This window comes from Brevibacillus sp. AG (assembly GCF_028369215.1).
Taxonomy (GTDB): Bacteria; Bacillota; Bacilli; order Brevibacillales; family Brevibacillaceae; genus Brevibacillus; species Brevibacillus porteri.
The window spans coordinates 1-44,755 of the sequence record NZ_JAQMYO010000021.1 but is presented as its reverse complement, the minus strand read 5'-3'; the positions used below and the strand labels follow the sequence as shown (position 1 = coordinate 44,755).

Annotated in this window: 49 protein-coding genes and 3 pseudogenes; 25 read left to right on the top strand and 27 right to left on the bottom strand. The window is 41.1% G+C overall.

Annotation, left to right across the window (positions count from 1 at the left end):
- Positions 1 to 439: 439 nt before the first annotated feature.
- The 4 genes from POF51_RS30740 to POF51_RS30725 all read left to right on the top strand — a co-directional run bounded on the left by POF51_RS30740 (position 440) and on the right by POF51_RS30725 (position 2,253).
- Positions 440 to 751, top strand: coding sequence for a YolD-like family protein (locus tag POF51_RS30740; RefSeq protein ID WP_244521662.1), 312 nt, complete (start codon positions 440 to 442; stop codon positions 749 to 751).
- A 10-nt stretch (positions 752 to 761) separates the two neighbouring features.
- Positions 762 to 1,007 carry a YolD-like family protein gene (locus POF51_RS30735; RefSeq protein ID WP_069844690.1) on the top strand — a complete coding sequence of 82 codons (246 nt, stop codon included), beginning with the start codon at positions 762 to 764 and terminating at the stop codon, positions 1,005 to 1,007.
- A 52-nt stretch (positions 1,008 to 1,059) separates the two neighbouring features.
- A complete protein-coding gene (locus POF51_RS30730; protein ID WP_334312687.1) occupies positions 1,060 to 1,620 on the top strand; it encodes an ATP-dependent DNA ligase in 561 nt (186 codons plus the stop codon).
- A 321-nt stretch (positions 1,621 to 1,941) separates the two neighbouring features.
- Complete coding sequence (locus POF51_RS30725; RefSeq protein WP_069844691.1) at positions 1,942 to 2,253, top strand: WGxxGxxG family protein; 312 nt, start codon at positions 1,942 to 1,944, stop codon at positions 2,251 to 2,253.
- A 137-nt stretch (positions 2,254 to 2,390) separates the two neighbouring features.
- Here POF51_RS30725 and POF51_RS30720 read toward each other — a convergent pair whose 3' ends face one another.
- The 4 genes from POF51_RS30720 to POF51_RS30705 form a co-directional block, all read right to left on the bottom strand.
- Positions 2,391 to 2,765 carry a hypothetical protein gene (locus tag POF51_RS30720; RefSeq protein WP_238543318.1) on the bottom strand — a complete coding sequence of 125 codons (375 nt, stop codon included), beginning with the start codon at positions 2,763 to 2,765 and terminating at the stop codon, positions 2,391 to 2,393.
- A gap of 143 nt (positions 2,766 to 2,908) precedes the next feature.
- Positions 2,909 to 3,538, bottom strand: a complete 630-nt coding sequence (locus tag POF51_RS30715; RefSeq protein ID WP_069844693.1) for a hypothetical protein — start codon at positions 3,536 to 3,538, stop codon at positions 2,909 to 2,911.
- 628 nt (positions 3,539 to 4,166) lie between these two features.
- Positions 4,167 to 4,241: a helix-turn-helix domain-containing protein gene (locus POF51_RS30710; RefSeq protein ID WP_244521687.1), complete on the bottom strand. Its 75-nt coding sequence runs from the start codon at positions 4,239 to 4,241 to the stop codon at positions 4,167 to 4,169.
- An 867-nt stretch (positions 4,242 to 5,108) separates the two neighbouring features.
- Entirely contained in the window at positions 5,109 to 5,582 is a 474-nt protein-coding gene (locus POF51_RS30705; RefSeq protein WP_069844694.1) for a hypothetical protein, read from the bottom strand.
- 444 nt (positions 5,583 to 6,026) lie between these two features.
- On the opposite strand from POF51_RS30705, the gene POF51_RS30700 reads away from it, so the two are divergent.
- A complete protein-coding gene (locus tag POF51_RS30700; protein WP_139135898.1) occupies positions 6,027 to 6,287 on the top strand; it encodes a hypothetical protein in 261 nt (86 codons plus the stop codon).
- Positions 6,288 to 6,348: 61 nt separating this feature from the next.
- Here POF51_RS30700 and POF51_RS30695 read toward each other — a convergent pair whose 3' ends face one another.
- From POF51_RS30695 to POF51_RS30675, 5 genes and pseudogenes are all read right to left on the bottom strand, one after another.
- Positions 6,349 to 6,594: a hypothetical protein gene (locus POF51_RS30695; RefSeq protein WP_069844696.1), complete on the bottom strand. Its 246-nt coding sequence runs from the start codon at positions 6,592 to 6,594 to the stop codon at positions 6,349 to 6,351.
- A gap of 687 nt (positions 6,595 to 7,281) precedes the next feature.
- Positions 7,282 to 7,871 (bottom strand): annotated as a pseudogene (locus POF51_RS30690) (site-specific integrase); the annotation flags it as partial.
- Between the two features lie 812 nt (positions 7,872 to 8,683).
- Positions 8,684 to 8,962, bottom strand: coding sequence for a hypothetical protein (locus POF51_RS30685; RefSeq protein WP_170831541.1), 279 nt, complete (start codon positions 8,960 to 8,962; stop codon positions 8,684 to 8,686).
- A gap of 73 nt (positions 8,963 to 9,035) precedes the next feature.
- Entirely contained in the window at positions 9,036 to 9,857 is an 822-nt protein-coding gene (locus POF51_RS30680; protein WP_069844697.1) for a DUF6492 family protein, read from the bottom strand.
- Between the two features lie 453 nt (positions 9,858 to 10,310).
- The gene (locus tag POF51_RS30675) at positions 10,311 to 10,703 is read right to left on the bottom strand and encodes a hypothetical protein (RefSeq protein WP_244521663.1); all 393 of its coding nucleotides are present in this window, start codon (positions 10,701 to 10,703) and stop codon (positions 10,311 to 10,313) included.
- A gap of 888 nt (positions 10,704 to 11,591) precedes the next feature.
- Here POF51_RS30675 and POF51_RS30670 point away from each other — a divergent pair.
- The 3 genes from POF51_RS30670 to POF51_RS30660 all read left to right on the top strand — a co-directional run bounded on the left by POF51_RS30670 (position 11,592) and on the right by POF51_RS30660 (position 14,240).
- Positions 11,592 to 11,975 (top strand): hypothetical protein, encoded by a 384-nt coding sequence (locus POF51_RS30670; RefSeq protein ID WP_017249206.1) that lies wholly within the window; start codon positions 11,592 to 11,594, stop codon positions 11,973 to 11,975.
- Between the two features lie 469 nt (positions 11,976 to 12,444).
- On the top strand, positions 12,445 to 12,972 hold the full coding sequence (locus POF51_RS30665; RefSeq protein WP_170831542.1) for a TetR/AcrR family transcriptional regulator: 528 nt from the start codon (positions 12,445 to 12,447) through the stop codon (positions 12,970 to 12,972).
- A gap of 74 nt (positions 12,973 to 13,046) precedes the next feature.
- Positions 13,047 to 14,240 carry an MFS transporter gene (locus tag POF51_RS30660; RefSeq protein ID WP_069844699.1) on the top strand — a complete coding sequence of 398 codons (1,194 nt, stop codon included), beginning with the start codon at positions 13,047 to 13,049 and terminating at the stop codon, positions 14,238 to 14,240.
- 449 nt (positions 14,241 to 14,689) lie between these two features.
- On the opposite strand, the gene POF51_RS30655 is transcribed toward POF51_RS30660, so the two are convergent.
- Positions 14,690 to 15,472, bottom strand: a complete 783-nt coding sequence (locus POF51_RS30655) for a putative protein N(5)-glutamine methyltransferase (RefSeq protein ID WP_069845456.1) — start codon at positions 15,470 to 15,472, stop codon at positions 14,690 to 14,692.
- 181 nt (positions 15,473 to 15,653) lie between these two features.
- A complete protein-coding gene (locus POF51_RS30650) occupies positions 15,654 to 15,794 on the bottom strand; it encodes a hypothetical protein (protein ID WP_170831539.1) in 141 nt (46 codons plus the stop codon).
- 408 nt (positions 15,795 to 16,202) lie between these two features.
- On the opposite strand from POF51_RS30650, the gene POF51_RS30645 reads away from it, so the two are divergent.
- The 6 genes from POF51_RS30645 (at position 16,203) to POF51_RS30620 (ending at position 19,309) form a co-directional block, all read left to right on the top strand.
- On the top strand, positions 16,203 to 16,703 hold the full coding sequence (locus POF51_RS30645) for a hypothetical protein (protein ID WP_069844700.1): 501 nt from the start codon (positions 16,203 to 16,205) through the stop codon (positions 16,701 to 16,703).
- 192 nt (positions 16,704 to 16,895) lie between these two features.
- Positions 16,896 to 17,030 carry a hypothetical protein gene (locus tag POF51_RS30640; protein ID WP_271756703.1) on the top strand — a complete coding sequence of 45 codons (135 nt, stop codon included), beginning with the start codon at positions 16,896 to 16,898 and terminating at the stop codon, positions 17,028 to 17,030.
- A gap of 338 nt (positions 17,031 to 17,368) precedes the next feature.
- The gene (locus tag POF51_RS32255; protein ID WP_442869626.1) at positions 17,369 to 17,494 is read left to right on the top strand and encodes an SOS response-associated peptidase family protein; all 126 of its coding nucleotides are present in this window, start codon (positions 17,369 to 17,371) and stop codon (positions 17,492 to 17,494) included.
- Positions 17,495 to 17,946: 452 nt separating this feature from the next.
- Positions 17,947 to 18,858: a tyrosine-type recombinase/integrase gene (locus POF51_RS30630; protein ID WP_069844701.1), complete on the top strand. Its 912-nt coding sequence runs from the start codon at positions 17,947 to 17,949 to the stop codon at positions 18,856 to 18,858.
- On the top strand, positions 18,837 to 19,079 hold the full coding sequence (locus POF51_RS30625; protein WP_139135899.1) for a hypothetical protein: 243 nt from the start codon (positions 18,837 to 18,839) through the stop codon (positions 19,077 to 19,079). The genes POF51_RS30630 and POF51_RS30625 overlap by 22 nt, the downstream gene beginning before the upstream one ends.
- Positions 19,076 to 19,309: a hypothetical protein gene (locus POF51_RS30620; protein ID WP_069844703.1), complete on the top strand. Its 234-nt coding sequence runs from the start codon at positions 19,076 to 19,078 to the stop codon at positions 19,307 to 19,309. The genes POF51_RS30625 and POF51_RS30620 overlap by 4 nt, the downstream gene beginning before the upstream one ends.
- A gap of 193 nt (positions 19,310 to 19,502) precedes the next feature.
- Here the strand turns inward: POF51_RS30620 and POF51_RS30615 are convergent, their stop codons facing one another.
- The 5 genes and pseudogenes from POF51_RS30615 to POF51_RS30595 all read right to left on the bottom strand — a co-directional run bounded on the left by POF51_RS30615 (position 19,503) and on the right by POF51_RS30595 (position 25,196).
- The gene (locus POF51_RS30615; protein ID WP_170831543.1) at positions 19,503 to 20,621 is read right to left on the bottom strand and encodes a Ger(x)C family spore germination protein; all 1,119 of its coding nucleotides are present in this window, start codon (positions 20,619 to 20,621) and stop codon (positions 19,503 to 19,505) included.
- 26 nt (positions 20,622 to 20,647) lie between these two features.
- On the bottom strand, positions 20,648 to 22,096 hold the full coding sequence (locus POF51_RS30610) for a spore germination protein (protein WP_069844705.1): 1,449 nt from the start codon (positions 22,094 to 22,096) through the stop codon (positions 20,648 to 20,650).
- Entirely contained in the window at positions 22,093 to 23,187 is a 1,095-nt protein-coding gene (locus POF51_RS30605) for a GerAB/ArcD/ProY family transporter (RefSeq protein WP_271756702.1), read from the bottom strand. The genes POF51_RS30610 and POF51_RS30605 overlap by 4 nt, the downstream gene beginning before the upstream one ends.
- Positions 23,188 to 23,415: 228 nt before the next feature.
- Positions 23,416 to 24,642, bottom strand: a pseudogene (locus POF51_RS30600) (transposase); the annotation flags it as partial.
- Entirely contained in the window at positions 24,639 to 25,196 is a 558-nt protein-coding gene (locus POF51_RS30595; RefSeq protein ID WP_271756701.1) for a cupin domain-containing protein, read from the bottom strand. The pseudogene POF51_RS30600 and the gene POF51_RS30595, both read right to left, overlap by 4 nt.
- 376 nt (positions 25,197 to 25,572) lie before the next feature.
- On the opposite strand from POF51_RS30595, the pseudogene POF51_RS30590 reads away from it, so the two are divergent.
- A pseudogene (locus tag POF51_RS30590) lies at positions 25,573 to 26,040 on the top strand (SOS response-associated peptidase); the annotation flags it as partial.
- Positions 26,041 to 26,108: 68 nt separating this feature from the next.
- On the opposite strand, the gene POF51_RS30585 reads toward POF51_RS30590, so the two are convergent.
- From POF51_RS30585 to POF51_RS30575, 3 genes are all read right to left on the bottom strand, one after another.
- The gene (locus POF51_RS30585) at positions 26,109 to 26,537 is read right to left on the bottom strand and encodes a NucA/NucB deoxyribonuclease domain-containing protein (RefSeq protein WP_069844708.1); all 429 of its coding nucleotides are present in this window, start codon (positions 26,535 to 26,537) and stop codon (positions 26,109 to 26,111) included.
- A 327-nt stretch (positions 26,538 to 26,864) separates the two neighbouring features.
- Entirely contained in the window at positions 26,865 to 27,164 is a 300-nt protein-coding gene (locus tag POF51_RS30580; protein ID WP_017249195.1) for a hypothetical protein, read from the bottom strand.
- A 126-nt stretch (positions 27,165 to 27,290) separates the two neighbouring features.
- On the bottom strand, positions 27,291 to 27,698 hold the full coding sequence (locus POF51_RS30575) for a discoidin domain-containing protein (RefSeq protein ID WP_271756700.1): 408 nt from the start codon (positions 27,696 to 27,698) through the stop codon (positions 27,291 to 27,293).
- Between the two features lie 2,394 nt (positions 27,699 to 30,092).
- Between POF51_RS30575 and POF51_RS30570 the strand changes: the two genes are divergently transcribed.
- Positions 30,093 to 30,470 carry a PH domain-containing protein gene (locus POF51_RS30570; RefSeq protein ID WP_069845458.1) on the top strand — a complete coding sequence of 126 codons (378 nt, stop codon included), beginning with the start codon at positions 30,093 to 30,095 and terminating at the stop codon, positions 30,468 to 30,470.
- Between the two features lie 433 nt (positions 30,471 to 30,903).
- On the opposite strand, the gene POF51_RS30565 is transcribed toward POF51_RS30570, so the two are convergent.
- A complete protein-coding gene (locus POF51_RS30565) occupies positions 30,904 to 31,530 on the bottom strand; it encodes a flavin reductase family protein (RefSeq protein WP_271756699.1) in 627 nt (208 codons plus the stop codon).
- 369 nt (positions 31,531 to 31,899) lie between these two features.
- Between POF51_RS30565 and POF51_RS30560 the strand changes: the two genes are divergently transcribed.
- Together POF51_RS30560 and POF51_RS30555 are read left to right on the top strand one after the other, a co-directional pair.
- The gene (locus POF51_RS30560) at positions 31,900 to 32,847 is read left to right on the top strand and encodes an ABC transporter substrate-binding protein (protein WP_271756698.1); all 948 of its coding nucleotides are present in this window, start codon (positions 31,900 to 31,902) and stop codon (positions 32,845 to 32,847) included.
- 173 nt (positions 32,848 to 33,020) lie between these two features.
- The gene (locus POF51_RS30555; RefSeq protein ID WP_271756697.1) at positions 33,021 to 33,233 is read left to right on the top strand and encodes a hypothetical protein; all 213 of its coding nucleotides are present in this window, start codon (positions 33,021 to 33,023) and stop codon (positions 33,231 to 33,233) included.
- Between the two features lie 6 nt (positions 33,234 to 33,239).
- Here POF51_RS30555 and POF51_RS30550 read toward each other — a convergent pair whose 3' ends face one another.
- The gene (locus POF51_RS30550; protein WP_106836251.1) at positions 33,240 to 33,758 is read right to left on the bottom strand and encodes a hypothetical protein; all 519 of its coding nucleotides are present in this window, start codon (positions 33,756 to 33,758) and stop codon (positions 33,240 to 33,242) included.
- Between the two features lie 997 nt (positions 33,759 to 34,755).
- On the bottom strand, positions 34,756 to 35,160 hold the full coding sequence (locus tag POF51_RS30545; protein WP_271756696.1) for a hypothetical protein: 405 nt from the start codon (positions 35,158 to 35,160) through the stop codon (positions 34,756 to 34,758).
- Positions 35,161 to 36,181: 1,021 nt separating this feature from the next.
- On the opposite strand from POF51_RS30545, the gene POF51_RS30540 reads away from it, so the two are divergent.
- Positions 36,182 to 36,664, top strand: a complete 483-nt coding sequence (locus POF51_RS30540) for a GNAT family N-acetyltransferase (protein ID WP_069844715.1) — start codon at positions 36,182 to 36,184, stop codon at positions 36,662 to 36,664.
- A 221-nt stretch (positions 36,665 to 36,885) separates the two neighbouring features.
- Positions 36,886 to 37,107 carry a hypothetical protein gene (locus POF51_RS32250; RefSeq protein ID WP_069844716.1) on the top strand — a complete coding sequence of 74 codons (222 nt, stop codon included), beginning with the start codon at positions 36,886 to 36,888 and terminating at the stop codon, positions 37,105 to 37,107.
- Positions 37,108 to 37,582: 475 nt separating this feature from the next.
- Here the strand turns inward: POF51_RS32250 and POF51_RS30530 are convergent, their stop codons facing one another.
- The 3 genes from POF51_RS30530 to POF51_RS30520 all read right to left on the bottom strand — a co-directional run bounded on the left by POF51_RS30530 (position 37,583) and on the right by POF51_RS30520 (position 39,148).
- A complete protein-coding gene (locus POF51_RS30530; protein WP_069844717.1) occupies positions 37,583 to 37,951 on the bottom strand; it encodes a hypothetical protein in 369 nt (122 codons plus the stop codon).
- A gap of 212 nt (positions 37,952 to 38,163) precedes the next feature.
- Positions 38,164 to 38,301: a hypothetical protein gene (locus POF51_RS30525; protein WP_158265767.1), complete on the bottom strand. Its 138-nt coding sequence runs from the start codon at positions 38,299 to 38,301 to the stop codon at positions 38,164 to 38,166.
- A gap of 535 nt (positions 38,302 to 38,836) precedes the next feature.
- Positions 38,837 to 39,148: a hypothetical protein gene (locus tag POF51_RS30520; protein ID WP_271756695.1), complete on the bottom strand. Its 312-nt coding sequence runs from the start codon at positions 39,146 to 39,148 to the stop codon at positions 38,837 to 38,839.
- A 145-nt stretch (positions 39,149 to 39,293) separates the two neighbouring features.
- Between POF51_RS30520 and POF51_RS30515 the strand changes: the two genes are divergently transcribed.
- The 4 genes from POF51_RS30515 to POF51_RS30500 all read left to right on the top strand — a co-directional run bounded on the left by POF51_RS30515 (position 39,294) and on the right by POF51_RS30500 (position 41,941).
- Positions 39,294 to 39,800 (top strand): TetR/AcrR family transcriptional regulator, encoded by a 507-nt coding sequence (locus POF51_RS30515; protein ID WP_069844719.1) that lies wholly within the window; start codon positions 39,294 to 39,296, stop codon positions 39,798 to 39,800.
- A 110-nt stretch (positions 39,801 to 39,910) separates the two neighbouring features.
- Positions 39,911 to 40,876, top strand: a complete 966-nt coding sequence (locus tag POF51_RS30510) for an SDR family NAD(P)-dependent oxidoreductase (protein ID WP_271756694.1) — start codon at positions 39,911 to 39,913, stop codon at positions 40,874 to 40,876.
- 173 nt (positions 40,877 to 41,049) lie between these two features.
- On the top strand, positions 41,050 to 41,394 hold the full coding sequence (locus tag POF51_RS30505) for an ArsR/SmtB family transcription factor (protein ID WP_017249176.1): 345 nt from the start codon (positions 41,050 to 41,052) through the stop codon (positions 41,392 to 41,394).
- A gap of 31 nt (positions 41,395 to 41,425) precedes the next feature.
- Positions 41,426 to 41,941, top strand: coding sequence for an SRPBCC domain-containing protein (locus tag POF51_RS30500; RefSeq protein ID WP_106836244.1), 516 nt, complete (start codon positions 41,426 to 41,428; stop codon positions 41,939 to 41,941).
- A 63-nt stretch (positions 41,942 to 42,004) separates the two neighbouring features.
- Here POF51_RS30500 and POF51_RS30495 read toward each other — a convergent pair whose 3' ends face one another.
- Complete coding sequence (locus tag POF51_RS30495) at positions 42,005 to 42,643, bottom strand: FusB/FusC family EF-G-binding protein (RefSeq protein ID WP_271756693.1); 639 nt, start codon at positions 42,641 to 42,643, stop codon at positions 42,005 to 42,007.
- Positions 42,644 to 42,799: 156 nt separating this feature from the next.
- Entirely contained in the window at positions 42,800 to 43,063 is a 264-nt protein-coding gene (locus POF51_RS30490; RefSeq protein WP_017249173.1) for a CD3324 family protein, read from the bottom strand.
- Between the two features lie 687 nt (positions 43,064 to 43,750).
- Between POF51_RS30490 and POF51_RS30485 the strand changes: the two genes are divergently transcribed.
- Positions 43,751 to 44,641, top strand: a complete 891-nt coding sequence (locus tag POF51_RS30485; RefSeq protein WP_271756692.1) for a GNAT family N-acetyltransferase — start codon at positions 43,751 to 43,753, stop codon at positions 44,639 to 44,641.
- Positions 44,642 to 44,755: the final 114 nt, after the last annotated feature.

Below are 44,755 nucleotides of genomic sequence, written 5' to 3'. Positions count from 1 at the left end.
GAATGTTTGACCTTTTTTAGCCATGAGAAAATCCCCTCCAAGTAGAGTGTACCACCCACCGTCAGGTGGGCGGGCTTTTTACACTGTCTACTCAAAGGGGATAATATCAGAAGGGGCCTTTTTTTATTTGCATGTTCGCAATCTGTTCGCACATAATACAAACAAATGTTCTTGTTTTTGTAGGAGTGGTTACAATGGCCTTATCTGATATTGAGCGTAAGGTGCTTCGGATTATTGGAAACTATTCGGCAATGAAACCGAGACCTCCGAGTGTCGACGAGATATGCGTAAAGACCGGAAGAAGCTGTGAAGACGTAATGACGGTACTTGAAGCGTACATAGAGTGGCGAAGGACGGAACTTGATAAGATGGAAGTATTCGAAACGTGGGAAAGTAACGGTGTGATGAAATGGCCTCTAAGATAGAGAACCCCTTATCAATGCGTTTTGTGCTGCCTGAGCAACGAGCGATGTACCTACAAATGAAGGAAGATGACAAGCTCGTTACTATGCCTATTATTGAGCAAGACAAACTTGAATCCTTAAACTACGATATTTGTGATTCAGCGCGTGCTGATTACGCTATTACAGTTACGTGGTGGAAGCAAGTAAAAGACAACCTGGGATCCACATGCACAATGTGGGGTGTTGTTAAGTGGATCGATCAGAACGGCAGGAGAATTAAGCTTGTGACCGATGAAGATAGCCAGTGGATATCTATGGATCACATAACGGCTGTAAAAGTGGATTAAGGAGGGCTCTATGGCAAAGTCAACCACACCAAAACGTCCTACAAGAGATGAATTTGAGTTAGAGGAATTAGGGAGTCAACTTGTTGAAGCAAAAGATGATGGCGACGAAAGGGCGTTGACTGTTTGGGGAATGCCTGAGAAGGTCCGAGGACGGATCACAGTTCTTGACTCGCGTACAAGGCTAGTTCACGTTGATGACAACGGAGTAACTAGGAAGATTCCTTTCCTGGACATTATGAAAGTGAGTTACGAGTAATTACCAGCGCACGTCTCTTTTGGTATTGATACAATTATAGCGGTGATGCAATATGGATTTTATATACCCGATGCTGCTCGAGCAGTTGGATCAACCGTTTTCAGACGGACGCTATATCTATGAGCCTAAGATCGATGGACACAGATTGATTCTGATGCGAAGTAACGGCAAAACTCAGCTTTACACAAGACACAACAATGAAGTAACAGATAGATATCCCGAACTTATTACGGATGGTCCTGACATCGTACTGGACGGCGAACTGGTGGTCATAGACCCGGATACTGGTATTCCGGACTTTGAGCTGACTATGCAGCGATTCCAGTCGAAGCGATCGCGGCTGCCGATATCCTACGTTGTATTCGATATCCTACATTATGATGGAGCTGACCTTAGAGGACTCACCCTAATGGAGCGCAAAGCCGTTCTTGACCGAGCAATACTGGACACTCCAACCATGAGCAAAATCGCGTACATTGACGGTCGAGGCGAGGACTTATGGGACGCAATTGTTGCCAGAGATAGCAGGTGTGATCGAACTCGATGTGTCGCCTACACACAAGCAGGCGTTTTATGGCGTAGCAAAATCAATCATCACTGGCGAGGATCGTGAGAATGTTTACATTCAGCCTCTGATAAAAGCACGTATCAAAATGCGGAACTGGACAAAGAGTGGCATGTTGCGATCCCCCGTTTTTGTGGAATTCGCCTTAACACCGTAGGTATAAGATTTCATGGATAGAACAAATTATTATTATACCGTGGTCCCCACTTCACCCCCTTCTTTACGGAAGGGGTTTATATTTTTCTTTACAGACAATAGAGGGAAGAATCATTTTAATGTTAGAAGTACGCGAGTAAATTTGTATAAATTTTATCCGTAAGGACATTAATACAAGTAGTAAATACGCATAAAATAAGGGGGTTCTTCAAGTTGAAAACGTTGAACGCAATTTTGGTGGCTTTAATGTTAACTGTAACAATGGGCTTAACTGCATCCGCTGAAGCTGGTGGTACCATAGGTGCCGGGAACACAGGAGGAACACACACACCAAATAATATGACGGGCAATACAGGTGTAGGCGTAACAGGAAATGGGGCGCCTGCTAACACAGGTATCAATAACAACACGTACAGAACGACAGCAGTGGACACTGATTCAGACTGGGAATGGATAGGGTTGCTTGGATTAGCTGGTCTTTTTGGTTTGAGAGGGAGAAATAGGGAACGAAATCCACAGAAGTAACAAAAATCAACAACCCGTCTCCTGAAAACAGGGACGGGTTGTTTACTGTGAAATGTCTATTCGTATGCGGAATTTGCGGGTACACCAAACAAATACTTTATTTGACCACGAGGTACTATTCGTAACAGGCGACTTTGCTACTTCTGATTATCTTCTGGAAGTAGCGAATATTCTAAACCCATGAAACTAGCTACAGAGAGTTTTTCTTCGTTGCTGACCTGAAATCGGTAATTAGCAGGAGACAATAGCGCCTGTTCATCATCTTCCGTCAAATTTTCTTTTAGCTTTAGCTGTTGCGAAATCGTATACCGATTCTCTTTACTGTTGAACTCAATTTGAACGTGTGAAGGAGTCTCAGCAAGCAAATTTTTAATGGTCTCGTTGCCTGGCATATCTGCAAACGTAAAGTAAATGGGTTTTTCCGTATGCATCATTTTTTCTCTTAAATCGTCCGAAATTAAGATTCGTAACGTGAGTTCTGCCGAATTACCGTTTTTTGTTATTTGAAGCACGGATGTTTTTAGATTCTCCCCTGTAATTTCTTCGAAATAATCGTAGACAGTTACATATGACTTCTCTTTAGGGACTGTTACTGCCTCGCTACAGCCACTAAGAAGAACTATGAACAGAAGGAGAAGTATATGGAGAGGTCGGATCATAGATCTTTTGATTTTTTGCTAGAATACTCTTTGTACGAGTATTTGACGTTGACGTAGTTAGAACCTACTACTCTGCCTTGAAAATATTCGTTTAAGCTTCCAGTTGTTTTTACGGCTTTTGATCCGTATTCAACGGTTGTAATCGTACGCTTTGGTATGACCCAACTGTGAGTTGTTTCTACAATGTCTTCATCTCCAAATGAAACTTCTGCATTAATTCCTACTTTCCCCTCTATTATCCTCCAGTTGACTTTCGTTTCGGCTTCCACACCTATTTTTCCGGTTAGAAATGTTTTTCTTGTAACCTTCCTTGAAAAGGTATCGTTTTCGCTACTATCGTTCTCAATATCAGCTTCATAAGATTTTGATTTGTATAGGTCCTTCTTAGACATTTCATACACTTTGCCAGTCATATCATTGCCCATGGGAGCAATCTTAGATGAATCATTCTTTGTAAGGGCTGTTGTAAAATCATACTCTACTGGGTTTTCATATACACGTTCAACAATCTTCAGGTTACCTATTTTAATAGGATCACCTTGAGATACTGCGAAGGCAGAACCAGCTCCAGATACTACTAAACTGCTAAGTAAGACAGTTGCGAAAGAAAGCTTCTTAATTTTCATTCTTTTCCCTCCAGTATATTTTACGCAATTTTCAATACGAAATTATTATAACATATATTTCCAATTAATATGTATAATTGGAATCTTATTTGTCGGAGAGCTGGAGCCGACCATGACAATCAGGAAGCAGCCAGATACCTGAATATCTCATCTAACGATAATACCAGCGTCTCGACCCGGATCAATAAGCTATCGAAAACCTGCAATTCGTTTTCAGCTCAGTAAGTTATATGCTTGGATGGAAGCGGGAGGGGTTCGCGATTCTTTAAACAAACAAGCATGATAGAGTGAGGAATGCTAAAAATGAAGACAAAAGCCCTCCAATTTCGGAGGGCTCAATGTAGCATTATACTGGGCTTTTCAATATGCATAATGCACCCACAAATCACCCACAAAATGATGAAAAGCTTTGATGTCATTTGAAATGACAGTAGCTAAAACTGTTGATTCTATGCAATTTCTAGGGAGTATTAAAATCTATTGAAAGCCAAGGATATGTTCCGCACACGCGTTCACGATTGGGAGCGCGAGTAATACATGACTGCTTATTAATAAGCTTTTTTCAAATTCGCCACAAAATCAATTCCCTTTTTCGAATTCAAAAAAAGCGCATCCGGTTGGGTGTGTTTTATTTGTTGTCAGGAACATGTTCAATGATGTCTTCAATACGGCAGTCTAGGTGATTACAGAGCTTGTCCAACACATCTAGGGATACATACTCAAAAGTACTAGCGGAAGTATGGGAGCGGGACAACGGGCGATGTATTGTGTGTGGGAAAGATTCGTTCCAGGTCTGGACATTGGAGGGACACCATATTGTGTTCCGAAGCTAAGGAGGTACTGGAGACTCATGGAATGTAGCCTTGGCGTGCGGGCTCTGCTTCGACTGAACAAGTGCAAACGGAATAAAGCGTTCTGATAAGACCCTAACCAGTGCGTTTGCCTCACTCCAAGAAACGATGTAATAAAACGATCTCTCCATATGGCGACAACATTCCTTTTTCTAGGAGCGTAGCGTGAGAGGTTGGGACAAAAAAGACGGGTATACAAGCTCAATTATGTTAAATCACTCATTACTTTTGCCAAAGTACGTAAAAACACTCCATATTCCAATAGCTAAATAAAGGATACCGAGTAAACCGTAATCCAGGCTAGTTATCATTAAATAAAGACCACTCAAGCAGATTACAATTGAAACTATTTTGTGCAAAGTTATTTTTTTCATAATACTCACCTATATACAGTATTTTACAAAAAATGTATCACGAAATTTATTTATTTACAAATTGCTCAGGGAGATAAGGAGGGGCTTAATTTGATGAATGACTCAGATAAAGAGCTTTTTATATGCAAAATAAAAGGTCTAATGGATGATGACGCACTCATTAAAGAGACGAAGCAAACGAAAATTGGCAGAGAGTTATGGACTTATCAGAGGAGTTAAGCATTTTTCAGGAAGAATGCGTGTTGCAATTTGGAAGTAGTTCAATTTAACAGGATGTGTAATAAGTAAGATCTCTTAATAGAAAAAGCTCTACACTTATTAAAAAGCGTAGAGCGAAAGTTACTATTATTGGGAGTAAACGCTGATTTGACCAGATACCCCAATTATATTACGATTCGGGTCTTTGGTGTCATTCTTAACGTACACGTAATACGAACCGGTGCTTGGAATATCTACAATCTCGTAAAGTCTTGGGGAAAGAGTAGATTGTGTCACATTTACTTTCCCTACAATTGTAATAGTACCATCGTTGTTTAATTTGCGAAGTTGGTATCTAACATCTGAGGAATAATTGTCATCATGTGCAACCTGTTTATCAACTAATAGATATGCTTTTCCTGCATTTAGATTAAAGACTGGGCTATAAACGTAGTTTGCATTTGGAATAGAGTATGAAAAGTTAGAAAGGTTCGTAGCTGGAACATTCTGTTGGTTTAATGCTGGAGCTTTCTCTGCTGACGCGGAAGCAGCCCCAGAGAGGATTAGTCCCATTGATAACAGCGGAACTGTAATGATTTTCCTGACTTTACCAAAATCCACTTTACAACACTCCCTATTCTTTATTTGAAATACAATTACCATTATACAGATTAATTGTTTATTTTAACAATATTTGGATAATAAAAGTGTTCAAACTGGTGAGCAGTAAATAGAGCCGATAGGCTTTGGTAATAACGGCAAGTCATTCATGTATAGGACAAAGAAAAAACAACGTACGACTGGGAATAGTTTTATCACAATTAGTTAGGGAGGTTAGCGGGGCAGAAGCGGACGAACAGCTCTAAACGTGTTTGGCAAAGATGACAGATGGATCGCAACAGTATACACGGATACACCGGACCAAACATTTCGAACTATCCTAAAGGCACCCGAAATGCTCGCGTTGCTGAAAGTGTCAAATGATCCTGAGTCAAAGAAACTCGTGGAGTACATCGAGAGTGGCAGACTTTAACACATCGGTAATTAAGAAAAATGGAGGCGGTTATGATGAATTTCAAAATTTTCGGAGTTGGCGAGGACTACACGACATACATCGTTGCACAATCGAAAGAAGAGGCTTTGGAATTGCATAACTCCCACGTCGATGCGGAATGGCACGAAACTATTGATGGTGTGTCGGAGGTTCCATTCGAAAGAGAAGGACGGTTTGAAGCTGAAGAGGATTACCCAAACATGACTTTCGGTGAGTTCTTGGGCAAAGATTTTGTTTACACAGAACCAAAGGTCATTTGCTGGAACGAATAATCAACACAACGTTAAATGAAAATACGCGCATTCTGTGCGTAATAAGAAAAGAGTTTTAATGTTATACAGCTGCTCCCAGAATTACTTTCCATTGATCATCTATTTTATAGATAGGTAGTGTTAAGGTTCGATAACGATAAAAGTTGCCTTCATCGATCTCAACTTGAGCCATGACGAGATTACAATCTACAGCCGTCATTTTTCCGAAGATGACAATGGAAGGAGCGTCTTGGTTCAAAAGGGATGCGTATTCCTTTCTCCGCGCGTCATCATCCTTGTACCGGATATCTATTGAATATCTAATCATGTGATCATGTCTTTGTGTTCTTGGGCACTCTTAAGAAGAACCAATATTTCAAATGATTCAGTAATTACTTTATCTACATTCAAAAAATAACCTTCATTTAGTCAATTTGATAAAAACTTACATTAAATCATGCTAGGTTTTTGTTTCAAATAACACAACACACGATTTGTTAAATGGAGGGGGGCGTCCGGCCAGCTTTTATTGTGTCCTCTGACAAGCTGTGAGGTCCGTAGGAGCCCGAGAAATTTAAACAAAAATCCCCTATACCTCCCGTAGGTGGTTTAGGGAAATTGAGAAAATCACTATCAAATGGTACAGCCAATGTGAGCCGTAACGCTGATGAACTTCAATTCAAGCACGAGCTTGGTTAATGCCTAGTTTGTCATACACGGTCCCCATTGGCGTCTGACCTACCTGCCCACGATGTGTGTCCAGTCTGTTGCGAATCCGGGGATGGTTTTGACGAACTGGTAGTTTCCGTTGGCGTCGAGCAGGCCCGTATGGCTTCCCTTTTCAGGGTATCTGGATAACTCATAAACTTTTGACCTTTAGTTGCCATAAAAAATGCACCTCCTAAAGTTCATCGGTAAACCACAGGGGTTATTCCGATGTCTACTTTAAGGGGTGCACGTCAGTCGGTGCGAGGGGTTTTTCTGTTTGGTAGGCAAATTTGATTTTTTAAGAGATTTAACATTTTTGACCACGATTTGCCCACTTTTTTTCTGAGTACACACTTTCCATGTAGCTTTCAAACTTGTCCATGTTATCTAATTCAATTTTCTTTGAGATGTGGGCATACACATCTGAAGTGATCTGGATACTCTCCGTGACCTAATCGTTCTTGGATGTATTTCATATCTGTTCCAGTTTCTAATAGCACTGCGTGAGTGTGTCTGAGGGAGTGAATAGGGATAGAGGGGAATGCTCAATCGTTTGGAGTGTACGTGAGAAAGCGTTAAAGAGAGACGATTTAGGGACGATAGTACCATCATCTCTGGTTAAAACGAGATTCAAATCGTGGTGATAAAGTTCGTTTAAAGCCAGCTTTTTGGGTTCTGGTGCTTCATGTGTTGCTTTAGATCATCAGCTAACGTTTTGCTCATCCGAATCATTCTAGTTGAGTTGTATGTTTTTGTATCGCAAAATAGCTCACTTTTGTCTTTTGCTTGAAAGTCCAAAGTCTTATTAATACTTATCGTCAGATTTTTAAAATCTATGTCCGACCACTGTAAAGCTCCTGCTTCTCCTTTACGCATACCAGTTTCAATACACTCCTTTTTTTAGGAGCGTAACGCTGGAGGATAGGACAAAACAAGCAGGGAACACAAGCTCAATTATGATAAATAATCAGCTCGATTAGATTAAAAGACACGAACGAAATAGACGAAAAAAAAGACCACCCCTCTACCATTTTCATGGTCTTTGGGATAGCCTCTTTTGTAATATCTCACTTAGTCAGGACACATGCATTTAGTGTAGGGTGGAAACCAAAGGCAGGGAGGAGTACATCTAGCTTCGGGTTTACTACCTAACTTTTGAAGAAGTTTTTTAAACATTCCTAATCATCTCCTATTTATGGATAAATTTAACTTTCTATTAAATAGTAACACATGGAGAGGAGTATTTGTATACAGTCTTTTCTGAATTTTCAATGAGTATGCATAAGAAACAGAAAGAATCAGGATAGTAATATTACCTCTTGCTCATTTTGATAAATGTGGGGACATGCTGCTCGTGTCAGTGGGTGGAGTCGCTGGGGGTTAAACGCCCCAATATAGAGAGTAGTGTAAGTAATCAATAATATAATTATGTATCTGCAAAATCACCAAGCTTCTCTTTATTCTAGTTGGTTAATTAAGAACCCGCCCCTGTTTTGAGGAGATGGGTTATTCTATTAGAACCTGTCTACCTAATCAGAAGTATTGACCGTTTCCGTTTCATAATTTGCCAGAGAATAAATGCGAGTATTAAAACGGATTGAAAGCCAAGAACATGTTCCGTACACGCGTTCACGATTGGGAGCGCGAGCAATACATGACTGCTTATTAATAAGCGAAACCCCTTGTGCCTGTAGGTACGAGGGGTTTTTCTATTGCGGAAGCTCTGGTCCGCGCAAATCTACCAGAACATTGTGTCGGGGCTGGGAACGCTGCGGTATTCGATAAGTATAAAGAACAGCCGGCTGGACAGTTGGCGCTATCGATTGAACAAAATGCTCATTTTGATAAGGCTCCATATGGTTGACTCGAAATGGACTGGAGGCTCTTACATATTGGAACAAGCCCAATAAAGCTTTGCGAAGCGTATAATGATTCACCCAGTTTGCACTTGGCCCATCTCTCTTCGCATACACCTGTAACGAATCCAAGATTGCCCGCAGACACATTCAGCAAAGGTCTGGAGACCATTTTACATCACAAACAGTTGGACTCGGCATCTCTTTATTTTCTCATGCTCTTCTTCCGGATATACCAGCCGCGTTTATGAAAGGAGATGGACCTGTAATTCTGGGCCAGTCTGATGATTCGTTTACGAGTAAGTGATGCTGGGTTTGAAGATAAGCTTTTGTTAAGGGAACTTCGTACAACCAGATGACCGGGGTAGTGAGCTTTCACGAAGTTACCGTAAGTTTCGAACTCAGAGAAGCCGGCATAACTCTGCTTATTGGTTTTCTTGATAATCGCCCAGTACCATCTAGTCTTATGCCTAGCCTCAATTTTAGACTTCAGCCGGGAGAGCTTCGATTTGTCGAACAGCATATAGTGGGCAACGAAAGAGCGCGAAGCGGTTGGCTTGGTTCCCATTAATTTCCTATAGGTGCGAAAATACTCGGGACGACTCCAGTTCCGGCAGTAAAAAACGGTTTTCCCGTTGACGAGAAAAACATGAGGGCGGATGAGAATGGTGTCGGCGTCAATCACAAGATAATACCTTTTTTTGGTCAAGTTTCCTCCTGCCAACTTCAACAATTGTTGGAGCAGCCAGCCTGAGCGATTGGTGCGTTTGGTTTGGTAGTGAATGTCTTTTTTTGTAATCGGTAGGACGCGTCTTTCATTGATGAAGGTGCAGTTTTTACGCCGGCAAAGGGCTTGGATTCGTTTGCTTGGTGGCGATACAACCATGATCTTACCGACCGGATGCTTCACTTGCTTACGAATACTGTCAATGACATAAGGAAGAGTACCGAGGTCTTTCTCAATTGCTGGGATCAGGACATCAATTTTAATAGAGCTGTTGAAGGTGCTTTTCGCTGAACGTGTCAACTTCTCAACTCCTTTTCGCTAACCAGTTTCAAGCATATGTGTCTGAACAGGTTGACCAGAGTGTCCGACTTTCCAGATAGGATATGATTTTCTTCCTTAAGGTGAATATGACAGATATGGAAATCCTGAGAAATGGATGTTTGTCTAAAACTCTCCTCACTTTGTCTCGTCGAAATCGTTGACCTACAACAATGGCAGCTCGATCCGACATCGATGGTACTGGCTGGATAAATACGTTTCTTTGAAGGTAGACCGGAACAGATGAAGCTGGCAGACAACCAGGAGTGCGGTGATGGCCGCGACGAAATCCGACGAAACCGGAAAAAGGCGTTTGTAGGAGGATAGATTGAAAGTCGCTTTCACATTTTAACATTCGGTATAAAAGGAATAACCCTGCAGAAGTTTCTCCACAGGGTTTCCATCGCAGTAGCTGAAAGAATCCAGCCGAGACATTTAAAAGGTTCTTCTAATCACTGGGATTCTACGTGCTCCATTACGAATAAGCCTTTGTGCTCGTTCACGGCTGATTCTAACAAGTACTGAAGTATCGGTTGAATTTTCAACGTCGAAAACTGAGAAAAACCGACCATTAGCGAACAGTACACCTTTAAACTCCACTTCAAATCCAGGCCTAGGCCGTGGACGTGTATTCTGAATAACCGTTCTCATGACACCTGCATTTCGGAGCCTTCGTGCTTGTTCGCGGGTTATGCGGACCGCAAATACTGGGTCAATTTCGACACCAGGTACTTTTGCCTCAACCTCAACAATTAGGAAAAAACGGTTGCCGATAGTTGCAATACTATTTGCTCCAATAAAAATTGGTGGGTTCATTGCCATTTTCATATCACCTCCTTGTACCAAACTATGCTTGAGGTACAGAGGTGGACAAGGGCATTACCACAATTTTCGATTTTTGGTATTTTGACCAGAAGTATAGACAGTCCGCAGATGATTTTTCGAGCACTACACCCTGTGCGATGAGGAGGGATCCGGATGACAGATCAGCAGATCATTGAAACACTTGCAACAAAGGTCATGGGGGATATGCACAGCAGCGGTGGAATTGGTCGCTTAACAAAACGGTAAAAATGAAAAGAAGCCCAAAAACAAGGGCGTCTATCGTGCAACTTTTGTTTTAGCCTGTTGCTTCTTCTTAGCAGTTCGTTTGGCATCCCAATTAAATAACAGGATAGTAATAAGTAAATAAATCGCATTTGCAGTCCAGAAAAATCGGCTAGATATGCCAGGTAGCGAGATTGGGAAAGTTTACCATGAAGATGGGGATATGAGACGTTTTTGAAAGAAATTATTAATGAGATAAGAGTGCAGCTATGTGAAAGATGTGACACAACACACGATTTGTAAAGGAGGGTAAGTATGGGATTAAAAAAGCGAGTTGAATCGTATGCCAAAACCCTTAAATGCTCAATGAAGATTCGTTTCTTCGACCGCATAAGAAAAATTATGCATGTAGCAAGTGGATGAAATGGCAATCGAAGCTGAAGAGAAAAACGGATTGATTACCTAATCGGGAGCGGGCAAAACGGTTTATCTGGACTAAAGAGACAAACACCCCACTACTCAATGGGGCAAGAAATCGATCTGTAGTGTCCACAACCTCCATATAACTTCGCGCACTGTGAATTTGCTACTATAATTAAAACAATTGATAATTTACCTTAATTTGGTATAATTCATTTTGTTCACATCCAAATATTGGGAGGTCTTGCAATGAAAAAGAAGTTCATGTCTATTAGCCTTGCTACCTTATTAGTATCATCGTTTACATCTAATACGGTATTTGCTGCAAATCAGCAAGCAGAAGTTGTAGTTGAATACAGTAATGATACCAAGTGGACGAGCGCGGTAAGTGGGCAACATCAATATGGTCGAGTTACATTGATTTCGGAAGGTACTGGACTGGCTGGGGCTTTTGTATGGAAGAAATGTGCAGGAGACATTGACTATGTGGATACACAGATTCAACTTGGTACAGACTCTAGCTACAAACAAGATAGCACTAACGTATACATGCAAGGCGGATGCACGTACAAACTCGAAGTAAAAAACTATAGCACTAATAAGGCAAAAGGGTATATTCGAAACTGGGACTAATCCGTATCTCGTCAAAAAGGACCATGAGGTTGACACATCCAAATTGAGTCGATCTCATGGTCTTTATTATTGATTTACCACGTTTCAGATTAGTAATTCACATCGAGCGGAAGAGAGCCAGCAAGTTGTACGGTGAAGTTCAGCTTGAGTTCGTATTCGTGGACTACCTTTGTATATCGGTGCCATGGTTTGATTGTACATAAGACAACATGTTATTTGACAGATTGTAAAACGTGCTTGGCAAGTATCGTCCAGGTCGTGCCATTTATAAAGTGGTTGGATATCTCCGGCTCGTCGTCCTTTTCGTGGTCACCATCAAAATCGTCGTAACCGCGTGGAGCTCGCCTGGAACCATAGTAAAAATAATGGACTGATCGTTCCCGAAATGTTATACTGCTTCTACAGTTAAGGAGGAATCATTATCGGACGTTCAAAAGAGTTTGACAAGGAACACGTACTTCATAAGGCAATGTTAGTTTTTTGGGAAAAAGGTTACGAAGCCACAAGCATACCGGATTTATTAAAAGCAATGGAATTAAGCAGATCAAGTTTGTACGAAACCTTTGTAGACAAAGAGACGCTTTATGTTGAAGCGATACAACATTACAAAAAAATAAGTCAGAAAAAAAGAGATCTGTTGGTATATGCGTCGTCTGCGAAAGCTGGAATCCGGCAGTATTTTGATCAGCATATCACTTCCGCATTTGATGAGGATTTGCCTAAAGGATGCATGATTACTAACGCAACGCTTGGCTTGGATTCACCAGATGAACAACTACGTAAATTGATACGAGACGGTTTCGAAGAATTGGAACATGCCTTTTATGAACTTCTAAATCAAGGACAGCAGACGGAAGAAATCGACTCCAAGAAAGATATAAAGGCTCTATCACACCTATTGCTTAACCTAAATCATAGTATCAATGTAGTATCCAAGGTGAAAACTGACAAAAAAATTATTTATGACATGATGAACACCGTTATTGAGATGCTATAAACAAAATTTTTTTAATTTTATTGGAACGATCGTTCCAGTAATGATGACTACTTCCACAAAAAGGAGCGTTAACGATGAGTTCAATCGAAGGTGAAAAAATGGAAAAGCCTTTTTCGGCGTGGATGATATTCATTCTTGCTGCCGCATGCGGACTAATCGCTGCTAATCTCTATTATGCGCAGCCTTTAGTGGGTCCGATTAGTTCGGCAATTGAGTTATCTTCTGAGGCAGCTGGCTTAATCGTCACACTTACCCAAATTGGTTACGGAATTGGATTATTATTTATCGTACCCTTGGGAGATATACTTGAAAACCGAAAACTTGTTGTAGTGTCATTGTTCCTCACTGCAATAGCTTTGGCGCTTGCAGCAGTAGTCAAAAGCGCTGGCCTTTTTCTCACTGTTTCACTGTTTATCGGGTTGGGATCAGTTGCGGCTCAGGTACTTGTTCCGTACGCTGCTCACCTTTCGCCAGATGCTACACGCGGTCGCAATGTGGGGAATGTCATGAGTGGTTTGTTACTCGGTATCATGCTCGCTCGTCCCATTTCAAGTATGGTGGCGGAGTTTTTGGGCTGGCGAGCAGTCTACTATTTATCCGCCATAGCGATTCTTGTGTTGGCTCTTTTATTGGCGATGGTGCTTCCTGCAAGACAGCCGTTGAACACCACACGGTACCCGGCACTTCTGGGTTCTATGTTGCATTTACTCAAAACGACACCAATCCTGCAACGTAGAGCCATCTACCACGCATGTGTGTTCGCAACTTTCAGTTTGTTCTGGACTACGGTTCCGCTGTTATTGACCAGTCCGATTTTCCATTTTTCACAAAAGGAAGTTTCCCTGTTTGCATTGCTTGGAGTATCTGGGGCGGTAGCTGCACCAGTGGCAGGCCGTCTTGCCGATAGAGGCTGGGCTCGATCAGCCACAGGATTAGCGTTAGCTTTCGTTATTATTTCTGGAATTCTACCTCTTGTAATCCACGGCAGTTCAACTTCCGCATTAGTAACCTTGGTAATTTCGGCCATTCTATTGGACATGGGAGTTTCAGCAAATCTGGTTCTTGGCCAGCGTGCAATTTTCTCATTGGGGGCAGAATTTCGAAGCCGGCTTAATGGTTTATACATGGCAATCTTTTTTGCTGGTGGTGCTATAGGCTCTGCTACAGGTGGATGGGCATATGCTATGGGTGGCTGGAAAGCAGCCTTGTTGATTGGAATAGCTTTACCGGTCATTGCGTTGATTTATTATACGACAGAGAAAAAGTAATTTAAGTCCGCACAGAACGACTGTCAGCGCCAGAATAGGAGCCGTAAGATAAAACGATCAAGGTCTGAAAAGTGGGGATTGGGTATGGCAACCCCTCCAGAAAGGAATGACCAAACAAGAGGCTTCGTAAGGGTCTTGTATCCTACCGGAATCCCGTTTCTTGCATATTCTTCAATTCATGCATTCTGTGTATCTTCCCATGAAGGATAATCTCATCAGTAAAGTGACCTGTCACTTCAATCAACATCTTATTATGACCGAGTGCTAATCAGTCGTTATAGCAATAAATGATAACTATCATTTTACAACCATTTGAAGTTAACACAACGGTAATTGTGGAAAAAAGAGATGAATGAAGTTTCTATAGGGATTAGGTCCTTCTTAGGGAGAAATATTGACGAGTTCTTGAACTCTAGCCTATGTGAACAGGTTTAGACTCCTAAACTGCTTTAGGGAACCGGCTTGGTTCCGATTACGACGGTAGCATCCAACTCGTCAGACCTTGTCACCCGTGTAATCAGCCCGCAACAAGTGAAGATATCGACTGTCTGATGTATCTGATGTTCGCTTGTCTCAACTAGTAAGTGTCCACCAGGAGCCAACCAGAGTGGAGCCGCAGCCAATACTCGTCTCTGAACGTCAAGCCCATCCGGTCCCCCGTCGAGTGCTATTCTCGCCTCATGTATGCGAGCTTCAGGTGGAAGAAATTCAATGGCTTTGGTGGGGACGTAGGGAGCATTGGCAACGATGACGTTAACGTGTCCCCTAAGTATGCTAGGAAGAGGCTCAAATAAGTCTCCTTCGTAAACGCGACCTCCTGGGGTAGTAACATTGCGACGGGTGCATTGCACCGAGGCTGGATCGATGTCAGTAGCATACAATTCGATCTGTTCCAAGTAAGCAAGAACCGCCCCAACCGCCCCTGATCCGCAACATAGGTCAAGCACTACCGACTTTTGACGGATGAGGTCGGCAGCCTGTCTAACGAGAAATGCTGTACGTTGTCTGGGAACGAAAACGCCCTTTTCCACAATAATCCGCAGTCCACAAAACTCAGCCCAGCCGATAATATGTTCGAGAGGCATGCCAGTTGTTCGCAATTCTACCATGTCCGATAGTTCAGTCATTGTCCCTGCTGAGGCGATTAGTAACCTGGCCTCATCTTCAGCGAAAACACACCCAGCTGCTCGAAGTTTATTGACGATTATTGTAAAAATTCTATCGCCATGAATCTCATGATCATGATCATTCAAAAAATGAATTCACCCATTTCGGAATTGTTGGAATTTAGTGTGTGGTATTCGCATTTTACTCTATCTTAGGAGGCAACACAACAATCGATGTGATAAACGATAGTGGAGGGCAATGAAAGAGGCCCTAAGCCTGCAATACGCTTAGCGCCACTAGGATCGGTTATTTCAATACGTTCAAAGCACGTCTCAAGATCGTTGCATTGAGATTGCGTTCAATCGTGATAGAACAAGTATCATTTGACATGCCTGTCCCACCCAGAATTTTGGCTAAACGGTCGTATAACCTTTTCGGTATCTTCAAGTGTGACCCTCCTTTCCTTGTTTTATAGAAATCTATGTAGACGAGTATAAGAGGTTCTGGGCAGACGTAAAAAAGGGTGCGTGAACAAGTGTAAATGGTTAGCACTGAGGTTATTAAACAAAACATTACTTGTGAGAAGGACGGTGCAATATGAATCCTCCTAAAGAGTAGCTACAAAAAGAAAATGGTTGAGGAAATGATCGGTCCCACTATTCCTTCTTCGGAAGCAACTTCACTTATTCCCACCTTAGTTGATCATTTGAACAAACTTCAGGAGAATCCAATAGAGGTCCACTCAAAATGCGGCAATTAGAATAATGTCGAAATATGTCGGAATACATAGAATGAAAGATAACTTATATGATGGGATAATAATTAGGTAATTAATCCTATTGAAAGGTGGTTCCAATGCTTAAATCGAATAAGTTAGTCATAGCGTTTCTTTTATTATTTTCAATATTTGTAGTACAGGGATGTGGAACAGACCCAGTACAAGAAGATCTTATTAACTATTTAAACACCGAGTTGCCAAAAGTTACATCACTCGAAAGGAAGGCTACTGAAGAGTATTCTTCTATAACGGGCGCTAACTATACAAATGACTTAGTTATGTTTGAAGCGATGACAAAAAGTATAATTCCGACTTATTCACAGTTTCTAGAAGAGCTTGAAAAGATTAAACCGGCTACGCCAGAAGTACAAAAAATTCACGACCAATTTATTTTAGCAGCTACAACCCAACATAGTGGTTTTATAACGACGGTATCAGCTCTTGAGAAACAAGACTATGCTAAGATTGCTACAGCAAATAAGAAATTAGCAGAAGGAAGAAAGTTGATGCGGGATTATCAAGCGGCCATAATGGAACTTGCTGATTCTCATGAAGTAACCATCACTGAGACAAAATAAGTAACGAACCCATTGTTAGATGTAATAATTACGATTGGATGATGCTTGCTCTACAAAAAATCGTACAGCAGTGGCCAAGAAGTACATCACAGAACCAGAAAAAAAGAGATGGCACAAGCACAACTAAAGCACAGCGCATAGAGCGCCTTTTCCAAAATGGAGAGGGCGTTTTTTTTTCAAGGGGAGCTGATAATGCGGCTCCCCTTTATTGTGGAAGTCAGTGCATCATCGATTGGATCAGGTAAAAAGCAATCTAACCTGCCTTTGGCGATTGTCGTTATGGCAGGCGCTTTTCATTTGGCAAATGCATTCCTGGGTTGGGATTGATGCAATTTAGCAAGTCGTCGGCGCAAGGAAACACTTCGGTGCATCGGGATCGCAGGTAGTAACTAATAAAGATTTCACAGATTGTTATATCGTGCTAGAAATAAAGAGGAGCTGGACAAAGAGGGGTATACTTTGCTGACCAGTCTTTGTTGATTTCATATTGTCCACGTAGTCCTGGTTAACCATATAAGCATTAGGCAATTATGGTGGTAAGAGGTGATCTTATGTGCGGACGATTTACGCTGGTGACTAACTTGGAGTTGTGGAATGCAAGGTTCCAAATCGAGGCTATACCTTTTGAAATACAGCCACGATATAATATCGCACCGGGTCAATAAATCCCAGCAATTATTTCCGATCAAGGTAAGCGGCGGATCGGTCAGCTAAAATGGGGATTAGTTCCGTCGTGGGTGCAGGATGAGAAGAGCGGATATAAAATGATCAATGCATCTGTAATTACCTAATACTCATTTGCCTGGTTAAAGCGATTATTTCAATATGTTAGTTATGTACTACCAGTTTATAATGACTGGTAGTTTTTTTAATCCCCCTTCGGAAGGGATTTCAATAAGAAAAAGAGAAGGTTGTTTTACGGAAGATTCAGTCGAATTAATGGGGGGGTTGTCGAATTTGCTATCCAAGACATTCAGATATGTACGGAGGCCTACGGATTCTGTCCACGGTTACCCAGCAATTGTTTTCGATCGAAATAATCAAATACATCTGCCATTGACCGTATTCGCTAAGGAGATAAACGATGGGACAAGTCAAGGAACTGCAACTACTTACCTAAATTCAATTCTCCCCTTTTTTACTTGGTTGGAATCAAATCAATGGCAGATTCGTAGCCATATAACGTGGAACGATACACCTGAACGTATACGAACAGGCAATTTATGAGTATCTAATTCAAAAAATGTCTTGTAAAGTACACCAACACAAGGACGGATTTCAAGTAGTAGATGTCACTGAAAATAGTCGAAGTACAGTCCGTGTTTTTCTATCCGCATTGAAATTTTTTTATGGTGTAATGGTCAACAAAAAGTATTATCCATTTGAAAATAATCCACTAATAGATGTTTTTTCTCTACATGTTATTTCCACTTCCAAGGATTTTGTAGAACACAATGATGCTTTTCCTAGAATGCCTTCTATTAGCGGTACGGAAGAGCCTAAAAAGCGAAAAAGATTATCAGATAGCTACTTTCGATTGCAAGGTGAAAAGTGGGTTCCTCAAATTGTAGACGATGTAAAACTCCCTGGATTGATACTATTAGGTGGAAGTCGCCTTAAAGGTTGGGGACTCCGAGAGGAATGTATTACCCGGATTTTATTTGAGTCGGGTGGACGGGTGTCTGAAGTACTCGGTCTAACTCTTGGTGACTGGCACAACAGGGGGCTGCTGAAGGAAGCACATGCTTTTAACAAGGGAAGCAACGGTCGACGAGTAAAATTTTTAAGATGGAATAATGAGACAACTAAGCTACTTTTAAGGTATTTTGATACCGAGCGATATCGACATGACCCCAACCACCTAAAACTAAGCGATTTTCTGAGAATGAAACAAAGAAAAGAAATAGATTTACAGTCTGTTTCTCTTTTTTTATCGAATAGAGGAACTACATTTACTTCCAAAACATATCGTGAAAATTATTGGAAGCCTGCATGTAAGAACGCAGGGATTGATGCCGATGTTCATCAAGCTAGACACTGGTACGTCACAATGGCGATGCGAACAATATATGAGACTACCGATAATAATAACAATATTCAACGAAAGTTACGTGAATTAATTGAGTACATGAAGTGGAAAAAGGTTGGGAAATGATTGAGGTGTACCAACATTATTTCGATGTACAACGTCATCTCGAAATTCAGGACAAGGTTCACAAATTAATGGAGAAATCTAAAAAAGAAGCATTAAATCCAAGGAAGAGACCTCCAGTCTCGAACAGAGACGCTTGTGGTGAAAAGCTAATCGTTGATACACAACAATTGTTATCAAACGATGATTTTAATTTCCTTATGGGAATAGGAGGAGTAAAATGACTAATGAAATATTCATCCAACCATGGAAACGGTTAGAGGGAAAGATTGCTCCTCCTTTAATGGTAACACCCAAAACATGTGTTGACCCTTATACATCTAACGAGTGGCCCGATGTGGAAGAAATGGTGGTCAGCTACTTTGAACGGATGGTAGTAGGAAAACCTTGGGCTGACTATATCGCACTAGTTGTGTTAGTTCAAACTGCTAACCGCCGTCTGATGAGAATATAGTTTTAGACTGGACTGCGTACTATTAACTTTATTAAGGGGTACCACCAACGGATCGAAAATTTTGTACGCTAATAAGTTTTTCACAAGAAAAAGGCCGATTTCCTGTACGCTAAGGAGAGATCGGCCTCTTATATATGTTATATATGGTAACACCCTAATATTTACCAACCTGGGCGCTCTTTTTTTACGCACATCATTCTATTGATGGAGTCATTTTTAATTGATTTGAACTTTTTAGCTCAACTATCACTATAAGTGAACTTATAGAATCTTCATGAAGCGGAATCTTCCCATCACGGGCGATTTTTCTCCACGCTTTAATGTCTTTGCGATATAACGTTTCAGATAGCCGATAAATATCTACTCCTCTTTTAAGCGCCGCCAAATATGTCAGCTTCACTTCTTTCTTAATAAGCTTGCTTAACTCTCGATTCAGATACGAGATGGTAACAGGCTGGTATAATGCGCTTACTGTAGCCGATGCCTGGATCTCAATCTCAAAGCGTGCGTTACCAGCGTTACTGAGGCGAGGGGTGATAGTTTGCTTTAATTCTTTTATTACAATAGATACGGCTGCCTTTTTATCTTTATCGACTGGAATTACAGCTCGATTCGTTTCTTTTCTCATCCATCGATATCCAACCGATTCTTTTTCCGAGAGAAATCCCTTGAAATGGTGAGCGGTGACGAATGCAATCTCATTAACTTTTATGCCTCCTGTTTTAACCTGATCTTGCTCCATGTGATTGTTTTCTGTACTTACCATAGGCAGCACGGCTTCTTGTTCTGCTTCATCAATTGCGAGGATAACCTCTCTCATGGTAACAGGTTTAATAAGTGAACTTTGTTCATAAGCGCTTTCCGGATCGCTCAACCTTGACGGGTATGTAGCGAGCTGAAACAATTTCTCGAGAGGCACCTTCGTTGCATAAATTTTCAGGTGGTAGCGAGTTTCATAATATCGATCGGTAATATCAATCATCTGTTGCAGGCTACCTTTATTCAACGCTGTTTCCGTAAGCACCATATAAGAGAGATGCCCCCAGTAAATTCTTCGTTTAGCTGTAGTATAAATAGTGAAAATAGCCTCATCAATATCCTTTCCCGTACCCCAAACAATTTCAGCCGCTGGTTCGGTAGATTTGCCGCCCTTTTCCGGTTTTGCAGATGTGCCCAGATCAATTAGCTGTATGTAAACGATGTAGCGGTCATCCTTGTAATCAGCTCCCATACCGTTTGCGTACACCATCTGTTCGGGCTCATTGATGTCCCAGCATCCGGAAAGAGCCAGAGGAGAGAGGAACCAAATCACCCATAATAAGATGCTCCTTTTCAACATTAATCCCTGCCTTTTCGACTCGGATCCTGTGGGTTAAACATCTGCGGCCTGGTAATGTTTTTTCTGGCAGACCGCCGAATCATCGCTTTTAAGATATTGGAAAGGTTAATATCCATAGCCAGATCCAAATAGTAGATACCGAATATGCGAATCTTGGCCAGGTATGAAAAGACAAAAAAAATAGACATACAAAAGCCAAAAAAACCAAAAATGGAGGATGACACCAAGGCAAAAAATCGCAAAATACTGATGGTGCTCACGAGGGATTGATTGACAAGCGTAAAGGTAGCAATAGTTGAAGTAGCTATGACCACAACCATCGCGGGACTGGTTAAACCTGCCCGGATTGCTGCATCGCCGATAATTAATCCGCCAACAACGCTTAAGGTTTGACCTATCGCCATGGGAAGCCGCAAACCAGCCTCCCTAAACAGCTCAAATAGCAACAGCATAACCAGTGCTTCCAGCGGAGTAGGAAGAGGCACTCCTGTTCGCGCTCCAACTACATTGCTTAATAAGGTAAAGGGGATTTGATTTTGGTGAAACGCGGTAAGGGCGACCCAGAAAGCAGGAAGAAGCGTTGCCACCAAGATACCGACAATTCGCATCAATCTTTCAAAGGAACTATATAAAGCCGGGTATTCGGTATCCTCTGCTGTTTTCAGCAACATGAACAGATTTGCAGGAGTGATAATGGCATAGGAGACACTGTCAATCATAATTGTCACCCGCCCGCTCAGCAGTGCCTGAACCACAAAATCAGGTCTTCCTGTATAATGGTAGCGAGGGAAAATCTGATTTTTTTTCTCGATGAGCTCCATAAGCTGTTGACCACTGTAAATTGCGTCAATATCGACAGAACTGATTTTGTTTCTGATTTCCTCTATGGTTCCAGGATTGGCGATGTCATTCATATATAAGATAGATATCTCTGTTTTTGAGCGTCTGCCTAACTGAAATGTTTCGATACACATCGAATTGGTAGGAAGACGTTTGCGGATAAGCGCGATATTAATTGATATATCCTCAATGAAGTTGTCCCGTGGGCCTTTAATTGTCACTTCCATTTTGCTTTCTTCCGGACTTCTCTGCGGACGTTTGGAAATATCGGTGGAGAATGTCAGCTTGGGCTCGGCAAAATAAAGTAGCAATTTCCCTGAAAAAACCTCCGAAATTACTTCCTGTTCATCGTTTATTTCCTTAATGTCAGGAACATGTAAGCCCTTCAGCACGGTCGGTTTTGTCAAATAGGGGTCGTCCATTTTCTCCAAGAAAAGATCCAACCGCTTCAAAATAATGGTTTGAACAGCCTCCTGATCGACCATTCCCGTGCACTGAACCAGCAAAACACGGTGGTTAGCTTGTTCGCCGAAGTAAAAGTTCTGAAAGTGAACATCCGGGCACTTTTCAAATAACCTATGGATTGTTTGTCCATCGATCTGTGTCACGAGACCATCCTCCGAGTTTTTTTGCGAGACAAAAGAACGATTAACCCGAGTAAGACAGATACAGTGAAGAAAATGTAAACAGTAAACGGAAGCAATACATCTTTCATCAATTTATAAAGCTCGAAATCACTAAGACCAACCAATGTCAAAGCCATCACGATGACGAGAGTGACCAACATAAACAAAGTTTTCTGCCGATTGTTTTTCAATTGGAAAAGCTCTTTCAGGATATACAGAAAAAGGGAGCACCGGATGAAAGCGCCTGTAAGCCATTGATAGATCGATAAAAAGTCAACATGCTCAATATATCTGGTGACACGAACAAGACTCCATTCTTCAAACGCGGGATTTCGCTGTCTTGCCGCTTCAACAGGACCAAATTCCACGATTGCCCCGATTAGCGGTCCAATCGTTAACCAGCTAAGCAGTAACAAATTTACAACAAAATGGTTAAAGCGAACTGGAGCATTAAGCCTGTGTTGTAGAAAGAGCAGCATGATAAGTTCTACCATCCCTGAAGCTGGATAAATCATCCCACTTATAACAGGCTTATAACCGTTCTCCAGGAAGGGTTTCAACAGGGAGAAATCCTTAAACTGAAAATTGCTGATCCCAACAAAAAAGCCGAAAACAACCACGGCGGAAAGTACGAAGAAATTTACAATCGCTATCGCTCTCAGACCAGCGATGGCTAGGTAAAAGCAAAGCAAACCCAATAATATCGTTAGAAAAAAAGCAGGCGTCTCAGGTAAATAAGATGATTTCGTCCAAGTAATCGTTTCCTTTAACGTTGAAGCGATAAGGATGATGAAGTAAACCCCCATAACCAGCATCAACAGAAGGGCCGGGATCTTTCCAATATGCTTCTTCAGCCATCCGAACATCTGCTCTTGTTTCGTTCCGTTGTGGATGCACAGAAGCAAGGGGACCCATAACAATGAGATACAAAAGAGAAGAATGACTGACATCCAGGCATCTCTGCCCGCTGTCTGGATGAGTGGCGGGATGATGACAACGTGATTTTTTAAACCGATTGCCGTCATGCTAAGTAGCGTAATATGTAAAACAGAAATCGAATCTGATCGCATCATCTTGGGTGTCTCCTAATATAAAATTTCATTTTTTGATATTGTTGCCTAGATCATGTTTTTGTATACGGGGTACCAGCAATGGATCGGAAATTTGGTACGCTAAGCAGCTTTTCACTAGAAAAAGGCCGATTTCCTGTACGCTAAGGAGAGATCGGCCTTATTTATAAGTTATAAATATCTGTAACAAACAATTTCGATTTCCCTAAGTAGGAGAAATCGGGTGATCCTTTATTGAGCTGCGTTGAGTGGTAATAATAAATTTTGACCAGGTATTCTTTTTAAGTCGAATGTGTACTCACCTAGAAAATTAATATGTTCCCAGCCTAAGGGCGTGATATGTTGTAGAAGATCTTCTCGTAACAATCCATTTGACTGTGATAGGGTCTTGCTGCCTCTGTTAATTAAACTGTATTCCATACACTTAGCGCATTAATCAAAAAATGTTTAATGCGCTAGCTCTTTGTAATTGATCCTGTAGCCCACGTTCGCGGAATTCACCACGTTTTCCAAAAAACAAAGCTCTGGCCAACCAATTCATTGCTTCTCCTTTGTTTAAACCACGTTGTATGCGGCGGCCCAAGGCTTCATTGGAGATATAATCTAAAAACAAATATCGTTTTTTCAATCCGGCCTATCTCACGTAATGCAGTCGCTACTTTATTCTGTCTTGCATATGATCCTAACTTACCCATGATCAGCGATCCAGAGACTTTTCCTTCACGAATGAAATGGGATAGTTGTAATACATCATCGTAATTGTCTATGATAATTTTGGTGTTGATTCGACCACGAAGTATAGCCTCTAATTTCGGATAATTACTTGATTGATCGATTGTGTAGAGTTTACTATCAGCTAAGCCGCGCAATCTTGGTGCAAAACGATATCCTAAGATATGACTTAATCCGAATACTTGATCGGTGTAACCGGCTGTATCTGTATAGTGTTCTTCAATTCGCAAATCGGATTTGTGATGAAGAAGTCCATTGATCACATGAACAGCATCCCGAGCATTTGTAATGATAACTTTTGTATAAAAACTGGTATATTGATCGCCAACAAATCGATAAATAGTCGCCCCTTTGCCTGAACCATAATAAGGATTGGAATCAGCGTGAAGGGATGAAACACCTATCGGCACGCACATACCATCCGATGAAGATGTTGTGCCATCACCCCAGTATGATGCAAGAGCTAGTCTATGCTGAAAATTTACTAGCTTAGCTTGAGCTCGAGTCATTGCATCTTCATATAACCTCCATTGAGCGGCGTTAGCTAGTTGATGAGAGTAGCATCTGCCATTTTCGAAGCCCAATATTTGTTCCGATTTCCATCAATGCAGCCATTAGTACAGTTTTTTCTTCTCCTTTTGGCGGCCGATTCGTTGATCCATGGATAAATTGTTCGTCAAATTCTGTCCAACTGGCTACTTCCATTAATAAATCAGTCAATTTTACATTAGTAGGTTTTCTTCAGCAGACAGGGCAATTGCTTTTGTTTCATGAACTGTACCATATGGATGCTCAGGCGGTGCATAGATAACGTAAATTTTAAGCGGTTTATTACCCGTATTAGTTACATTATGCCATTTACCTGCCGGTATCATGATTGCATAGTCATCATAGGCCATTTGTTGAAAATCTAATTTATTCTTGTTATCCCCCATTTGAACAAGCCCCTGACCTTCTTCAATACGAATGAATTGATCCGTTGTCGGATGGACCTCTAAACCAATGTCATCTCCTACATCAATGCTCATCAGGGTAACTTGTAGGTTCTTCCCTGTCCATAAAGCAGTACGATAAGTATTGTTTTGATTTGCAGCTTGGTCAATGTTCACTACAAATGGCTTTGATCCATAATCTCTTAATTTGATGTTTTCGTAATAAGGATTCCAGTCGGAAATCGAATTGTAATGATGACGATTCCAATGATAACTCCAATTGTTGTTATGCCAGTTGATCTGCATAGGATTATGCCATGGATAGTGATACCATGAGTTACGGTACATAATCATTCTCCCAGCATAATGTCTTCATTTACCTTTATCCTATGCAGTTACCTATTTAAAGGAGTGTAAAATGTGGAATATTGGGCAAGAACCTAAAAATGATGACAAGACAAAAATAAACATTTGCTATCCAATTTTTTAGCATGTACATATAGTTATTGAAGATAACTGCCCCGTTATTTGAATAGCTGAATGTCAGTCTAATACTTTATTAATCAGTCTATAACTTTATTATCTCTGCACAATTAAAACCTGTTCTTGTGATAACACTTATCTATCAATCTACTTTTGGGGTTTAACCATCTACATATGAACTACCACTCAATAGAGCTAACCCTTGGAATAACTGGTATAATCATAATTTTTCGTATACAGGTTAAAAGCAAGGTCTGAAACGTTAACAGAAAAGCCGGCATTCCGACGACTTTTCGAGCGAAAACGGTGCATCATCCCTGCAGACAGCTTCTACGAGTGGATGAAACTCGGAAAAGCCAAGCAGCCGATGAGGATTATGATGAAGAGTGGGGAACCGTTCGCTTTCGCTGGTCTGTTTGATACATGGGCAAGTCCGATAGGAGATAAACTGCACACGTGCACAATCGTTACGACCAAACCAAATGATGTTGTAGCAGATATTCATGACCGGATGCCTGTAATACTGAGACAGGAAGACGAGGGAATATGGTTAGATCGTGAGAAGTTTGATTCTGACTTGCTCCAATCATTGCTAGTACCATATGACTCGGATATGATGCGTGCATACCCTGTATCAACAATGGTTGGTAGCCCGAAAAACGATTTGCCAGAATGTATTCAAGAAATAGCGAACCCGTCCCTGTGTTAAGGAGACGGGTTCATTATTGCGAAATGTTTATTCATATCCGGATTTTGCGGGTACACGAAACAGAGACTTTATTTGACCACGATTTCAACCTTTGTCCCGTCTGGAAAATCCTCTAATTGGTTGGATATCCAAGATCCAGCGCCGCGATTATCTGATGGCTTTATGTATTTGATATCTGCCCCTGTGCCACCCTCAGCACACATTGCCATCGGCCATTCATCCCGATCATACCCCTTTTTTGTAGGAATACCCTTGAGCGATTCTTCGCGATTTTTATTGGCTCCATCTCGGTCAATTGTGCATACAGCTGACTTCCCGGAAGCAACCGCATCTTTGATATGCTTTGCTGTCTCTGGGTATCGATCAGACGGAAAAACTATCGTATGGTCTACATTCCCATTGCTGACTGTTTTGTTCTCTATTGGCACAAGTCCAAAGAGATAGGCAGCGCCGATCAGCAGCACCACAATCAGCATCAGTATTTTTCTCTGTGTCATGCTTTTGTCCTCCAAATATAAGTTCTTTTTCAAATAAAAACACCGCCCAGAATTTGGCGAAGGGGTGTGATTGCCTATAACCTATTGTAAGCCATTATCAGGGGCGGGAAGTGTTATGGTTACCCGAGTTATCCCCTCATATGAAACGCGATATTTCCCCACAAGTACATTGATATCAGTAAGTTCCATGTTTTTAGGTCTAAAGTGAAAGAGGAGTGCGTCGGAAGTCCAAAGAATGACGACCCAGATCGTATCGAAGAGAATCGTAATCTATGAAAAATACGAGGCACCTGCCTGTTAATATAGGAGGTACCTCGTCTCGTCGTGTTATTTGGTATATTCCATAACTTCAAACGATTGAACCTTGCTGAATGCTACATAATCTTTTCTAGAAGTAAATGGCCCCTTGTTAAAGTCCTTATCGAACATATATGTTTCTTTGCCACGTCCATCTGCACGGCCATTGTACCAGTCGATGAAGTCCTGTACTTCGGATGCGGTTAGCTCAAATTCCTTCTCGAGACCACTGATCATTTTAATAACAAGAAGTGCGTTATCTCCAGTTGGCTCTGGTTCAGGTTCTGGATTAGGATCGGGATTCGTCGGTGTGCCTATTTTCTCCATCATTTCTAATTCTTCAATAACTGTAAATGAAGAAAATCCATTGTTCGATGTTATATTAATACGGTATTGCCTATAGAAGTTGTCATTGTTAAATGTGTAATCTCTTTTGAAATTTGTTGCCCAGCCTGTCTAATTCGTTTGTGTATCTAATACGATCCATTCTTGACCATCGAATGCTTCAAATGTCCAGTCCTTGGGGCTTTCACCTTTATAAACATCCCTTGATTTAACCGTGTATTTGGAAATTTTCTTTGGCTCTGGAAATTCATATTGTAACCAGCCTTTAATTGTACCGCCAGCTGTACCCCATCCATAAGTATCATCTTTGTCATCAAATGCCCGGTATGCTTTATGATTCGCGCTCCATTCACTGCTTGCACTTGCTAGCCCACTTGGACTATCGTTACTTGTCATCGCAGGAATTAAATCTCCACTGTACTCATCTTCCGCAAAACCAACGTTTTGACTTGAAAATAAAATAAAAATGATAAGTCCAAAACTTAAGAGTTGCTTACCGTACTTCTTTACAAAAATCATAAAAGCCTCCTTAGAACTGTTAAAAAAGGATAATTAGTATATGTGCACATAGAAATATAATACAGTTCCATAAATTGAGCAAAACATTAAAAGGAATAAATTACAAATTGAAGGTGCTCTAAGCAGCATTATATTGGGCATTTCTACATGTAACCTACAAACGCACCCACAAAATGATGAAATGATTTGAAGTCATTTGAAATAACAGTAGCTAAAACTGTTGATTTTATACGATTTCTAGGGAGTATAAAACCGATTGAAAGCCAAGAACATGTTCCGCACACGCGTTCAAGAGTGGGAGCGCGAGCAATACATGACTGCTTATTAATAGGCGAAACCCCTTTGCCTGTATGTGCGAGTGGGTTTTTATTTGGTGGGCAATTTTGATTTTTTCAGGTGCTCAAGAACGACAGGGGTTGTATCCAAGAAGTTAGGCCGAAAATACGTCTTGATCGAGATGGGAACATCTTACATTCTGATAGTGTACGAACGAAACAAGCGTGAAACGGTCAAGATGAACATTTTCGAGTTCGGTACCTAACACGATGTGTAGCGAATGAAATCAGCCAATCTTATCGATAATCAGTACGCTCTCAACTTTGAAAAATAGTACGGTTAAAATTCCTATCCCGAGTAACAGTAGTAGTCCAAAAATCAGCGATAAGATAATCATTATCTTCTTCACAACAAACACCCCCGGTGTAAGACGAGGGGGGAGTAAAAAAGTTACAAAATGTTAAGAACGATTGAGTTAATTTTACACGATAGTCCATGCTTATACAGACTACTTAACACAACATTTCGGGAATAAAGAAAAACTTAATCCTCCCAGAAAGAAAAGATATCAATCCCATCACACCATTTTTTGTAATCGAAAAGCTCAGGGTTTTGAATGAGTTGAAATGACCGAGAAACCCATTGTTGGATGTAATAATTTCGATTGGATGATGCTTGCTCTACAAAAAGTCGGACTTCCTCAAGGTGGGTTCTATCTTTTCCTATTCCGACTGCATCACCTACTAAAAGGTATAGACAAGCTAGAAAGACTTTTCGTTTATCCTTTGCTACTTTCGGATTAATTGATAGCAATAAATCATCGTATCAACCGCTTTCTATTAAAATAACCCTATTGTGGAAGATCCGGATAATTACTTCACCGAATAAATTATACTATGCGTGCCCAACTATAAGGGAAAGTGAAGATGAGCGCACAAACGAAACTGTCATTTCTGGAATCGCAGATTGAGAGAAGTCAAAAAGATTGTTGTCGAAGCTTTACGTTTGAATAGGCTGGGAAACAACAAGATCGACTCCCAGCCCATGGTGAAAAACTAGCCAAAGTAAGTAATGATCTGTTCGATTATCCAAGCAATGAAGTATATAGCTTCTAATGCAGCAAGTAAAAAGCTCCCAACAGGGGAGCAAATCCGACATGTCACACAGTTTTCCTTACAAAAAGACGTTCCGCAGTCCTGCCATGACTAAGCCAAACGAGGCAAGGAGTGCGGCGGAAGGCAAGATAATTTCCCTTTCAATCCTACTATTATTACCATTTTGAAGGATGCTTTGACAATCCTTATCTAACAGTATTCCGCCCCTCATGTGAGTTGAGTTGTACGAAACACAAGTCAAGTCCAGGACGCTAAGGACGAATACGACCCAAACGACGGATAGGACGGACCCCTTCTATAGACCAATCACAAATTGGCCTATTATACCAAGTGGCAGCATCACCGCGAGCATAGCGTCCAACATGAAGATTAGGTCCTGTCGAAACGCCTGAAAAGTCTACAGTGCCAAGGAATTGTCCACTTGGGATAAACATCCCTCTCTGTAAAGTGGTAGATGGTCCAACGTGAGCGTACTCAGTATACACTTTCAAATATTCATCACTCCTTTAATAAACTAAGGATACGAAGTTTTTGTATTTTACAGTTTATTACAATTATTTGCGGGTGATGACAGCTACCCTATATGAAGAAAAGGATTTCTTTTTGGACAAGAAGACTCAAGAGATTGAGAGTAGTGTCAAGAGATTACATACTAAATACTCGGGTCCTCGACCTTCAAAATGCCAAATATCTTGCGCCACGCAGTAGGGACCATGTACAGTCCAACTTTGACCAGTCTTTCGTGATGTAAGCAATGTTTCTAGCACTGAACAGAAACACGATCTCCAAATCACAAAATCTTGAAAAAGAAATGCGGGCGGCAGCGATGTGATTTACCCAAAAAACTCCATCAGCAAGTGGAAATTTTTTTTAGGCTTCGTTTCTGTATCTTGAATTTCAATGCAATCACTGCCGCCTTGATGTAATAGTAACCGCTTCAGTAGGAGATTTGAACGATTTGGAGAATATGAACTATCAAACATTCGAATTGGGGGACATTAATGTGGGCTTGTTAGACGGTCTAATGGGTAACGCTTCGGAAGTTAACATTGCAGATGTTCAAAAAGAGTATGCTCAAATCTTAGCGAACAATGAGAGCATAGAAAAGGCGTATAAATTAATACGTGATATGTTCATCTTCACTAACAAGCGGTTAATACTGGTTGATAAGCAAGGCATTACTGGTAGAAAGATAGAGTACCATTCCATTCCTTACAAAAGTATTAGTCATTTTAGCATTGAAACAGCTGGAAATTTTGATTTGGATGCGGAATTAAAAATTTGGGTTTCTGGAAGTGCAGTACCGATCCAAAAACAATTTAACAAGAACTTGAATATTTACCAGATACAGAGCGTGTTGGCCGAGTACATTTTGGATTAGTCTCGCTTGATAAAAAGCCTTCCTTCAAATCGTAGTTATTACTTCCGTCCAATTGCTTATTAGCTTGATTCCATCCTAAAATCATGACATGTTCTTATAAAATGCAAACGAACGTTCTTGTTTTATAGATGAAAACGGAACAATACGGAAAATACCATTCATGGACATTATGAAGGTTATCTACGAGTAAGGAAATATTACGAACGATTTAGCGATATTTATACATGAAATAGCTACCCAATCAAACCGATAAAAGTAATGTAATATGAAATCTAGTGTAGATTCTCTTGGGGATAAGGCGTACGACTTAATCTGTGCAGATGAGTCTGCGCTATTTTTTTGTGGCAAGAGAAGGTATGCATACCTATATATACTTGTAGTAAATATTGAGCTGATAACCTACTATATTGATGACTACTTTTTTATTCACGTATTACTTCTTGTGTACCCCAATTTGCTTAAAGCAATTGGGGATTTTTTTGTATCGAGGTAACCACATGTTTATTTCTCCGATGCTGCTTGAACAGGTAGGGTGCTCAATAGCACCCCAATTGTAGTTCTTCTCGCCAGTCATTAGGATTTGTTCATCAACATGAACACGTATTATCTTTACTTCAATAGTTTTTAAAGAGCTGGGCAGTTCAAAATGATGGACTTGTTCTACCACTGCCTCTAATTGAACCGGGCATTCCGCAACGCGTGGAGGCCGAATCAGGTCCGAAACTTGGGGGGTGAACTTAGCCATTCCGAATTTATCCGGTTCAAATCGGTATCCTACATTAGCCTTGCGCTCCGGGACAGGATTTCGCCCAGTAAGTAGAGCTAGACGGTCCACCGCATGAGCAAGATCAGACGAAGGAAGATTCAAAACACATTCGCGCTCGCGCAACAAATTGGTAACGGTCTGAGATGAGCTACTCATGCCAAGCATGCATGATTGATTCAGCCACCATGCAGAAGACATAGGGGCAAGGTTAACAGAATTGTCCTCATTTAATGTGCTGATAAGTACAACTGGCGTCCCAAAGTAAAGAATTTTTGGTTCAACTACCCTGTGCATAGTCGCGTTCCCTCCACTATGATTCCATCGTCTCAAATAAGAGACCTATCTCAAATTATAATCATGATTCTTTTCGTTATTTTGCTGTTTCATTTCGATAGAACTTTACACACTATTACTTGTGAGAAGGGGAGGGAGTAATCAATAGCTTGGGTGATCTAGAACATTGAATCAGGAAGGTACATCAAGCACAACGTCTAGTTCCCCTATCTGCAACATGGGGCATGCTCTTTTTTTATATACACAAAAAATATAAAAATCATTGACATACACGCTCAAATATGTGATTATCTTCTCTGTCACTTATAATGATAATCATTATCAGGCAAACTTCACACCAAACATCACGTGACAAGGAGAAATGAGCGTATGAAAAAAGGAACACGAATCGTACTGGCCTGCTTGGTTGCAGTAGTCACTGCCGTGTCGGCCGGGTGCGGAAGCAGCCAAACGGCTTCGGAAGCACCCAAAAAGTCTGAGACACGCGTAGTCAAGCATCTGATGGGGGAAGTGACGATCCCAGCGGAACCAAAGCGGATTGCTGACGTATCGGGAGCAGCAGAGGAGCTTTTAATTTTGGGACACAAGCCGGTTGCTACGGCCAATACATACAAGACGAAAATCATGTCCCACGTAGCTGATAAGCTGACAGATGTAAAACCGGTTGGCTGGATGTGGGATGACTCTATCAATTTGGAAGCTGTGGTAGAAACAAAGCCAGACCTGATTATTATGAATAATCGCCAGCAAAAGATGTACGAGCAACTATCCAAAATTGCGCCGACTGTTGTTCTGGAGACAGACATGGACAAATGGCGTGATAAGTTTAAAGAAATCGGTCGCCTGTTTGGACAAGAAGAGGACGTGAACAAATGGCTGGCTGGCTACGACGAGAAGACGAAGGGGATGCGAGAGCAACTCAAGCAAGCGTACGGCGACCAGACCTTTATGTTCCTGGCCGTAACGCCTAAATTGTTCCGCGTGTACGGAAACTATGGTTATGCAGATATCCTGTTCACTGATCTCGGACTGAAGCCAGCAGCCGGAACACCTGCCGATAAAACAATGGAAATGATCGAACTGGAAGGACTGACGAAGTTTCAGCCAGATCATATGTTCCTCGTCAATTTCGGCGGAAAAGCGGATGATGTTTACGCAGAACTGAAAAAAAGCCCAGTATGGAAAAGCAACAAGGCAGTTCAACAAGGCCATCTTTATGAAGTAACCAATGAAACGTTCAACATCAAAGCCTTTGGCCCAATTGGAAAGGAAATGCTCTTAGACGAGATTGATAGCATGTTGCTGAAAAAGCAATAATCATGCGATCGACACAAAAGATGGGGTTGCCCATTCTCCTAGTCACCTTCCTAAAAGCTAATCGAAACCAATAAAGAAGTCGAAGCTGGAGAGAAACGAGATGTTTTTCCCAGCTTCATTGCTTTTAGAACCACGGAACACATGAAAAAGCTGGAATCATCAGCGGGGAATCAATGGACATACATCTCACGGCTATAGTGGAAGCATTCGAGCAGTTCCAGCCACGTCATCTAAATGAAAAGACAGGAAAAGAAAAAGCAAAAAGCAAAAAGCAAAAAGCAAAAAGCAAAAAGCAAAAAGCACCACGAAGGGTGCAATCTGTAACGATTATCTATGTATCTACCGCAAAAGTAAGTGTATGTCATTTCAGAGTACAACAAATATGAACAGTCTTATTTTAGAAGTGCAAAAGATTCATTTAATTTCAAATCACCATACAGTTGGTCAAACAGCTTGCCGTCTTCAGATTGGGAATCAAATGGATTGGATTGTGGAGTTGTATAGACATACACCATGTCAGTTGATTCTGCAATGGATGTCCCTACAGGCGGGCCTTCTTCGCTAGTGAGGCGAGTCCAATCCGTTTTTGTAAAAACGGAGATCATCAGCAGCGTTTCAGAACCTTTTCCATCCTTCGTCGTATAATCGAATTGCACTACATGCTTGGCTGATGGCAGAATTTTGTTTGCATCTACACCTGCATATTGGTTCACCTTGTAATGTCCCTTCCAAGAAGTTGGCGGCTTAAAGCTGAAATTTGCTTGAGGGTTCGTATAAAGGTCAGTTTTTCCGCTTTCCTGCGCAACAGGCTGTGCAGAGTGTTCTACGTTGCCATAGTTAACAGCGAATGTGATGCCGATCGCTATGACGGATGTCAGTATGGTGCCGACGATAATTTTTTTGAAATTCATGTTGATTTCCTCTCTCTTTGTGCAAGGTGTATTGTTGATTGCAAGGTCATTATAAACAAACAACATATGAAGAGCGTTACAGAAAAGTTACATTTTTCTATCCCATAAAATGTTTTTCTGGCATGTAACAGAAGAGAGATTGTGATGAGAGTGAAGAATGATCGGTTTTTAGGTAAATCGGATGTAATAAGCAAAAGGCCCCTGACAAGGGGCATTAAAGGCTACTAATGGGAATAGTTTTATCATTTCCCATTTTTTATTCGAAAAAAAGTAGTTGAATATAACATGCCAGAAACCACCGTTGAGGTGTTTTTTGTTGAGGTTGATTAAAGAAGTCCCACCAAAATAAAGGAAGTGTTGCGGCGGTCGGACGAACTGGTAAAAGTTTTTCGTCCAGTAAGTCGTAGCTCAAAAATCGTGAATCAGCTTCAGTTACTTCCTATTCACGGACCATTGGTATTGATTAAAAAATCGCTCTATCTACTGCCCGAACAGCCTTGGGGAGATAAATTTGAGCCTAACTTAATACTCAATAGGGCACCTGACAAATGTGATCACAAATCCCGTGAGATCTCCAGCGACGGCAACGATCGTAACACTCAACATCTAATCGTACTCTTCTTGAGTCTAGATACGGGAGACATAACGTTTCACAATCTTCATGAGGCGGACTTACACGTCTACATTCGTTCATACATTCTTGAAAGCTTGGAAGAAATTCAACCAATTGACCATTCACTTTCTTGAATCGCTTAGACTTAGATTTTTTCTTTTTCAAGTGGTATCCCCTCCTGATGACGATCTAAGATAGCGTACGAACTCCATTATCCTTTTGATTGGCCAAATATCCCCATGTATCGAAAATGTATGTAGATCAGTATTCAGGAACATCACGGTAGTAGGTTGACATTGACATAATGAGTAGGGAAGAAAAAGCGATGCAAATTGTAATAAAGCCCGTCTTCACAATCAAGACGGGCTAAAATCTATACATGTTTTACTGAATCGTATAAGTAGCTACGATGACATTTTGATCCTCATAGGAATAGGGGGCTTGAAATTGTATGTAGCGATACCAGTCCGCATCAGCCTTAATGATGATTCCTGTCGTACCGCTCCAAATTTGTTTATTTTGAGCATTATACACTGTGTAATTCGCAAAGCTGCCTCTTGGACTAATACGGAGCTCCTGCCCTTTCTTTAGATAAATCGCTTCTTTTGGACTTAACTGCCCAGGTGTAAGGTAGTAATATTTGGTGAATTGTTGTTCTTGTTTTTGTTGCTCCAAGGTGACTCTGTCTGCTTCATCTTGTACTTGAGCATGGGTAGAAGCGGAAGCATATACAGGTGCGCCAGAGAGGAGTAGAGCGAGCATCGAAATAGAGAGAAGCTGTTTTTTCATACCATGTACACTCCTTCGTATCAATTCTGATCAAATTCTAAATACACGAACTAAAGGTAATTATACTCAAATGGAATGAATTGGTAAATATTTACGCATAAAATAACAGAACGCTGCCCATTCATATCTCTTGACCACAATGACACGGATTATCTTGTAACTGGGGTATCTATCCAGAAGGCATTGAAGAAGCTAATTCCTATGTCGAAAGGCGCGGCGTTTCTCTTGTGCCAGTTGGTGCGAGTTTTTTTCATTTCGTGGATGTAGTGAAAACAATAAGAGGAAGGTTTGGCGGCACCTACGAAACACCCTCATTAGTAAAGTACGTTATTAGTATGTTGTCGAAATTGGGTTGATCGGGGACCTTCTCTATGTAGTTCCAAAGTAATCTTTCCGCTGTATGGATATTAAAAATTTCAAACGTTTAGACGTCCAAACAATTACTTGTCCAATTTAGTTCTCAGATTCATGTCGAATCACGGTTGAAGGATCGAATACGAATGAAAAATTCAGTAGCAATATTCATTGAATTAAGAGTATCTAGCACATGGAAGGTTTACCTAATGATAACCAAATAAACAATTAACCGATCGGATTTATCGAAATAGTTAGATAGATATGTAACTTGCAAGAATCTTTTGATAACACCCGCTTATTTGAAAGTAATGTTTGCATATAACACAAAATTTAATACTCCTATTAGGAGCTGAATGCAAAATGAGACAGTAGCGATATATAAAGCTGTTCGACCGACACTTTCATTGGATTACCACCACTTAGTTTTTTATTATTTTACAACATTTGGATTTCGTTAACAAACCATTCGATTTGTAAAGAAGGTGAGTAAATGAAAGGGATTACACTGCAATGCGCAAACTGCGGCAAGTGGTTGGTCAAGGATGGTGAGATCGGGGAACCTAGTGCGGTTAAAGTGGATGTAACGTAACACTGCTTGTGAGAAAGCAGGGGATCGTTTTATGAAAAACGAACTGAGTGTAAAGGTTTTATGGAGGGGTAATAAATGAACTTTCATTTGATGACAATTACAGATGCACAGCAAGTCGCAACTTGGAAATATCCGCAGGAATATTCTTTTTATGATTTTGAAGATAGTCCAGAAACATTTCAGGAGCTATTAGATGGTACCTATTATGCAGTTCGAGATAATCATGGTCAGCTTACGGGCTTCTTCTGTTTTGGGCACAATGCTCAAGTCCCAGAAGGTCGAAAGCAAAACCTTTACAAGGGCGAGAACGTGTTAGATATTGGGCTGGGAATGAAACCAGATTTGACAGGGAAGGGGATAGGCTTTTCGTTTTTAAAGGCTGGAATCGAATTTGCCAAACAGCAATTTGAACCAAAAAATCTGCGTTTAAGTGTTGCTAGCTTTAATAGTAGAGCAATCAAAGTTTATACAAGAACGAGATTTAAAGAAACGGCCTCATTCGTTAACAATGGGACCCCCTTTATCGTGATGACGATGGAAGTGGAGAATCCTGGATAGGCAGCGTACAGAGCATGCCATGTAACATAAGAGAAATTGTGATGAGGCTGTAGAATTTTCGGTTTTAAGGTACGGACGTGAAAGGCGTTAAGCCGCTCGGGGAAAGAACCGGGCGGCTCTTTTGGTGAAATCGTAGGTGATAGAACAGAGTGTCCAAATCTAACCTCTCCACATACTACACTCCTTCTACTAAAGCGTAACGTGAGAGGAGTGGACAAAAGATGGGCTCAAAGCTCAATGATGGCAAAGAGGGAGAAAGAGGGCAGCTTAGCCGCCCAAAACATTGGACAGAAATTAGCAGTCATCACAGCTGCAAGCAACAATTGTTAATAAAACGAAAAGAACCAAAACTAAAGCAAAATTGTCGTCAAAGAATCCCATCGATATCACCCCTTCAAGTGTATGAGGAAGAACCTCAAACTCAAGCTATGCAAATTGAGTAGCTATGTAAGGGCGATATCACAGTAAGTGGAAAATTTGGGCATGTAACAAACAGTTACCTGTCATGTCCAACAGCTCAAAAATGTTAAATCAGCAGGGGGGATATAGGACGAAAAAAGGCTATCCCATAGCCACATTCAGGGCATTTGGGACAGCCTTCTTTGAACTTAGCTAACACTACCAAGGGCATAAGCATCTGCCATGATAAATAATGCATGAGTCTCCGCAAGGCTCGATTGAAGATTTTGAACCTAACTTTTTCAGGAGCTTCTTCAGTATGATCATTCACCTCCTTGGTAGATCTAATTTCCATGTATTACCATCTTATCGTGGGTAAGTGATTATAAGAACATGAATTTTATTTATAAATTGTGTATGGTGTCAGAGTTTCAAGCAGGTTCGAAGGACTTGGAAATAATCTGATGTGATTTCCACACAACCTCAGCCAAACATGGATGTAGTAGTGGAGTATGTGCTCTATGTAAAATTCGGAGATTTACGCTGCATCAAAATCGAAAAGAACATGATCGCTCCAGAACCTAGTAAGCCAATAACACTCATCAGCGTATCATAGGGGTGATACTGATGGGTAAAAACTTGAGCAGTAGAAAGACCCCACAAAAGTGTAGGAATAGACAAAAAGATATGTATTTTTCCGTTAGGCGTGAACCTGACATAGATAAGAGCTACAACGGTAGAAACGAGATAACTGAAAGAGAAAAGGATCGTGTCCCAGGTAGAGATGGTAATTGGAGTATCGCTTGAAAGAAGAGATTTACAGGCCCAAAGAATAAAGAACCAAAAAGCAAAGACCAAACCAATCATCATTTTCAAAAGACTTTTCATGCTTTCTTCTCCCTGCTAAATGCGTTTGTTTATAAAGACGAGGAACACAGAGAAAACGATTCAATAGAAAATGCAAATGAAGCAAGTTCTTTTACACGAATGAAAAAAGAAAAACATCATACCGATAGTTAAACAGTCGGTGCATGATGTTTGATTAAAATAAACGATGTAGAATTCACATGGTTTCTTTTACCTTACTCTTTCATTTGGTGTTAGACGCTATAGGTCGGCCATCCGCAATACCCGTCAGCTTCACATGGTACACGTTGTTCTTTTGCGCTGCTTACTCCAGGAAATGATAGCGAAAGAAATAAAGCAGCAGCAATACCAAACAGAGCAAATTTTTTCATAAATCTTCCCCCTCTTATAGAGTCTTCCGCAATAAAAGACGAACGAAATTAAGATGATAGGTAGACGGAAAAAGACCATCCCTATGCCATGCACATAGCTGTAGGGACGGCCTTTTTAAGTACTATCTAACATTACGCGGGACACATGCAATGTTTTCCTGCTGGTATGCACTCACGAGGGCATGGGCGGATTGAGTTAGCACCTATTTTTTGAAGTAATTTCTTCAACATTGTTATTCACCTCCTAAATTGGAAAAATATAACTTACAATCTAATAATAACACACTCGCACTCTAGTTAACATATTAAACGCAAAAAATTCAGAAAATAAAAATCTGTACTACGAATTTTGATAACAGGGAGCGGAATTTGTTGAATGCTGACTGATAACATAGTCCCCGTGTCTGCGACCAAATACAATATTCCTTCCAAAAATCGCGATAGAAATTGAAGTAAGAAAGTAGCTAAAAGAAACAAGCTGATGTCGATGGAGTTTCGACGTCAGCTTGTTGTTTTGACAACTTATTCTACTTGTTTAGCCAATATACCTGATCAGGTTTCTTGTTCCTGTTGATTGAACCATGATCCAGCCAGGTGGAATAGGGGAGCCTAACATCACCCAAATTTGTTCACCAAATGCAGCGTTTTTGATTTTAGTGGTTTCGTGCTTAGCACCTATTGATTTTGAAGAAGGTTCTTTCCCTTTCCAGTCTTTCTGGGTAGTGTTTGCTGCGAAGGTGATCGGCTTCTCCTGTAAAGGGAGAGTAGCTCCTTGGGCGGCTGTGGCTAAACTTGGTATCGTGACAACAGAGCTTACTGCCAGCATGATAGATCGATAAAAATTCAAATATATACGACTTTATCTAATGTTTGTTAATTTTGCTTTAGGAGATTTTGTCGAGAATCCGTATTACACGTCATTTGAAACCCAACACAAACTGACGTATAATCAGGTATTATTGATGAATCACTAAAAGGGAGGCGATCTTGCAATGACGTCAGTCAATCGTAAAACGGAAATCATTTCTGCAGCCATTGAAGTTTTTGCTGAAATCGGATATTTCCGGGCAACGACAGCGCAAGTTGCAGAGCGTGCAAAGATTTCTCAACCGTATATTTTCAAGTTTTTTTCATCGAAGGAAGCTTTGTTACAAGCAGCCTTGGAGGCGTCGTGGGAGCGGATCATTAACTCTTTCCGTCTCGTTGTGGAGTCCGCATCCAAAGAGCAATTGGAAACAGATTTAATCAAGGCATATGAAAAGATCTTGGCTTCCCATCAAAATGAAATACTTCTTCAAATGCAGTCCCAAACGAATCTAGAGCCTTCGATTCGAGAGGCAATGCGCGAAGGATTTCGGGAGGTTCGACAGATCGTCCTAACAGCTTTTCGTGAAGCGGGCATCGCGAGTCCGGAAGAGAGAACGCTTATTTTCCTTGCAAGAGGAATGCTGTGTAATATTTCAGCAGCTTTAGACATGCCAGAATTGATGGAGGTGTAGAGGGGAAAAATTGCGACAATTAGTTATTGACTAATCACTAACTAAAACGTTATAGTTCAAATTGGTTAGTGATTGATCAATCACAAATAAAACGAGTGGAGATGATCCGAATGAAAAAAGCAATTGTAGTCGGGGCAACAGGCGGAACGGGAGCAGCAATTTTGGCGGAGCTCATCGAGCGAGGGATTGAAACGATTGCTTTTGGGCGTTCTCGACAAAAGCTAGCACAAATGGCGTCAGAGTTGGGTAATCCAGCACATTTGTCACTGGCCGTCGGGGATGCATTCCGGTCCCAAGACATCGTAGCAGCATCGGAGGGAGCGGATGTACTATTCCATTGTGCAAACGTTCCTTATCACGAGATGGTAAATAAGCTGATCCCACTTGGCGAAGCGATCATGGAAGCCTCCAACATGAGAGGTTTGAAGGTTGTTGCGGTAGATGGCATTTATCCATACGGGAAAAAGCAGATGGAACCAGTGACGGAGGAGCATCCAAAGCAACCGCATACGAAGAAAGGGAAAACCAGGTTGGCATTTGAACAGATGCTGTTTAGCAGCCGCTGGAATCATGTGCGAACGATGATTGTCAGATTACCGGATTATTACGGACCTACTGCTAATCAAGCATCGTATTTGGGTTCCACGCTTGAGGCAATTGCGGCTGGAAAACCGGGACTTATCATTGGAAATATGCATGTTCCGCGCGAGTTTGTTTATTTACCGGATGCGGCAAAGATGATTGTAGAGTTGGCCAGCCGAGAGTTTGCTTATGGGCAAAACTGGCACATTCCAGGTGGAGCTATCATTTCCGGTCGAGACATCGTCCGAATCGCTCAAAAAGCAAGCAGCACCGTGAAACCTGTCATTCCTCTTGGGAAAATTGGGTTGTCTTTGTTGGGTATGTTTGTCCCAGTGATGAAGGAGGTTGTTGAGATGCTGTACTTAACAGAAAAACCGTTGATCCTTAGCGGAGAAAAATATAAACGGCTTATTGGACCAATCCCAGCGACGAAGTTCGAGGAGGGTATAACGGCAACGATCCAGCATTTGCAGAATCGTACTTCCATGAAATAAATGATAGCTGTTAGTTATTGATTAATCACTAATAAATAACCTGCCGCAATTCCTGTAAATATTCCTTTACAGGAATATTCTCCTTGGTGTATATTTTGCCTAACAAGATGATCACAATAATGCTGAAGGGGATGAGATGAACGTAGAATCCATCATGTAACGAGGTGAGTGACATGTCAGGGATGAATCCAGGCATGGACATGGCGACGCTAAGTGCTTTAGCTGAACCGAATCGTATAAAAATCGTCGAACTTTTGCGCGACGGTCCTCTAACTGTAGGGGAAATCGCCGAACAACTGGGGCTTCGCCAGCCCCAAGCCTCGAAGCATTTGAAGGTGCTTAGTGACAACGGGATCGTGGATATGAAGGCCGAAGCCAACCGCCGCATTTACAAACTCAGGCCAGAGCCCTTCCAAGCGCTGGATTCTTGGGTGAAGTCATTCCAGCGTGTTATGGAAGAAAGATTCGATAATCTGGAAGACTATTTGCGGGAACTGCAAAACAAGGAAAATACTTGAGATCCATTCAAATGAATGAGGAGGAATTGCTATGTCAAGAAACGCAATGGTTTCACGGGTAGAGAATGAGCGGGTGCTGGTACTGGAGCGTGTATTCGACGCGCCCAGAGATCTCGTGTTCAAGATGTTTAAGGAGCCTGAGCATCTCAAGCGTTGGTGGGGACCGAAAGGCTGGGAACTCCCGGTTTGTAATGTCGATTTCCGACCAGGCGGTGTTTGGCATTACTGCATGAAATGCGTCGATAAGAATCAAGGTGATTTTTACGGCATGGAATCTTGGGGCAAAGGCGTTTATAAGGAAATTGTTGAGTCCGAGAAAATCATCTATACCGATTACTTTTCAGATGCAGAAGGCAACACAAATGATACCATGCCTTCGACAGAGGTTATGATGGAATTCATCGATATGGGTGGCAAGACGAAGTTGGTCAGCCGTTCCGAATATGTATCTGCGGAAGCCCTCAAAACTGTCATGGACATGGGCATGCTAGAGGGCATCACCCAAACGTGGGATCGTTTGGAAGAGAGTCTAAACGAGATCAAGTAAGGGACATATAGGAAAGGCCGCCTGGCATGGAGACCCGGCGGCTGTTTCATTTTCGTTGCAGATTTATTTCACCATCAGCGAGATAAAATCGTTTAACTTATCCAGCGAAATAATATTTTGATTGCACGTCGCACTGTCTTGGCAAATGTAGTTTCCTTTTTTCAAATACGTTCCATCCCCAGAGCCTTTGGCTTCAAGGACGAACATGCCGATTTCCTCAAAGCGATTACAGAGTGCACAAACGCCTTTTTTGTTTACGTTTGTGAACTGTCCGTGAATGCCAATCAGTTTTCCTTCGTGGTAAGCGACAATATATTTCTTTTCCGTGGCAGTGTCTAGCCAGCTTACGTAAGAGATTTCTGAAAAATCGATCTCAGCTAAATTCGAGACTTTTAGCTTCTTTACTTTTGGAAAGAGCTTCTTAATGGAAGACTCTGTGGGAGCAGGGAATGGAATCACATACGGTGAAAGCTGATGCAAAAACTGCTTTCCTTCTGCCTTTTCTTTAATCGAGTCAATCGGATGCAAAACTTCTTTTTGTTCTTTCGTCATGTTCGGGAACAACTGAAAGATTTCTTCATGGGCGATTTCTTTGCGAGCACGAATCACGTTGACATCTGTACTGGTTGCATAGGCGTTCATGATTGCTTGGACGCGTGATTTAATGAAGTGATACTGATGCGTATGGATAAAAGGTTCCATATTGAGGTTCCTCCTGTTTCTTTCTTGTAAGTGGATTCTTCTTTACTTTAGTGTGCTTGCAAGAGAGGAGAAAGGGAGAAGACATTTCGTAAAAAAACTCGCCATAAAAAAACACTGACAACCTGAATAGAAAGGTCGTCAGTGCTTTATAAACGTCTATCTGGTATACACGATTTTTTTAATCGTCTCTGTAGACAAAAAGTATTCTTCCGCTAACTGCGAAATAGCCGTCCCGGCCTGAAAGCTGCTTTTAATAGCCGTATTCCGCTCATCCAGGAGTTTTCTCCCGCCAGTGCGCGTCCCCCATTTTTGATGGGTTACTTTTGTCTTCGGAATATAAATGGTTTCTCCTTGCACGTACTTTTGAATTTCTGCGAGTAACGATTCAGGAAGGATTAAATTTGCTTTCACACATTTCATTTCTGCTCGCTCCTTATTTATAGATAGGCAAATAAGGGGCAAAGCCAAGAAATAGGAAATGAGATACGCAAATGAAGGCGATGATTCGATTAAACGAGAGACCACCTCATGCAAAGTATCGCCTCACTATTTCTAGGCTTTGCATGAGCCGCTGCGGTATGTGGCAAATTGAGAGCATTCGCCATTGGTACACCCCCCTCGAGGTCCGGTTTTCCCTTTGTGTAAGCAAAGGGAGTATTTGTAATTATATAAGAAAATGACTTTTTTGTATAACGATACTTCGCAACGAGGAGAAGAAAAGGATCGCTCATTTACAATTTATTGAAAGTCAAATATAGTAAAAGTACCTAACGTGAAAAGAGGTTTTGATTGAATATGATGAAACTGATAATCGCTAAGTAAAATTCTACGAATTTTATAGGGGAAAAGGTCAAATGAAGGGCGCGCCCTTGGTTTATTTATTGTACCTTTCTTCAAAAGCGATTAGAAGGCATTATATCTCATTCAAACAAATTTCACGTTTGTGCATGATATCTATTCTATTTGGGATAGGTATGTTTATCACAACGATAAATTTGACCATGAGAAGAGAATTCTTCTTGTGGTCTTTTTTATTGGAAAGAAGGGATTGCTGAAAAGGAATGAATGATTACAAACAGCACAAACAACAGAATGGGAGGTTTTTACATGGGTGAATATCGATTGATTAGTAACTACAAGCATATCGAAACATACAAGGAAAGCTTTAATGACCTCGCTATGCAGGTCTTTCAGCTCAATTTTAAAGAATGGTATAACAAGGGCTTTTGGAATGATAACTATGTCTGCTATTCCTATCTGGATGGGGATCAGGTTATTGCCAACGCTTCCGTAAGTAAGATGATCGTGACATCCAATGGTAAAGACTATAAGGTACTTCAGATTGGAACAGTCATGACGCATCCTGCCTATCGCAACCAAGGATTGGCAGCGAAATTGATGAACCATATTCTTGAAACATATGAGAAGGAATACGATTTTATTTTTTTGTATGCCAATGATACCGTGCTCGATTTTTATCCGAAATTTGGATTTGAGAGAGTACAGGAAAGTAGTTTTTGCTTATTGGTATCTGATTTGAAAAAACAAGTAGAACAAAAATCGGTCTTGCGTAAGTTGGATGTTGATAGCGAGGCTGATTATCTCGTCATGAAGGAATTTGCCGCCAAGCGAATCCCCGTATCATCGCGATTGGGCGTCAAGGATAGTGAGCATCTGTTGATGTTTTATTTTCTCCTCGCTTTTCGAGATGCAATCTATTATGTCGAAGAGGAGGATGTGATCGTATTATTTGAACGAGAAGATGACCAACTGCATGTATTTGATTTGGTAAGTAAAAAACCAGTTGATATAGAAGCAGTCATTTCTCATTTGGTGTCGGCTGAGACAACGATCATTCATTTTCACTTTATGCCGGATAGTGAGAATGAGAAGATCCAATCTGCTTTGATGACAACGACGGACGATGTCTTATTTGTTCGTCCCTCGTTCAAAATGGAGACAGAACATTTTCGTTTTCCGCTAACTTCACACGCATAAAAGGTCTAGATCCAAGAGACAAGCCTGGAGCGACTAGGGTGCAGTAGGGGTAGAAGACTATACCGACGCGCATGAGCTCAAACAAAAAACAGTTATTACAAGATAGATGTTGTG

Bases quoted from the DNA above. Each gene is read 5' to 3' on its own strand.
- POF51_RS30740 (WP_244521662.1), top strand. From the start codon at position 440: ATGCGTTTTGTGCTGCCTGAGCAACGAGCGATGTACCTACAAATGAAG.
- POF51_RS30735 (WP_069844690.1), top strand. From the start codon at position 762: ATGGCAAAGTCAACCACACCAAAACGTCCTACAAGAGATGAATTTGAG.
- POF51_RS30730 (WP_334312687.1), top strand. From the start codon at position 1,060: ATGGATTTTATATACCCGATGCTGCTCGAGCAGTTGGATCAACCGTTT.
- POF51_RS30715 (WP_069844693.1), bottom strand. From the start codon at position 3,538: ATGAAAATTAAGAAGCTTTCTTTCGCAACTGTCTTACTTAGCAGTTTA.
- POF51_RS30700 (WP_139135898.1), top strand. From the start codon at position 6,027: ATGATGAATTTCAAAATTTTCGGAGTTGGCGAGGACTACACGACATAC.
- POF51_RS30695 (WP_069844696.1), bottom strand. From the start codon at position 6,594: ATGATTAGATATTCAATAGATATCCGGTACAAGGATGATGACGCGCGG.
- POF51_RS30675 (WP_244521663.1), bottom strand. From the start codon at position 10,703: ATGAAAATGGCAATGAACCCACCAATTTTTATTGGAGCAAATAGTATT.
- POF51_RS30670 (WP_017249206.1), top strand. From the start codon at position 11,592: ATGAAAAAGAAGTTCATGTCTATTAGCCTTGCTACCTTATTAGTATCA.
- POF51_RS30665 (WP_170831542.1), top strand. From the start codon at position 12,445: ATGTTAGTTTTTTGGGAAAAAGGTTACGAAGCCACAAGCATACCGGAT.
- POF51_RS30660 (WP_069844699.1), top strand. From the start codon at position 13,047: ATGAGTTCAATCGAAGGTGAAAAAATGGAAAAGCCTTTTTCGGCGTGG.
- POF51_RS30645 (WP_069844700.1), top strand. From the start codon at position 16,203: ATGCTTAAATCGAATAAGTTAGTCATAGCGTTTCTTTTATTATTTTCA.
- POF51_RS30640 (WP_271756703.1), top strand. From the start codon at position 16,896: ATGCGGCTCCCCTTTATTGTGGAAGTCAGTGCATCATCGATTGGATCA.
- POF51_RS30630 (WP_069844701.1), top strand. From the start codon at position 17,947: ATGTCTTGTAAAGTACACCAACACAAGGACGGATTTCAAGTAGTAGAT.
- POF51_RS30620 (WP_069844703.1), top strand. From the start codon at position 19,076: ATGACTAATGAAATATTCATCCAACCATGGAAACGGTTAGAGGGAAAG.
- POF51_RS30605 (WP_271756702.1), bottom strand. From the start codon at position 23,187: ATGATGCGATCAGATTCGATTTCTGTTTTACATATTACGCTACTTAGC.
- POF51_RS30595 (WP_271756701.1), bottom strand. From the start codon at position 25,196: ATGTACCGTAACTCATGGTATCACTATCCATGGCATAATCCTATGCAG.
- POF51_RS30585 (WP_069844708.1), bottom strand. From the start codon at position 26,537: ATGACACAGAGAAAAATACTGATGCTGATTGTGGTGCTGCTGATCGGC.
- POF51_RS30580 (WP_017249195.1), bottom strand. From the start codon at position 27,164: ATGATGGAGAAAATAGGCACACCGACGAATCCCGATCCTAATCCAGAA.
- POF51_RS30575 (WP_271756700.1), bottom strand. From the start codon at position 27,698: ATGATTTTTGTAAAGAAGTACGGTAAGCAACTCTTAAGTTTTGGACTT.
- POF51_RS30565 (WP_271756699.1), bottom strand. From the start codon at position 31,530: ATGCACAGGGTAGTTGAACCAAAAATTCTTTACTTTGGGACGCCAGTT.
- POF51_RS30560 (WP_271756698.1), top strand. From the start codon at position 31,900: ATGAAAAAAGGAACACGAATCGTACTGGCCTGCTTGGTTGCAGTAGTC.
- POF51_RS30555 (WP_271756697.1), top strand. From the start codon at position 33,021: ATGGACATACATCTCACGGCTATAGTGGAAGCATTCGAGCAGTTCCAG.
- POF51_RS30550 (WP_106836251.1), bottom strand. From the start codon at position 33,758: ATGAATTTCAAAAAAATTATCGTCGGCACCATACTGACATCCGTCATA.
- POF51_RS30545 (WP_271756696.1), bottom strand. From the start codon at position 35,160: ATGAAAAAACAGCTTCTCTCTATTTCGATGCTCGCTCTACTCCTCTCT.
- POF51_RS30540 (WP_069844715.1), top strand. From the start codon at position 36,182: ATGAACTTTCATTTGATGACAATTACAGATGCACAGCAAGTCGCAACT.
- POF51_RS32250 (WP_069844716.1), top strand. From the start codon at position 36,886: ATGGGCTCAAAGCTCAATGATGGCAAAGAGGGAGAAAGAGGGCAGCTT.
- POF51_RS30530 (WP_069844717.1), bottom strand. From the start codon at position 37,951: ATGAAAAGTCTTTTGAAAATGATGATTGGTTTGGTCTTTGCTTTTTGG.
- POF51_RS30525 (WP_158265767.1), bottom strand. From the start codon at position 38,301: ATGAAAAAATTTGCTCTGTTTGGTATTGCTGCTGCTTTATTTCTTTCG.
- POF51_RS30515 (WP_069844719.1), top strand. From the start codon at position 39,294: ATGACGTCAGTCAATCGTAAAACGGAAATCATTTCTGCAGCCATTGAA.
- POF51_RS30510 (WP_271756694.1), top strand. From the start codon at position 39,911: ATGAAAAAAGCAATTGTAGTCGGGGCAACAGGCGGAACGGGAGCAGCA.
- POF51_RS30505 (WP_017249176.1), top strand. From the start codon at position 41,050: ATGTCAGGGATGAATCCAGGCATGGACATGGCGACGCTAAGTGCTTTA.
- POF51_RS30500 (WP_106836244.1), top strand. From the start codon at position 41,426: ATGTCAAGAAACGCAATGGTTTCACGGGTAGAGAATGAGCGGGTGCTG.
- POF51_RS30495 (WP_271756693.1), bottom strand. From the start codon at position 42,643: ATGGAACCTTTTATCCATACGCATCAGTATCACTTCATTAAATCACGC.
- POF51_RS30490 (WP_017249173.1), bottom strand. From the start codon at position 43,063: ATGAAATGTGTGAAAGCAAATTTAATCCTTCCTGAATCGTTACTCGCA.
- POF51_RS30485 (WP_271756692.1), top strand. From the start codon at position 43,751: ATGGGTGAATATCGATTGATTAGTAACTACAAGCATATCGAAACATAC.